Annotated in this window: 55 protein-coding genes (2 of these 55 cut by a window edge); 42 read left to right on the top strand and 13 right to left on the bottom strand. The window is 41.4% G+C overall.

From position 1 onward, the window contains the following. Together AA0Y26_RS14845 and AA0Y26_RS14840 are read left to right on the top strand one after the other, a co-directional pair. Positions 1–1,317 carry the 3' portion of a methyl-accepting chemotaxis protein gene (locus AA0Y26_RS14845; RefSeq protein WP_413362863.1) on the top strand. The gene continues 858 nt to the left of window position 1, outside the view, so only the last 1,317 of its 2,175 coding nucleotides appear in the window; the start codon falls outside the window, past its left edge; its stop codon occupies positions 1,315–1,317. 34 nt (positions 1,318–1,351) lie between these two features. Continuing rightward, a complete protein-coding gene (locus AA0Y26_RS14840) occupies positions 1,352–2,152 on the top strand; it encodes an aminoglycoside adenylyltransferase domain-containing protein (RefSeq protein ID WP_413362862.1) in 801 nt (266 codons plus the stop codon). A gap of 50 nt (positions 2,153–2,202) precedes the next feature. On the opposite strand, the gene AA0Y26_RS14835 is transcribed toward AA0Y26_RS14840, so the two are convergent. After that, on the bottom strand, positions 2,203–3,483 hold the full coding sequence (locus AA0Y26_RS14835; protein WP_413362861.1) for a replication-associated recombination protein A: 1,281 nt from the start codon (positions 3,481–3,483) through the stop codon (positions 2,203–2,205). 169 nt (positions 3,484–3,652) lie between these two features. Between AA0Y26_RS14835 and cymR the strand changes: the two genes are divergently transcribed. The 6 genes from cymR to AA0Y26_RS14805 all read left to right on the top strand — a co-directional run bounded on the left by cymR (position 3,653) and on the right by AA0Y26_RS14805 (position 9,273). Further along, positions 3,653–4,072 (top strand): cysteine metabolism transcriptional regulator CymR, encoded by a 420-nt coding sequence (gene cymR / locus AA0Y26_RS14830; RefSeq protein WP_413362860.1) that lies wholly within the window; start codon positions 3,653–3,655, stop codon positions 4,070–4,072. Between the two features lie 28 nt (positions 4,073–4,100). Next, entirely contained in the window at positions 4,101–5,249 is a 1,149-nt protein-coding gene (locus AA0Y26_RS14825; RefSeq protein ID WP_413362859.1) for a cysteine desulfurase family protein, read from the top strand. Between the two features lie 55 nt (positions 5,250–5,304). Then, positions 5,305–6,426, top strand: a complete 1,122-nt coding sequence (gene mnmA / locus AA0Y26_RS14820) for a tRNA 2-thiouridine(34) synthase MnmA (protein WP_413362858.1) — start codon at positions 5,305–5,307, stop codon at positions 6,424–6,426. Positions 6,427–6,476: 50 nt separating this feature from the next. After that, the gene (locus AA0Y26_RS14815) at positions 6,477–7,136 is read left to right on the top strand and encodes a tetratricopeptide repeat protein (RefSeq protein ID WP_413368229.1); all 660 of its coding nucleotides are present in this window, start codon (positions 6,477–6,479) and stop codon (positions 7,134–7,136) included. 480 nt (positions 7,137–7,616) lie between these two features. Next, positions 7,617–8,237 (top strand): DUF47 domain-containing protein, encoded by a 621-nt coding sequence (locus AA0Y26_RS14810; RefSeq protein WP_413362857.1) that lies wholly within the window; start codon positions 7,617–7,619, stop codon positions 8,235–8,237. A 19-nt stretch (positions 8,238–8,256) separates the two neighbouring features. After that, a complete protein-coding gene (locus AA0Y26_RS14805; RefSeq protein ID WP_413362856.1) occupies positions 8,257–9,273 on the top strand; it encodes an inorganic phosphate transporter in 1,017 nt (338 codons plus the stop codon). 358 nt (positions 9,274–9,631) lie between these two features. Here AA0Y26_RS14805 and AA0Y26_RS14800 read toward each other — a convergent pair whose 3' ends face one another. The 7 genes from AA0Y26_RS14800 to AA0Y26_RS14770 all read right to left on the bottom strand — a co-directional run bounded on the left by AA0Y26_RS14800 (position 9,632) and on the right by AA0Y26_RS14770 (position 16,657). Further along, complete coding sequence (locus tag AA0Y26_RS14800) at positions 9,632–9,892, bottom strand: hypothetical protein (protein WP_413362855.1); 261 nt, start codon at positions 9,890–9,892, stop codon at positions 9,632–9,634. A 63-nt stretch (positions 9,893–9,955) separates the two neighbouring features. Further along, on the bottom strand, positions 9,956–10,834 hold the full coding sequence (locus AA0Y26_RS14795) for a glycine betaine ABC transporter substrate-binding protein (RefSeq protein ID WP_413362854.1): 879 nt from the start codon (positions 10,832–10,834) through the stop codon (positions 9,956–9,958). Positions 10,835–10,845: 11 nt separating this feature from the next. Then, positions 10,846–11,697: an ABC transporter permease gene (locus AA0Y26_RS14790; protein WP_413362853.1), complete on the bottom strand. Its 852-nt coding sequence runs from the start codon at positions 11,695–11,697 to the stop codon at positions 10,846–10,848. Next, a complete protein-coding gene (locus AA0Y26_RS14785) occupies positions 11,690–12,895 on the bottom strand; it encodes a quaternary amine ABC transporter ATP-binding protein (RefSeq protein WP_413362852.1) in 1,206 nt (401 codons plus the stop codon). Before AA0Y26_RS14785 ends, AA0Y26_RS14790 begins: the two co-directional genes overlap by 8 nt. A 181-nt stretch (positions 12,896–13,076) precedes the next feature. Beyond that, positions 13,077–13,691 carry a TrkA C-terminal domain-containing protein gene (locus AA0Y26_RS14780; protein WP_413362851.1) on the bottom strand — a complete coding sequence of 205 codons (615 nt, stop codon included), beginning with the start codon at positions 13,689–13,691 and terminating at the stop codon, positions 13,077–13,079. A 380-nt stretch (positions 13,692–14,071) separates the two neighbouring features. Next, positions 14,072–15,322, bottom strand: a complete 1,251-nt coding sequence (gene dctA / locus AA0Y26_RS14775; protein WP_413362850.1) for a C4-dicarboxylate transporter DctA — start codon at positions 15,320–15,322, stop codon at positions 14,072–14,074. Between the two features lie 282 nt (positions 15,323–15,604). Beyond that, complete coding sequence (locus tag AA0Y26_RS14770; RefSeq protein WP_413362849.1) at positions 15,605–16,657, bottom strand: DctP family TRAP transporter solute-binding subunit; 1,053 nt, start codon at positions 16,655–16,657, stop codon at positions 15,605–15,607. 75 nt (positions 16,658–16,732) lie between these two features. Here AA0Y26_RS14770 and AA0Y26_RS14765 point away from each other — a divergent pair, with 75 nt between their 5' ends. Then, positions 16,733–18,349 carry an ATP-binding protein gene (locus AA0Y26_RS14765; protein ID WP_413362848.1) on the top strand — a complete coding sequence of 539 codons (1,617 nt, stop codon included), beginning with the start codon at positions 16,733–16,735 and terminating at the stop codon, positions 18,347–18,349. Then, complete coding sequence (locus tag AA0Y26_RS14760) at positions 18,336–19,037, top strand: response regulator (RefSeq protein ID WP_413362847.1); 702 nt, start codon at positions 18,336–18,338, stop codon at positions 19,035–19,037. The genes AA0Y26_RS14765 and AA0Y26_RS14760 overlap by 14 nt, the downstream gene beginning before the upstream one ends. Before the next feature lie 116 nt (positions 19,038–19,153). On the opposite strand, the gene hisA is transcribed toward AA0Y26_RS14760, so the two are convergent. Further along, positions 19,154–19,906: a phosphoribosylformimino-5-aminoimidazole carboxamide ribotide isomerase gene (gene hisA, locus AA0Y26_RS14755; protein ID WP_413362846.1), complete on the bottom strand. Its 753-nt coding sequence runs from the start codon at positions 19,904–19,906 to the stop codon at positions 19,154–19,156. Positions 19,907–20,072: 166 nt separating this feature from the next. Here hisA and AA0Y26_RS14750 point away from each other — a divergent pair, with 166 nt between their 5' ends. The 17 genes from AA0Y26_RS14750 (at position 20,073) to mtnN (ending at position 42,999) form a co-directional block, all read left to right on the top strand. Next, positions 20,073–22,517 carry an ATP-dependent RecD-like DNA helicase gene (locus tag AA0Y26_RS14750; protein ID WP_413362845.1) on the top strand — a complete coding sequence of 815 codons (2,445 nt, stop codon included), beginning with the start codon at positions 20,073–20,075 and terminating at the stop codon, positions 22,515–22,517. Between the two features lie 436 nt (positions 22,518–22,953). Then, positions 22,954–24,165: a NupC/NupG family nucleoside CNT transporter gene (locus tag AA0Y26_RS14745; protein ID WP_413362844.1), complete on the top strand. Its 1,212-nt coding sequence runs from the start codon at positions 22,954–22,956 to the stop codon at positions 24,163–24,165. 198 nt (positions 24,166–24,363) lie between these two features. After that, entirely contained in the window at positions 24,364–29,301 is a 4,938-nt protein-coding gene (locus AA0Y26_RS14740) for a 5'-nucleotidase C-terminal domain-containing protein (RefSeq protein WP_413362843.1), read from the top strand. A gap of 216 nt (positions 29,302–29,517) precedes the next feature. Continuing rightward, positions 29,518–30,744, top strand: a complete 1,227-nt coding sequence (locus tag AA0Y26_RS14735; protein WP_413362842.1) for a TerD family protein — start codon at positions 29,518–29,520, stop codon at positions 30,742–30,744. A 428-nt stretch (positions 30,745–31,172) separates the two neighbouring features. After that, the gene (gene alaS, locus AA0Y26_RS14730) at positions 31,173–33,830 is read left to right on the top strand and encodes an alanine--tRNA ligase (RefSeq protein ID WP_413362841.1); all 2,658 of its coding nucleotides are present in this window, start codon (positions 31,173–31,175) and stop codon (positions 33,828–33,830) included. Positions 33,831–33,913: 83 nt separating this feature from the next. Then, positions 33,914–34,186: an IreB family regulatory phosphoprotein gene (locus AA0Y26_RS14725; protein ID WP_036156695.1), complete on the top strand. Its 273-nt coding sequence runs from the start codon at positions 33,914–33,916 to the stop codon at positions 34,184–34,186. Then, positions 34,183–34,599 (top strand): Holliday junction resolvase RuvX, encoded by a 417-nt coding sequence (ruvX, locus tag AA0Y26_RS14720; RefSeq protein WP_413362840.1) that lies wholly within the window; start codon positions 34,183–34,185, stop codon positions 34,597–34,599. The genes AA0Y26_RS14725 and ruvX overlap by 4 nt, the downstream gene beginning before the upstream one ends. Before the next feature lie 58 nt (positions 34,600–34,657). Further along, the gene (locus tag AA0Y26_RS14715) at positions 34,658–34,963 is read left to right on the top strand and encodes a DUF1292 domain-containing protein (protein ID WP_413362839.1); all 306 of its coding nucleotides are present in this window, start codon (positions 34,658–34,660) and stop codon (positions 34,961–34,963) included. A 120-nt stretch (positions 34,964–35,083) separates the two neighbouring features. Next, positions 35,084–35,602, top strand: a complete 519-nt coding sequence (locus tag AA0Y26_RS14710; RefSeq protein ID WP_413362838.1) for a DUF1292 domain-containing protein — start codon at positions 35,084–35,086, stop codon at positions 35,600–35,602. A 129-nt stretch (positions 35,603–35,731) separates the two neighbouring features. Next, positions 35,732–36,850 carry an endolytic transglycosylase MltG gene (mltG, locus tag AA0Y26_RS14705; RefSeq protein WP_413362837.1) on the top strand — a complete coding sequence of 373 codons (1,119 nt, stop codon included), beginning with the start codon at positions 35,732–35,734 and terminating at the stop codon, positions 36,848–36,850. A 279-nt stretch (positions 36,851–37,129) separates the two neighbouring features. Next, entirely contained in the window at positions 37,130–37,762 is a 633-nt protein-coding gene (locus tag AA0Y26_RS14700; RefSeq protein WP_413362836.1) for an O-methyltransferase, read from the top strand. A gap of 5 nt (positions 37,763–37,767) precedes the next feature. Then, positions 37,768–38,700, top strand: a complete 933-nt coding sequence (locus AA0Y26_RS14695; RefSeq protein ID WP_413362835.1) for a peptidase U32 family protein — start codon at positions 37,768–37,770, stop codon at positions 38,698–38,700. 15 nt (positions 38,701–38,715) lie between these two features. Then, on the top strand, positions 38,716–39,996 hold the full coding sequence (locus tag AA0Y26_RS14690; RefSeq protein ID WP_413362834.1) for a peptidase U32 family protein: 1,281 nt from the start codon (positions 38,716–38,718) through the stop codon (positions 39,994–39,996). Next, positions 39,996–40,631, top strand: coding sequence for a uridine kinase (gene udk, locus AA0Y26_RS14685; protein ID WP_413362833.1), 636 nt, complete (start codon positions 39,996–39,998; stop codon positions 40,629–40,631). The genes AA0Y26_RS14690 and udk overlap by 1 nt, the downstream gene beginning before the upstream one ends. A 253-nt stretch (positions 40,632–40,884) precedes the next feature. Beyond that, complete coding sequence (gene greA / locus AA0Y26_RS14680) at positions 40,885–41,379, top strand: transcription elongation factor GreA (protein ID WP_413362832.1); 495 nt, start codon at positions 40,885–40,887, stop codon at positions 41,377–41,379. 186 nt (positions 41,380–41,565) lie between these two features. Further along, a complete protein-coding gene (locus AA0Y26_RS14675) occupies positions 41,566–42,243 on the top strand; it encodes a YrrS family protein (RefSeq protein WP_413362831.1) in 678 nt (225 codons plus the stop codon). Between the two features lie 63 nt (positions 42,244–42,306). Then, positions 42,307–42,999 (top strand): 5'-methylthioadenosine/S-adenosylhomocysteine nucleosidase, encoded by a 693-nt coding sequence (gene mtnN, locus AA0Y26_RS14670; RefSeq protein WP_413362830.1) that lies wholly within the window; start codon positions 42,307–42,309, stop codon positions 42,997–42,999. A 479-nt stretch (positions 43,000–43,478) separates the two neighbouring features. Here the strand turns inward: mtnN and sigK are convergent, their stop codons facing one another. After that, positions 43,479–44,162, bottom strand: coding sequence for an RNA polymerase sporulation sigma factor SigK (gene sigK / locus AA0Y26_RS14665; RefSeq protein ID WP_413368227.1), 684 nt, complete (start codon positions 44,160–44,162; stop codon positions 43,479–43,481). Between the two features lie 98 nt (positions 44,163–44,260). Then, positions 44,261–44,800 carry a CDP-diacylglycerol--serine O-phosphatidyltransferase gene (pssA, locus tag AA0Y26_RS14660; protein ID WP_413362829.1) on the bottom strand — a complete coding sequence of 180 codons (540 nt, stop codon included), beginning with the start codon at positions 44,798–44,800 and terminating at the stop codon, positions 44,261–44,263. A gap of 338 nt (positions 44,801–45,138) precedes the next feature. Here pssA and AA0Y26_RS14655 point away from each other — a divergent pair, with 338 nt between their 5' ends. From AA0Y26_RS14655 to AA0Y26_RS14600, 12 genes are all read left to right on the top strand, one after another. After that, the gene (locus AA0Y26_RS14655; protein WP_413362828.1) at positions 45,139–45,921 is read left to right on the top strand and encodes a phosphatidylserine decarboxylase; all 783 of its coding nucleotides are present in this window, start codon (positions 45,139–45,141) and stop codon (positions 45,919–45,921) included. Between the two features lie 32 nt (positions 45,922–45,953). After that, on the top strand, positions 45,954–46,472 hold the full coding sequence (locus AA0Y26_RS14650) for a YqeG family HAD IIIA-type phosphatase (RefSeq protein ID WP_413362827.1): 519 nt from the start codon (positions 45,954–45,956) through the stop codon (positions 46,470–46,472). Between the two features lie 2 nt (positions 46,473–46,474). Further along, on the top strand, positions 46,475–47,578 hold the full coding sequence (yqeH, locus tag AA0Y26_RS14645; protein ID WP_413362826.1) for a ribosome biogenesis GTPase YqeH: 1,104 nt from the start codon (positions 46,475–46,477) through the stop codon (positions 47,576–47,578). A 126-nt stretch (positions 47,579–47,704) separates the two neighbouring features. Further along, positions 47,705–48,535, top strand: coding sequence for a shikimate dehydrogenase (gene aroE, locus AA0Y26_RS14640; RefSeq protein WP_413362825.1), 831 nt, complete (start codon positions 47,705–47,707; stop codon positions 48,533–48,535). A gap of 5 nt (positions 48,536–48,540) precedes the next feature. Next, the gene (gene yhbY / locus AA0Y26_RS14635; protein WP_413362824.1) at positions 48,541–48,846 is read left to right on the top strand and encodes a ribosome assembly RNA-binding protein YhbY; all 306 of its coding nucleotides are present in this window, start codon (positions 48,541–48,543) and stop codon (positions 48,844–48,846) included. An 11-nt stretch (positions 48,847–48,857) separates the two neighbouring features. After that, on the top strand, positions 48,858–49,424 hold the full coding sequence (locus AA0Y26_RS14630) for a nicotinate-nucleotide adenylyltransferase (RefSeq protein ID WP_413362823.1): 567 nt from the start codon (positions 48,858–48,860) through the stop codon (positions 49,422–49,424). Further along, positions 49,414–49,977, top strand: coding sequence for a bis(5'-nucleosyl)-tetraphosphatase (symmetrical) YqeK (yqeK, locus tag AA0Y26_RS14625; RefSeq protein WP_413362822.1), 564 nt, complete (start codon positions 49,414–49,416; stop codon positions 49,975–49,977). The genes AA0Y26_RS14630 and yqeK overlap by 11 nt, the downstream gene beginning before the upstream one ends. 3 nt (positions 49,978–49,980) lie before the next feature. Further along, positions 49,981–50,328: a ribosome silencing factor gene (rsfS, locus tag AA0Y26_RS14620; RefSeq protein ID WP_413362821.1), complete on the top strand. Its 348-nt coding sequence runs from the start codon at positions 49,981–49,983 to the stop codon at positions 50,326–50,328. After that, positions 50,321–51,058, top strand: a complete 738-nt coding sequence (locus AA0Y26_RS14615; protein ID WP_413362820.1) for a class I SAM-dependent DNA methyltransferase — start codon at positions 50,321–50,323, stop codon at positions 51,056–51,058. Before rsfS ends, AA0Y26_RS14615 begins: the two co-directional genes overlap by 8 nt. Positions 51,059–51,178: 120 nt before the next feature. After that, positions 51,179–51,778 (top strand): helix-hairpin-helix domain-containing protein, encoded by a 600-nt coding sequence (locus tag AA0Y26_RS14610; RefSeq protein WP_413362819.1) that lies wholly within the window; start codon positions 51,179–51,181, stop codon positions 51,776–51,778. Between the two features lie 81 nt (positions 51,779–51,859). Then, the gene (locus AA0Y26_RS14605; protein WP_413362818.1) at positions 51,860–52,435 is read left to right on the top strand and encodes a ComE operon protein 2; all 576 of its coding nucleotides are present in this window, start codon (positions 51,860–51,862) and stop codon (positions 52,433–52,435) included. Further along, entirely contained in the window at positions 52,413–54,704 is a 2,292-nt protein-coding gene (locus AA0Y26_RS14600) for a DNA internalization-related competence protein ComEC/Rec2 (RefSeq protein WP_413362817.1), read from the top strand. The genes AA0Y26_RS14605 and AA0Y26_RS14600 overlap by 23 nt, the downstream gene beginning before the upstream one ends. 63 nt (positions 54,705–54,767) lie before the next feature. Here AA0Y26_RS14600 and AA0Y26_RS14595 read toward each other — a convergent pair whose 3' ends face one another. Further along, entirely contained in the window at positions 54,768–54,938 is a 171-nt protein-coding gene (locus tag AA0Y26_RS14595) for a YqzM family protein (protein WP_413362816.1), read from the bottom strand. Between the two features lie 169 nt (positions 54,939–55,107). Between AA0Y26_RS14595 and holA the strand changes: the two genes are divergently transcribed. Further along, complete coding sequence (holA, locus tag AA0Y26_RS14590) at positions 55,108–56,121, top strand: DNA polymerase III subunit delta (protein WP_413362815.1); 1,014 nt, start codon at positions 55,108–55,110, stop codon at positions 56,119–56,121. A 64-nt stretch (positions 56,122–56,185) separates the two neighbouring features. Next, a complete protein-coding gene (locus tag AA0Y26_RS14585; protein WP_413362814.1) occupies positions 56,186–56,623 on the top strand; it encodes a hypothetical protein in 438 nt (145 codons plus the stop codon). A 173-nt stretch (positions 56,624–56,796) separates the two neighbouring features. On the opposite strand, the gene rpsT is transcribed toward AA0Y26_RS14585, so the two are convergent. Then, positions 56,797–57,045 (bottom strand): 30S ribosomal protein S20, encoded by a 249-nt coding sequence (gene rpsT / locus AA0Y26_RS14580; protein WP_413362813.1) that lies wholly within the window; start codon positions 57,043–57,045, stop codon positions 56,797–56,799. Positions 57,046–57,207: 162 nt separating this feature from the next. On the opposite strand from rpsT, the gene gpr reads away from it, so the two are divergent. Continuing rightward, positions 57,208–57,671 carry the beginning of a GPR endopeptidase gene (gene gpr, locus AA0Y26_RS14575; RefSeq protein WP_413362812.1) on the top strand. Its footprint extends 556 nt past the window's final position, so 464 of the gene's 1,020 nt are visible here — the first part of the coding sequence; its start codon is at positions 57,208–57,210; its stop codon lies beyond the right edge, outside the window.

Genomic DNA, 57,671 nt, shown 5'->3' with positions numbered 1-57,671 from the left:
TTTCCAGGATACTCAGATTACCGGCATATTCCTGTCATCGGAAAAGGAGTTACGTTCCAGCTTCCGCATAGTCCCGATATCTGGGGAATGATGTGTGAAGCAGATTTAGAAGAAGTATACCGGACGCGTTCTATCGATTTCAGGCTTAGTTTAAGTTTTGTCAGCTTTATGACGATAAATATCATACTATTTCAGCTGTTAACATCCCTTGGCTTCATGCATCCTCTTATTGTACTTGGGATCAATGTCGTCTATGGGTTAGGCGCATGTTATTATTTTATGAAACGTCAGGTCAAACCTATTACCAACCGAATTAACCGTGTAACAGGCATGATTCAGAAAATTGCTGAAGGAGAGGGGGATTTAACCATCCGGATTGATAAAAGTATGCTGTCGAATGATGAGACCGGAGAAATGGGCCGCTGGGTGAATAATTTTGTGGATACACAGGCGGGACTGATTGCCAAAGTACAAGTTTCATCAAGCGATGTCCAACAAACGAATCAGCAGCTTCGCGAACGTACCTCTTCTGTAGAAGCACATGCATTACATATAGCCTTTCAGATGGATGAAATGCTTACGGCGATCCACCAGCAATTGCGGGATGTAAGAGATGCGATGCAAAAAAATGACCTTATTTCAGAAACAATGGAGGAAATGGAGCTTAATTCCGTTGAACAGCTGGAGAAGGCACAGCAACAGGTAGAGAGCATTGATGAAAGAATGAGAGGTATTGTAAAAAAGGTAAGGGACACACTGGAACTTACTTCTACTTTTACGGATTCCTCTGCAAGCATTAGTAAGGTGGTTGTCTCAATCAATGCTATTGCCGAACAGACAAACCTGCTTGCGCTTAATGCATCGATCGAGGCGGCACGTGCAGGTGAGCATGGGAAAGGCTTTGCTGTTGTGGCTGATGAAATCAGGAAATTAGCTAACCAAACGAAGACTGCAACTGAGGAAATTAACGAAACATTAAAGCTGATTGAAAATAGCTCCGGATTGATTGAACGGGCGATCCGAATAAACAGTGAGGAAGTAGAACAAGGAGCACATCATATTCAAATCGTGAAAGATGTTTTATATGCTATGTCTGCTAAAACAAATGAACGTACTGCAGGGACAGATGAAATGCGTGGTATTATGCAAAATATGGCGGCGAGCAGTGAACAAAACGTAAGAGTAGTAGAAATAGTAGGAGAGGCTATGAAAAAAATGGGTGACCTATCTCAACAGGCCCGCCATGATACAGAACGGAGCTCGCTTGTTATCGGTACGCTGGCACAGGCAGTATCAAAATTTCATATTAAAAAATAAATTCTCTTTCTGACAGGGGGCCAATTCGTTCCAGATGTGTACAACGGACATCAAAGATTTTATTTTTCATCTATACAAAGAGATAACCAAAATAGTAAATAATGACTTAATCGGTTTCTATCTTCATGGTTCGGCAGCAATGGGAGGGTTTAATCCAAACAGCAGCGATATTGATTTATTAGCTGTTACTAACAACCCAATGGCTGTAAGAACGAAAAGGGAGTTAGCACAGGTCTTTTTAAAATATTCTACTTCCCCTTTTCCTGTAGAAATCAGTTTCTTGAATACCGGCCAATTAAAAGAATGGCAGCACCCCTGTCCGTTTGATTTTCATTATAGCGAGTTTTGGAGAGGGCGATATGAAAGTGACTTAGTGAATGGAACAGCCCATTTTTTAAATGGGAATATTCTAACTGATGCAGATTTAGCAGCTCATATTACTATTCTTCATCATAGAGGGATTTGTCTAAAGGGCAGACAGATTACAGAAGTATTTCCTTTGGTTCCACGGTCAAATTATTTGTCTTCAATAGTAGGGGATTTTGAGGATTGTTTAGGGAGAATCGAAGAAAATCCAATTTATTGTATACTAAATTTAATTAGAGTTTTCTGGTATGTAAAAGAAGGGGTGATTTCTTCGAAGCAGGAAGCTGGAGAATGGGGAATATCAACATTTCCGAAAGAGATGCAGCATACGATTAAAAAAGCATTGCAATGTTATACGGATAAAAAAGACCTTTATCGTTTTAAAAAAGAGGAACTTAGCTTGCTGAAGTATTATATTTTGGAGAATGTCCAGCAGTTATTAAATATTACTAAAGAATACAAAAAATAAGGGAACTCCCAGCAGGATGGAGTTTCCTTATTTTTTTAGTGTAAAATTGTCTATTTTTTAAACGACTTCAGCCTTTCATAAATACCGGCCATCCGCTTTTCCTCTCCTGCGATGACAGGCTGATAAAATTCTGTACCGGCAAGTTCATCTGGTAAATACTGCTGGTCAACCCAGCCGCCGAATGTACCGATTGGTGTATCGTGCGGGTATTGATAGCCTGTATGCCCAAGTATACTTGCTCCGGTATAATGTGCATCTTTTAAGTGATTCGGAATATCGCCTGTCGTCCCTTCATTAATGGTGCGAATAGCTGCATCAAGCGCTTTATAGGCAGAGTTGGATTTATCACTTAAGCACATTTCCACGACTGCTGTCGCGAGTGGAATACGGGCTTCAGGCATTCCGAGGCGCTGGGCTGCATCTGTAGCTGCAGTGACATGGGCGCCGACAGACGGATTTGCCAATCCAACATCTTCATATGCCATCACAAGCAGTCTTCGGCAAACAGCAATAAGGTCCCCGCTTTCAAGCAAGTGGGCAAGATAATAAAGGGCTGCATTGACATCACTGCCGCGCACCGATTTCTGCAGGGCAGAAAGAAGGTTATAAAAGTGGGACCCGCCTTTATCTCCGTAAACTCCAATTCTTTTTGCCAATGCCTCTATTGCCGTATCACTGAAAATAGTTTTCCCGTCTATTTCATCCGAAGCATAGTAGACGGATTCTAGTAAGGTGAGGGCCTTCCTTGCATCTCCGCCGGCAGCTTCAGCGATTCGTGTAAGTTGTTCAGGGGACGCCTGAATATCATAGCTGCCAAGACCGCGTTCTTTATTGGATAATGCATTGTTTAGTAGTTCAGTAATGTCATCTGCTGTAAGCCTTGACAGCTGGACGATTTCCCCGCATCGAGAACGAATCGCAGGGTTTACATCGTGAAACGGATTTTCTGTTGTTGCCCCGAGGAGCACAATCGAACCGTTCTCGACATGAGGCAGCAATGTATCCTGCTGCAGCTTATTGAATCGGTGAATTTCATCCAAAAACAATAGAACCTTTCCTGCCATCCGGGCTTCCATGACGATCTGCTCGATATCTTTTTTCCCTGCATGGGTGGCGTTAAGCGCAAAAAAAGGCAGGCTGCTTGTACCGGCAATGGCATTGGCAATGGATGTCTTACCGATACCAGGAGGACCGTATAAAAGCATAGAAGGAACATGTCCTTTCTGGATCATCTGATAAAGTGGTGTATCTGGACCGATTACATGCTTTTGGCCGACGATTTCATCCAGATGTCGCGGCCTCATTTTATAAGCAAGAGGTTCATTATGCATGGAATCACTCCTCTTTTTTCATTTCTGTTCTATAAACATTATAGAATTTGTGAACGGGAAAACCAACTCTTGTGAAGAGCAGAAGCTAAAATGGAGCATTTATGATAAGAGTAGAAGGAAATGTGTTATACTTGAGAAATATATGAATGAGAATAATTGAGGTGTTAGTATGAAAATTTCTACAAAAGGTCGTTATGGATTGACGATTATGATTGAATTAGCAAAACATTATGGTGAGGGTCCGATCCCTCTTCGTCAAATTGCAGCTGAAAAAGAATTGTCAGAAGCCTATTTGGAGCAGCTTGTTTCACCGCTTCGGAATGCAGGGCTAGTGAAGAGTGTCCGCGGTGCTTATGGCGGCTACATGCTAGCAAATCTTCCAGCAGAAATTACAGCAGCCGATGTTATCCGTGTTCTAGAAGGACCAATCCAGCCAGTAGAAGGAATTGAAAATGAGGAGGCACCGCAGCGTGAGCTATGGGTGCGCATCCGTGATGCCGTAAAAAATGTATTGGATACAACAACATTGGAAGACTTGGCTAAATATACGGACAATACTGTCCACGACGGATATATGTTCTATATTTAAGGAACGGTTTAAAGGGGTTTTATTAAAAATGAATACTATCTATCTGGATCATGCGGCTACTACTCCGATGGCGAAGGAAGTTATCGCCCGGATGACGGATGCAATGGAGCGCTATTACGGGAATGCTTCAAGCATCCATGCCGCAGGTCGTGAGGCACGTAAATACTTGGATGAAGCAAGATCCATATTAGCGCAATCTATCCATGCACAGATGAGTGAAATTATTCTGACAAGCGGCGGAACCGAAGCGGATAATATGGCGATTTTCGGTACGGCATATGCGCGCAGACAAGAAGGGAAGCATATCATTACTACACAGGTTGAGCATCATGCTGTTCTCCATGCTTGTGAAAAGCTTGAGAAAGAAGGGTTTGATGTAACCTATCTGCCTGTTGATGAAACAGGGCGCGTACGTGTAGAAAACGTAGCTTCTGCACTCCGCGATGATACGATTCTTGTAACGATCATGTATGGAAATAATGAGGTTGGAACGATTCAGCCTATTTCTGAAATTGGTGATCTATTGAAGGGCCATCAAGCAACATTCCATACTGATGCTGTACAGGCATACGGTATTGAAGAGTTGAATGTCGAATTATTAGGGGTCGATTTATTAAGTGTATCTGCCCATAAAATAAACGGTCCAAAAGGGATCGGCTTTTTATTTGCCCGTCAAGGCGCTAAACTGGAAAACCTTTTGTATGGCGGCTCCCAGGAGAAGAAGCGCCGAGCAGGGACAGAAAATATTCCAGCGGTACTTGGCTTCGCTGCAGCTGTACAAAAGGCAGCTGACGGAAGGGAAACGAACCGCAGTAAATATAATGATTTTAAGCAATTGTTAATCAAACAATTTGACGAAGCGGAAATTTCGTATAAAGTAAATGGTACGCTAGATAATGCGTTGCCGCATGTACTGAATGTGTCCTTCCCCGGTACGAATGTCGAATCGTTTTTAGTAAACATGGATATGGAGGGCATCCTTGTTTCGAGCGGATCGGCCTGCACAGCCGGCTCTATTGATCCATCTCATGTACTTGTAGCGATGTTCGGTGATGGTGCTGAAGAGATTCGAACTTCTATCCGTTTTAGCTTCGGAATCGGTTTAACAGATGAGGAAATAGCGGAAGCAGGCAAACGTACAGCTGCAATTGTCAAACGTCTAGTGAAAAACAAGTAAAATAAAGACTTCGCGCCTTTTACGCGGTTTGTCTAAACGAAAAGGTGAATAACTAATGGTAGAAACAAGAGATCCTTCACAAATTCGTGTCGTTGTCGGCATGTCGGGTGGAGTTGATTCATCTGTTGCTGCGTATTTATTAAAACAGCAGGGATATGATGTAATCGGAATTTTTATGAAAAACTGGGATGATACAGACGAAAATGGTGTATGTACAGCGACAGAGGATTATGAAGACGTTATCGCTGTATGCAATCAAATCGGCATCCCTTATTATGCAGTAAACTTTGAAAAACAATATTGGGATAAAGTATTTACGTACTTCCTAGAAGAATATAAAGCGGGCCGTACACCGAATCCGGATGTCATGTGCAATAAAGAAATCAAATTCAAGGCGTTTCTCGAGCATGCGATGAACCTCGGTGCGGACTATTTAGCAACTGGCCACTATGCGCGTGTTGAAGAGCGTGACGGTGAAATTGTTATGCTTCGTGGTGTTGACAATAATAAAGACCAAACATACTTCCTGAACCAGCTATCACAGGAGCAGCTGAAACATGTCATGTTCCCGATCGGCAATATAGAAAAGTCAAAAGTTCGTGAAATTGCAGCTGAGGCTGGCCTTGCAACGGCAAAGAAAAAGGATTCAACAGGAATCTGCTTCATCGGTGAACGTAATTTCAAAGAATTTTTGAGCCAGTATTTACCGGCACAGCCTGGGAATATGGAAACATTTGATGGAGAAGTGAAAGGCCGTCACGATGGATTGATGTACTATACACTTGGCCAACGCCATGGACTTGGTATTGGAGGGGACGGAGAACCTTGGTTTGTCCTTGGGAAAGATCTGGAACGTAATGTACTATACGTAGGACAAGGTTTCCACCATGAAAAATTGTATTCCGAGGCACTAACAGCTGTGAAAATAGGCTTTACATCTGATCGCCCAAAGTCGGCGAAGTTCAGCTGTACAGCCAAGTTCCGTTACCGTCAGACAGATTCTCCTGTCGAAGTGGAAATGCGTGAGGATGGAACAGCGCTTATTACATTTGCTGAGCCGCAGCGTGCAATTACACCAGGGCAGGCTGTCGTCCTGTATGATGGCGATGTTTGCCTAGGCGGCGGTACAATTGATGAAGTCATCAAAAACAATGAAAAACTAACATATGTAGGATAACGAATAGGCGGCTCCGGTCGCCTATCTTTATGAGGGGAAACAATATGATCTTGGATTATAATGAAATTGGAATTAAGGCATTCCAGGAAAAAAGATATGAGGATGCCGCGCAAGCCTTTAATGATGCCATTGGGCAAAATCCGAATGATGCTGTAGGCTATGTAAACTTTGGTAATCTGCTTGCTACGTTAAATGATGTGGAGAGAGCGGAACGCTTCTTTCAAAAAGCGATTACAGTAGATGAAAAAGCTGCTACTGCTTATTACGGGCTGGCAAACCTATATTATAATGCAGAGCGTTTTATTGAAGCAGCCAAGCTATATCAAAAATCAATTGAACATGGTATTGAAGGGGCAGATTCATACTTTATGCTCGCTAAGAGCTTTGAGCGTGAAGGAAATCATTCCTTAGCGTTACCTTATATGCAACGAGCGGCAGAGCTAGCACCCGATGATTTAGAAATCCGTCTGTCATACGGGATTTTACTTTGTACGCTTGAAATGTTTGAGCATGCAAAACCAGAATTGGAGTATGTCATCGAGCATGATCTAAATAATGCAGATGCACATTATAATCTTGGTGTCCTGTATGCTGTTTCGACTGATAAAATCGACGATGCTAAATATCATTTGAAGCAGGCCTACACAATAGCGCCTGAATTTGATCAAGCGCGTTATATTTATGACATGCTTTGTCAGCGTCAAAATTGATATTATAAAGAAACACCTGATATAAATGACTGGTGAACAAACGTAAGGCTATTTAAATTAGCGAAGTTACCATGGAAGAACATCTAAATATAACAAAGAATGGGATGTCTAGAAGCGATAGTCTTTTGGGCATCCTTTTTTATATAGAAAAGTCGCCTTTACAATTCCTTAACAATTGAATAGACATAATATTTCGCCAATTAAAGGCGTGGAATAGTTTTCTGGAAATTAGATGTTGAAATCATCGCTGGAAATGCTTGATAAATGAAGGTTGGATACTGGAATTTAAAAGATGTAGAAAAGAAAAACTGGTAATCAACCTGTTATTGGCTAAATAAATGACCATTATATTGTGTTACATGATTGTAAAGATTGTATCGCAAGGGTTGAAAACAATACCTTTTCTTTTAAGATATTGTTATGATGATTGCGGCAAACAAATGCAATTAACTATACTTATATATAGACGGAGGCAATTCCATGTTTAGTTCAAAAAAGCAAGACCCTTTCTTCTCAGCACTATATAAAATCGCTGAAAACGTGCGCGAGGCTGTTCACTATGCCAATGATTCCCGCATTATTACAGTGACTGATTTAAAAGAAGTCAGCATCAAAATGAAAGAATATGAAACTGCTGGGGACAAATTAATACACGAACTAATCGTTATGTTAAATAAATCATTTATGACACCTATCGAGCGCGAGGACATTTTGGCACTTGCAATTCGTATGGATGATATCCTTGATGGGACTGAAGGGTGCATCGCACATTTCGAGATGTTCTCCTTTACAGAGGTCGATCAATCAATGCGTGATTTCCTAGGATATATTACGAAATCAGCAGATGAAATTATAAAAGCAATGGAGCTTTTAAATAAGAAAGATTTAGTTGGCATGCGTCAGCACGCTATCCTTGTAAAGGATTATGAACGCCAATGTGATGAAGTACTGCGTTCATCCATTAAGCAATTATTCCTGAATGAAAAAGATCCGATTCGTCTAATCAAATTCAAGGACCTATATGAGCAATTAGAAGAAATCGCTGACCACTGTCAAAATGTCGCAAACACGATTGAAACAATCATTATGCGTAACGCCTAATTAGTAGGAGACTTGAAATATGGATACAATATTACTCATTACCATCTTAGTTGTAATCTTTGCACTGGCATTCGACTTCATTAATGGTTTCCATGATACGGCGAATGCAATTGCAACATCAGTATCAACACGCGCATTAAAGCCGCGTGTAGCTGTCCTTATGGCAGCTGTCATGAACTTTATCGGAGCACTAACATTCGTAGGCGTAGCAAAAGCAATCGCGAGTGATATTGTCGATCCGTTTTCGTTAAACGCCTTTGAAGGGGATGTAACGGGTTCTGTTGTCATCTTGGCAGCACTTTGCTCGGCTATTACGTGGAACCTTCTTACGTGGTATTATGGGATTCCTTCAAGTTCATCCCATACATTGATCGGTTCGATCGCAGGTGCGGCGATTGGAGCTGCAGGTTTCGCTATTTTAAATTATGAAGGATTCTTAAAGATTTTGCAGGCATTACTACTGTCGCCATTCATTGCGTTGGCGATGGGTTTCTGTATGATGACACTATTTAAATTTTTATTTAAGAACATGCCTCTTTATAAAACAAATAAAGGCTTCCGTACTATGCAGGTGGGAACAGCGGCACTTCAAGCGTTTACACACGGTACAAACGATGCGCAAAAAGCAATGGGGATTATTACAATGGCTCTTATCGCAGCAGGCATGCAATCTGGGGATGAAGTGCAAGATTGGGTACGTTTTGCCTGTGCCTTGGCAATGGGTCTTGGTACATCGGTAGGCGGCTATAAAATCATTAAAACAGTCGGCGGTAAAATTATGAAAATCCGTCCAATCAACGGTGCGGCTGCCGATCTTTCTTCAGCATCTGTTATCTTCGGTGCTACATTGATTGCGCTTCCTGTATCGACAACACATGTTATTTCCTCGGCTATCATGGGTGTAGGAGCTGCACAGCGTGTGAAAGGTGTGCGATGGGGGGTTGCACGTAAAATGGTGCTAACGTGGATTATTACAATTCCGATTTCTGCATTGATGGCAGCAATCTTCTATGTAATTTTAAATTTATTCTTCTAACAACTGAGCAGTGTTTTGAAGGCTCTTTGTCCAAAAGGTTATTAATACAGTCAACCTCGTGCACGTTAAGTTGCACGGGGTTATTTTTTAATGATCAGTAACTAGAAGAAAGTTTGAAATAATTGATTTTAATGAGTGAAGAAATCTTCGGGTTAAACAGTATCATTTCAGGATAGAGCCTTAACACAAGCTAAATGAGTCTTTATGTGATAGAAACTGGCTTTCATACTGAATAAATGATTCTTCATTTTAGTGAATTTTTAAAACAGCATATTTAAAGGAACAGCATATACTACATGCGTAACACCTCACTGGAAGAATGCTAAAGGAGCTTGAAATACGCAAGCTCCTTTTTCTATTATCTATGGATATATCTTACCCCATCTGACAGCTGTTCTGGAAAGTTCTCAGGGAAAAAGTGTCCTAGTCTTTTTACCGTTAATTTACAATCTATATGATTTGCCTCAAGAAGCTTATGAAGTTCAAGGCTGTTCTTGTAAAAGGGGTCATGGTCTCCGATGATGATGCAGCCTATTAGATCAGAATAATCATTTTCTTTTAGAAGGGTTTTTATGGCTGCGATATCCTTAATAGCCGGCAGAGGTAAATATTTTTTCAAAAAAAAAACACAGAGATGTTTTTATCATCTCCGTGCTTTTTGCCGTCACAGCAGTTTATGCAATTATTTTACATCTTTTGTCCATTCATCAACTTTATCTTGGTTTTCTTCAACCCATTTTGCTGCAGCATCTTCAGGAGAGGCTCCTTCATTAATGTCGAGCATCACTTGTTCCATATCTTCTGTAGTCCAGTAGAAGGCATCAAGCACTTTGTGAGCTTCTGGTTTCTCCTCTTTTAGACCTTCACGGGCAAATGTATTAATTGATTCCTCGCCGCCAAATACGCCTTCTGGATCATCTAAATATTTTAAATCATAAGAGGCGAATTTCCAGTGTGGAGACCAGCCAGTTATAACGATTTCTTCTTCATTCGCAATGGCCTGGCTTAAAGCAACAGTCATGGCACCTGAAGATGATGGAAGGAGATTCCAATTTTTAAGATTCGGGTAAGCTTCTAAAGCAGTTTCCGTTGCACTCATAATACCTGCTCCAGGCTCAATTCCTGTAATTGTAGAAGAGGCCTGATCGCTTAAATCAGCGATGGAGGATACGTCCATATAAGTTGGAACAACAAGCCCGATTTTAGCGCCGTTGAGGTTTTCACCTAGATGTTCCATTGAAGAACCGTATTCCTCAAATTGGGCACCATGTGTACCAGGTAACCAGCCGGCTACCATTGCATCCGCTTCACCCTTTGAAACAGCCTGCCACATAATCGCATTATCTAAAGGTGTAAGGGTTACATCATAGCCGATATCTTCTAATACTTTTCCGATGACATGAGTAGAGGCTACTTCTGAATCCCATTCTACATAGGCAAGATTGATATCTCCTAAGTCATCCTTGTCAGCTGACTCTTTGTTGTCATCCCCGCATGCACCTAAAATAAGTGCTGCACCTAAAGCAGCTGCGCCTAATGTATACTTTGATTTTTTGAACATAAATACCACTCCTACCTATTTTGTTTATTAAAGCTTTGAGTTAAGCGATCGACAATGATCGCAAAAATTACTAAGCTTAGGCCGGCGACAAAACCATTACCGACTTGTGCTCGCTGGAGCGCAGAAAGAACTTCGCGGCCAAGACCAGGAGCACCAATCATGGAAGCAATAACGACCATCGATAATGATAGTAATACCGTTTGGTTGATACCTGCCATAATAGTAGATTTCGCGATCGGCAGTTCTACCTTTACGAGCTTTTGGGCTCCTGTACTACCATAAGAATCAGCTGCTTCAATTAAATCTGTTGGCACCTGGCGAATCCCCAAATTAGTAAAACGTACAGTAGGGGGCAGGGCAAAGATGACCGATGCAAAAACCCCTGGAACAACACCGATTCCGAAAAAGGCAACGGCTGGAATCAAATAAACAAAACCAGGCATCGTCTGCATGAAGTCGAGAATCGGTTTTACGATATTTTCAACAGCTGTACTTTTGGACATCAAGATGCCAATTGGAACGCCGAGGATAATCGCGATAACACTGGAGAAAAGAACGAGGGTGAAAGTGTTCATCAACTCATCCCATAGGCCTTGGTTGTATATGAATAGCAGACCGATGAGAGAAAAAAGAGCCAAACCAAATTTCTTTCCAGTAACGAAAAATGCCAAAACAGCAATGATCAGAATGAATAAAACCGGCGGAATAAATAATAAACCATCTGTAATTCCATCCATCATGTTTTCTCCACCGGATTGAATCATTTTAAAGAGACCTGAGAATGTATCTGTTACCCAGTCCATCCCATCTTCCACCCAGGAAGAAATCGGGAGCTTCGGCATGTTATCTAAGAAACTACTCATTTATGTTCACCCCCTCTTGTGTTGAAGAGGAGAGCGCTTCAAGCACGACTCCGCGTATTAAGATACCTCGTAATCGGTGATCTTCGACAACCGCAATTGGGGTTGGGCTGTCAGAAATTGTTGATAATAAATCCTGCAATAATGTAGCAGGCTCAACTGTCGGCATATCTGTACGAATATAGGAAGTAATGGAGGTTACTCCATCCTTAGCAGCTTTTAGTGCATCGTCCGCAGTAATATAACCGAGGAATTGCTTTTGACGGTTTGTGGCCAATAGTACACTTACCTCTTCTTCCCGCATTCGCTGAAGAGCGACTTTCGGTCCGTCATGCTCTGTATTGATAGTAATAGGACGTACCATGGCACTCTCAGCAGTCAGTACTTTTGAACGGTCGACATCTTCGAGGAATGTTCGGATATAATTATTCGCAGGATTTGTAAGAATTTCTTCCCCAGTACCAATTTGCATAATCTGCCCATCTTTCATAATGGCAATACGATCACCAATACGAAGTGCTTCGTTCAAATCGTGGGTGATAAAAACGATTGTCTTCTTAACATTTGCCTGAAGTTCCAGCAATTCATCTTGCATATCTTTACGAATAAGTGGATCAAGAGCGGAAAATGCCTCATCCATTAAGAGGATTTCAGGGTCATTGGCGAGCGCACGAGCTAATCCAACCCGTTGCTGCATTCCACCAGATAATTGGTGAGGATATTGGTCCTTATAGACAAGGAGCCCGGCGTTTTGTAAAGCCTGTTCTGCTTTTTCAATTCGCTGTTCCTTTGACATGCCTCGAATTTCTAGGCCATACTCGGTGTTTTCTAGGATAGTACGATGGGGAAAAAGAGCGAAGTTCTGAAAAACCATACTCATTTTTTGTCGGCGGACCATTTGTAAATCCTGTTTTTTCGCCTTGGTAATATCAATGTCATCAATATATATATTTCCGCTTGTTGGCGTAATCAAGCGATTCAATAAACGAATCAATGTTGATTTACCACTCCCGGACAGCCCCATAATGACAAAAATTTCGCCTTCATTGACAGTGAAATTTGCATCATATACACCAACAGTAGCACCGGTTTCTTGTAAAATCTCTGTTTTACTTTTTTGCTGTTCCACCAGTTTCAGCGCTTTTTGCTGGTTACGGCCGAAGATTTTGGTAACGTGTTCTACACGTATTTTTTCCTTCATTTTCTCACTTCCTCATTTAAATCAATTAATCTCTCTTTTTTGTTATACAGAAAAAGTAACAACTTAATGTTAACAAAGAGTTGTTACTTATGTCAAATGAAGCAGGTAGTTTTTCATGGGCAAAAATAGAAAAAAGCCTAAACGAAGCAGAAGAATCTGCTGTTTAGGCGTTAATGTATGTTTAAAGTTTTAAAAACTGCTCTGCTTTAATGAGGCAATCATCATCTCCGATGAAATAGATGATATTCCCTTTATCGAGTGCAGCGTAGGGTCCTGGAGATAACAGGAGATCGCTGCCTTTGCGGATTGCTACAATAGTCGCTCCTGTATGCTGCCAAAAGTTAATTTCACTAATAGTTTTTTCGAGAAAAGGACATGTCTCGGTAATTTCAAGCTGATAGGGAATGAATGGATTGATCGCCTTGAAGCGGCTTGTCCGATTCACCAGCTCACTGACTAGATCATGCAAGTTTGCCAGTTCTGCCTCCTGATGCTCGAGTATACCTTTAATATTAACCTGGAGCTCTCGGATGGACTGGACTCCTTCATTTTGATGAACGAATTTCACAGCGTTATCATAGGAGGTGATCACGACACCACTTCCTTTTGTTGCTTCTACAATTTCCAGATCCTGCAGCATTGCAATCGCTCGTCTCGCTGTTTCAGCAGAAACCCCATATTGTGAGGCGATGATGGAGCGTGCATAAATTTTTTCACCGGTAATGTATTTCTTTTCTACAATTTTTGATGCGATATCCTCGGCGATAATTTGATATTTTGGCTTCTTGATTTGCATAAAATCTCCCCGTTAATAATTGATAAAAAATAAGTATACGCTCCTTTTCACTTTTACGTAAGAGCAAATAAGTATGACAAGGACTACTCTTCTCACCATACTTCTCAAAGCGGAACATTTCAAGTATTGCCTATTCGAAAAAAGTTTAAGATAAGGAAGTGAAGGAGATGAAAAGGGGATACTAGTGGTTTTTTGAAGGATGGGGAGTAGATAGAAAAAAGTAAGAATTATTGACTGCCTCATTTCTTTATATTTTTAACTAGGGCCTTTTTAAGTATATTTCTAAAATCAAATGAACAAAAATCGTCTTCTTGAAACAGCCGGCTGCTTCAAAATAAAAAACTAGCGGAATGGATTGTCCCATTTCCGCTAGTTCGCTGCTATTTTACTGCAATTGCATCCGCTGCTTCTGTACCTTCAAATTCTTTCTCCGATTTAGAAACAACAACACATGCTACACCGTTACCGATTAGGTTTGTTACGGCACGTGCTTCAGACATGAAGCGGTCAACACCGATTAGTAATGCAATCCCTTCAACAGGCACCATAGGGAAGGCTGCAAGCGTTGCTGCCAATGTGATGAAACCAGAACCTGTTACCCCAGCAGCACCTTTTGATGTAACCATCAATATTCCAAGAAGTGTAAGAATTTCAACCCAAGATAAGTCGACGCCATATGCTTGAGCAATGAATAAGGCCGCCATAGATAAGTAGATAGAAGTACCATCTAAGTTAAAGGAGTAACCAGTCGGTACGACAAGTCCTACTACTTGTTTTGAACAGCCCAGCCCTTCTAATTTACGCATCATCGATGGAAGGGCAGATTCAGAAGAAGATGTACCGATTACTAGGAAAATTTCATCTTTAATGTAGCCGATAAACTTCAGGATATTGAATCCGAAGTAACGAGCAATCAGCCCTAAAATAATTACGACGAATAAGAACATCGTTAAGTATACTGCAAACATTAATAAACCTAATGATTTTAAAGAACCCAAACCAAAATTACCAATTGTGTAAGCCATCGCACCGAAAGCCCCGATTGGAGAAACTTTCATGACGATTCCAACAATTTTAAAGAAGATTTCAGATACTTGCTCAAAGAATGTAATGACAGGTTTGGACTTTTCCCCAAGCATTGCTGCAGCTACCCCGAATAGGATGGCAGAGAAAAGAATTGGCAGTAAGTCGCCGTTTGCTAATGAACCGACAAAGTTTTCAGGAATAATACTGTACACAAAGTCCATTAGGCCTTTTTCAGAGTTTTCATCAGCTGCTTGCGTATATTGGGAAATATCCGCATTCTGCGCTTGTGAAGTGTCTATACCGGAACCTGCATTAATTAATACGGCTACGACAATACCGATTGCAAGAGCAATTGTCGATACAATTTCGAAGTAAAGCAACGCTTTTCCTCCGATTTTACCAAGCTTCTTCATATCGCCCATGCCGCCGATTCCGATGACAACGGTCAGGAAGATAATTGGTCCGATTAACATCTTAATCAATTTAATAAACATGTCGGCCAAGATTTTTAAGCTTGCACCGAACTCTGGCCAAATTGCCCCGACAGCGATACCGAGAATGATTGCGAGGATTACTTGGAAAGTTAAATTTTTAAGCCATTTCATATGTCTATACTCCTTTTCAACATTTTGTTTTGAATTTTCTATTTTGTTATCGCTTTCATGGGAATATCATAGCGTATAGTTTTCAGAATAAAAGGTTTAGTTTTTAAAAAACATAACGTTTATTTTGTCCAATTGTTTCGTTTTTTTATAGAAACGTTGATATATCAACTATTAAACTGTTATGTAACGCCGATTGCAGTTATTATTTTGTTATAATACAAGTGTTAATTCTTATAAAAAAACTACACTTTCCGATGAAAAGTGTAGTTTTGTTCATTTTGTTTAATTGCTTCTATTCACTTCTTCTATTAATAATTTATAATATGAATCACTGACTTCATTTTTGTAAGTATCATAAATAGGTGTCACTTTCTCCTTCCAGGCGCTTTTCTGGGCGGCTGAAAGAGGGGAAAGAAATACATTTGGCAAAGCACGGAGCTCCTGCTGACCTGATTTGTTCATGGCAATGCTCGTTTCGAACTGCCAGTCACTCATTTCCTGCAGGGCATCTAATATATGCTGCTGGAGCTCGTCATCTAAATCATTCCAAAATGATTCATTCATGATGACAGCATAGCCCATAATGCCGTGATTAGAAAGAGTAATATACTTTTCGTACTTGTGGAAGCCTTTTGAATATAAATTAGAAATCGTATTTTCCTGGGCCTGAATGTTTTTCTTTTCGATTTCATAAAACACATCATCAAATGTCGTTATAATCGGTGTAGAGCCCAGCAGCGAAAACTGCTTGCTAATAAGGTCGCTGGCCATTACTCGGACACGAAGTGATTGAAAATCTTCAACATCTTGTACTGGAAAATCATTCGATGCAATCTGTTTGAAGCCATTGCTCCAAAAATCCAACCCCTTGATATTCAATTCGTCCAATTCAGCGAGAAGCTGGTCTTTTAAGGGACCTGTCAAAACATCCTGAAGCTGTTCATCTGTTTCAATGATAAAAGGAAGGTCCAATACCTGCCAAGAGGGCAAATAAGATGTCATTTTTGAGAAGGTAGGAGCAATCATTTGGATATCATTATTTTGTAAGGCCTCCATCTCGTTTTTGTCATTATATAAAATCCCGTTTGGATACACTTGGACAATAACGCGTCCGTTTGTTTTTTCTTTGACTAGTTCAGCAAATTTTATAGCTGCAAGCCCCTTTGGTGTGTTTTCTGCCACTACATGGCTGAAATGAATGATTATTTGGTCGCTAAGGCCATTTTGTTCATCATCATACGGGAGTGAGGAGACATCGACAACATTTTGCTTATAGCCGAAAAAGGAGATCAGCAGGACGAGCATTAATAAGGCACCTGTAAAAAAATATTTCATATATACCACCATATTTTCGACTTATTTTATTAAGAGTATAACGTGCATCGAGCGAGAAAAAAAGGAGAGATATTGATGCGAAGATTAAAAATGAATACCAAAATACTGCTTATGACCTTCTTCATCATCGCCTTTTCTTTTTTCATCGGTGGCGTATTTGTCATTGGAAGCTTGTTGAGTGAACAGGAGCAAGACTTTGGACAGCGAGCGATGCTTATTGCCAGAACGGTTTCTAATATGCCGGAGCTAACCAACCAGTTAATGAACGATGACCAGGGCGAGGCAATCCAGACGGTGAACCATATTGTTGAAGAAATACGTGTTATTAATAAAGCAGAATATATCGTCGTCCTAAATATGGACCGTGTGAAGTATTCTCATCCCTCATCTGCTGAATTAGGAAAAAAGAGTGCTTCCGAAGATGTAAATGCTGCATTTAGTGAGCACTATTATATTTCAAATGCGGAAGGTGAGCTTGGAACAATGATACGGGCGTTCGTTCCTGTATTAAATGAAGACAAGAGGCAGATTGGTGTCGTGATTGTCGGGTACCCGATGCCTACGCTGTCCAAAGTTTTCCACGATTATGCTTCAGAGATCATTATTACGATTTTATTTTCTGTGCTTTTTAGTATGTGGGGAGCACTTATGTTGGGGCACCATATTAAAAAGCAAATGTTTGGGTTGGAGCCTGAGGAGATTTCTCAAATGTATGTGGAGAGACAGGAGACATTCAACGCCATGCATGAAGGAATCATTGCTGTTGATAATCAGATGAATATTACCATTTTCAATCAGAAGGCCGGCTTTATTCTAGGTGTGGAAGGAGATAATGCCAAGTATATAGGACGAAAAATCTATGAGGTGCTGCCCGATACAAGGTTACCGGAAATCGTGGAAAGTGGTAAGCCGATTTATAATCAGGAAATTTATATTAATCGGCGCAGCATTATGAGTACGCGCATCCCGATTCAAGTAAAGGGGAAAAATGCCGGCGCAGTTGCCATTTTTAAGGATCTGACAGAGGTAAAACGGCTCGCAGAGGAATTAACAGGAGTGAGGGCTTTTGTCCAGGCGCTTCGTGTACAGACGCATGAACATAAAAATAAGCTTCATACAATTACTGGTCTTTTGCAGCTTGGGCATACAACACAGGCGCTTAAATATTTAACAGAAGTGCAGGCAGATGAAGCCTCTCTCATTCGATTTTTGAATGAACGATTTAAAAATGAAAATTTATCAGGTTTGCTGCTCAGTAAGGTGGGGCGCGGGAAAGAGCTCGGAATTACTGTGGAAATAGATCAAGAAAGCCATTTTACCCGCTTCCCGAAATTTTTAGATCAGCATGATTTTGTCGTGCTTTTCGGGAATCTAATTGAAAATGCATTTGATGCACTCCAAGGGACAGCGAGAACTGAAAAGCTCATTACTATTTCAGTGGACGAACATGACGATGTGCTCGCTATTTTAGTAACAGATAATGGAAGCGGGATGAGCGAGGAAGTAAAGAAACGCATGTTTGAAAATGGCTTTTCTACAAAGGCTAAGGAAAACCGGGGAATCGGCTTGTACTTAATAGATGAAATTGTTAAAAAAGGGCGCGGAACAATCGAGGTATCAAGCGAAGAAGGAAAAGGAACAAGCTTTTTACTATTATTTGAATTAGGAGATGAGCAAAATGGAGGTTATTAAAATCCTGCTGATAGAAGATGATCCTATGGTTAGAGAGGTCAATCGTCAATTCATAGAGCGAATCGAAGGATATGAGATTGTAGGAACAGCAGCGAATGGGGTAATCGGCTTTGAGAAAATCAAAGAGCTGAAGCCGGATGTAGTATTAATGGATATTTTTATGCCGGAGCAGGACGGTCTAGAAACACTGCGCCAAATACGCGGAGAAATGCTGAACGTTGATGTCATTTCAGTAACAGCGGCTAATGATATGCCTACCATTCAGAATATACTCCATCTAGGTGTATATGATTATATTATGAAGCCTTTTACATTTGAAAGAATGCAGCAGACACTAGAAAACTACCGCCAATTTAAACAGAAAACACAGAGTGTTGAAGATATGACCCAGCAGGAATTAGATGCACTTATCCGGAAAGGGCGGGTAGAGGAAAAAGTAGAATCGCAGCCTGAACTGGAGCTGGAATTGCCAAAAGGATTCAACCGCTCAACACTTGATAAGGTGTCAGCCTATCTGAAACAATGCAAGGATGGGGCCTCAGCTGATGAAGTGGCGGCAGCAATCGGTGTTGCACGGGTAACGGCAAGACGCTATCTGGACTTCATGGAAAAGAGGCAGCTCATTAAAGTAGATGTTCAGTATGGAGGTGTAGGGCGGCCGGTAAATCAATATTTTATCCCGCAGTAATAGCCCCGGGGGTTTTTACCTTGATACTATACAATTGGCAGCCTTCTGCTGCAAAAACTGAAAAGGATTGTGAAAGCATGGTGCTTTTACAATCCTTTTTCGCATAGCTCACTGCATTATTTACAATGGGATACGACCTCGTTATAGTGCAAGTCCCCTCCGAAAATATCAAGTGCGCTTCCAATCGTAACATGAAGCTTCCCATGCCCCAGCTGCTCGAACTTCCTTAAATCTTCAAGAGAACGAACGCCACCTGCATAGGTCGTAGGAATTGTTGTCCAATTGGCCAAATCAATAACAAGTTCTTCCTGCATCCCGCTGCGTTTTCCTTCTACATCAACTGCATGGATTAACAGCTCATCACAGTACTGCTCAATCATTTGAATGGAAGCTGCATTTACTTCGAAATCGCTAAATTTAGTCCATTTATCTGTAACAACGAACCATTTTCCTTCTCGCTTACGGCAGCTTAAATCAATGACAAGCCTTTCCTTGCCTACTGCTTCCACAAGTCTTTCAAGGCGCTCCATGTCAAGTATGCCGTCATGAAAAATATACGATGTGACAATCACGTGGGAGGCGCCCGCATCTAAATAGTGGCGGGCATTTTGTGCTGTTATACCACCGCCAACTTGTAAGCCACCAGGGTATGTATGCAGAGCAGACAATGCTGCTTGTTCATTTCCCGGACCAAGCATAATGACATGTCCGCCTGTAAGCCCGCTTTTTGCAAACATCGAGGCAAAATAAGATGCTTCGTGTTCAGATGTGAAATTTTCAACTACATCAACATTTTGATGTCCTAGCGTGCTGCCGACAATCTGCTTGACCTTTCCATCATGCAGGTCAATGCAAGGACGAAACTGCATGCTCTTTCACCTCTTTTGTCATATTATTTTGTTTCTATCATAGCATTGTTCAATTATGAACAGTGAACAATTAATTCAAACGCCAAGAAACCATCAAATTTCAAGGACACTCTGCATGTCCTATGATAGAATAGTTGTACGAATTGATGTAAAGGGGTGAAGTCGGATGGCCGAAAACCTCGATTTATTTGAAGTGAATAAACTGTTTATTCTGGGCAGGCCTATCGTGTCCATTTTCCATAATCCATCCAATATGTACTCGATTGTCCGGGTTCAAATTCAGGAAACCAATATTGAATATAAAGAAAAGGAAATTATCGTTGTTGGGTATTTACCTCCATTAACGGAAGATGAAATATATCGTTTTACCGGAATTATGAAATCCCATCCAAAGTACGGGCTGCAATTTCAGATAGAGACATTCCAAAAAGAAGTCCCAGCTACTGAGACAGGTATCATTCATTATCTATCCAGTGATCTTTTTCCGGGGATAGGGCGAAAAACGGCAGAAGTAGTCGTTGATAAGCTAGGAATTCATGCATTGCAAAAGATTTTGGAAGACCCAGAGGCATTGGATGCAGTACCGCGGCTTTCAAGTGATAAAAAGTCACAAATACGTGCGGCAGTAGAGCAAAACCTTGGTTTGCAGCGCGTAATGATCCAGTTAAATGACTGGGGATTCGGTCCCCAGCTTGGTATGAAAATTTACCAGGTATACCGGGAGGAAACAATTCCTATGCTCACGGAAAACCCTTACCGGCTTATTGAAGATGTAGAGGGTGTGGGCTTTGGGAGAGCTGATGAGCTGGGCTCGAAGCTCGGTATTACCGGTAACCATCCAGACAGAATTAAGGCTGCGGTTCTTCATGTTTTAACTCATGCAGCTTTATCCGAGGGTCATGTCTATTTAGATGCAGAGCAAGTACTGCCTCATGTAAAGGACATGCTGGAGCAGAGTCAGCGAGTGGAAATCCCATATGAAGCCATTTCCAAAGCTTGTATTGAAATGCGGGAAGAAAGCAAAATCTGCGGGGAAGAGACAAGACTCTATCTTCCATCCCTCTACTTTAGTGAAGTAGGCATTGCCTCAAAAATCCTAGAGTTAATAAAGGAAAATAAAAAACAAACGCATTTTTCAAAAGATGAAATTAGAAAAGCGATTGGTGAAGTAGAGGAGCGCTATGACGTTACATATGCCCCAACACAGGCTCAGGCGATTGAAACAGCATTGAACTCAGCTGTTATGATTTTGACCGGGGGACCAGGCACTGGAAAAACGACGGTTATTAAAGGGCTGGTAGAAGTATATGCAGAATTGCATGGCTTGTCACTTGATCCCAAATATTATGCCCAGAAGGAAGAACCGTTTCCAATTGTTCTTGCGGCTCCAACCGGCAGGGCAGCAAAACGGCTTGCAGAATCTACCGAGCTGCCAGCTATGACTATTCACCGTTTGCTTGGGTTTACAGGCCAAGAAGATAAGGATGAAGAGACAAGCCGAGAGATTGCAGGCAGGCTCGTGATTATTGATGAGATGTCCATGGTTGATACATGGCTTGCCCATCAATTAATGAAAAGTCTGCCTGAAGATGTGCAAGTTGTGTTTGTCGGAGACCAAGACCAGCTGCCTCCTGTAGGACCAGGCCAGGTGCTGAAGGATCTCCTCGCGTCTAAGCAGCTGCCTACTGTTGAGTTAACAGATGTATATAGACAGGCAGAGGGCTCAACAATTATTGAGATTGCCCATCAAATCAAAAAGGGTATTGTCCCTGATACATTAACAGCAAAGACGAGTGACCGCTCCTTTATAAAGGCAGGCTCTGATCAAGTTGCCAATGTCATTACACAGATTGTTAAAAGCGCAGTCAGTAAAGGGCAGACAATCCGGGATGTGCAGGTATTGGCACCGATGTATAAAGGACCTGCGGGAATTGATGCACTGAACAAGCAAATACAGGAGCTTGTGAATCCAAATGACGGCACAAGAAAAGAACTTGTATTTGGCGATACCATTTTCCGTATTGGCGATAAGGTACTGCAACTTGTCAATCAACCAGAAAGTAATGTGTTTAATGGAGATATGGGGGAAGTAATAGCTATTATTAAAGCGAAGGAAACGATTGAAAAGCAGGATCTTCTCGTAGTTAATTTTGAGGGGATTGAAGTTACTTATCAGCGGGCAGATCTCAACCAGATCACGCTAGCCTATTGCTGTTCCATCCATAAATCGCAAGGGTCAGAATTCCAAACGGTAATTATGCCGGTAGTCCGGGGCTATGCAAAAATGCTGCGCCGTAACCTGCTTTATACAGGTATTACGCGTGCGAAAAATTTCCTGATTTTATGTGGGGAACCGGATGTCTTGGCTCAGGGCCTTTCTAAAACAGATGATTTAGCACGCCTGACAAGTTTAAGAGCAAGGCTCAATCCAATGGAAATAGAGGAGCTTGTGAATGCTTCTGAAAAGGAGATTGAAGAAAAGGGCCCGGATATAAATGAAACTAAAACTGAACAAGATCAGCCGAAAATTTTGAATGCAGAGACAGCACCTCATATTCACCCGATGATTGGTATGAAAGATATATCACCATATGATTTTATGGAAGAATGAGGATATTAAAGTGGGACGCAAATTAATATGAAGGGACAAAATTCGTCCAACAAAATAATTCACAAGTTGGACAAAAAATGTCCAAAATAAAGGAAAGCGGAAAAAGAATCATGATTTTCTTTTCTTTCAAGCTTTTCCAGTATATAGGGTATTATTCTAAAACGACAGCACGATTTAGTGGCTGTCGTTTTCTCTTTCCAACGTTTAATTTCTCCTTTTAGCAGAAAAATTCTAGAAAATAATACAGGTTATAAAATATGAAAGGAAATGAAGTAAGGATTGAATATTCGGCAATAATAAAAATTTTAGAATTTACTATCAATTTACAACAAATTTCTGTTTTGATAACATACGTTGTAAGTCGTCTGTTGTCCGTTGTCGAATGTCAATAGATGTAAATGAAAAGGGTTTCAAATATATAAGAGTAGGTGTAAATATGCAATTCATTTGGGGAATCATCGGTATTTTAGCCGTACTTGGAATTGGGTTGGCCTTTTCGGCAAACCGTAAAGCAATTCAGTGGCGTATTGTATTATCTGGATTAGCCGTTCAGCTTTTATTCGCGTTTATCGTATTGAAATGGGAATTCGGGCGCGAAAAGCTTATGCAGCTATCTAACGGTGTCCAAAATTTAGTAAACTATGCGTTTGAAGGTGTCGATTTCGTATTCGGCGGTCTTGCAAATGCTGACAAAATTGGTTTTGTATTTGCGATGAGTGTATTAACAATTATTATTTTCTTCTCATCTTTAATATCAGTACTTTATTATTTAGGGATTATGCAAATCATCATCAGAATTATTGGTGGTTTTCTATCAAAAGTATTGGGAACGACACAAGCGGAATCTGTTAACGCAGCAGCTAACATCTTTGTTGGCCAAACAGAAGCACCGTTAGTAATTCGTCCGTTCTTGAATACGATGACAAAGTCTCAGCTGTTTGCTGTTATGACAGGTGGTCTTGCCTCTGTTTCAGGTTCGGTATTAGTAGGATATTCACAACTAGGTGTACCACTTGAATATTTACTTGCAGCAAGCTTTATGGCAGCACCGGCAGGTTTGGTACTAGCGAAATTGATTATGCCTGAAACAGAAGAAGTAGATGAAACAAACTTCAAGCTGGAGAAGGATGAAACATCAACAAACGTTATCGATGCTGCAGCGAACGGTGCTGCAGATGGCTTGAAACTTGCGGCAAACGTAGGTGCGATGCTGATTGCTTTCATCGCTCTGATTGCCTTGCTTAATGGTATTCTAGGCGGTATTGGCGGCTGGTTTGGCTATGAAAACATTACATTAGAAGGCATACTTGGCTACGTATTTGCTCCGCTTGCCTTTGCTATTGGAGTACCATGGGAAGAAGCTGTCCGTGCAGGTTCATTCATTGGACAAAAATTAATCCTTAATGAGTTTGTTGCATATTCCAACTTTGGACCTGTGATTGGAGACTTCACGGAAAAGACGGGAATTATTATTTCATTCGCCCTTTGTGGTTTTGCAAACTTGAGTTCAATGGGGATTTTAATCGGCGGTCTAGGCGGAATGGCACCGGACAAGCGTTCTGTAATTGCTAAGTTGGCAGTAAAAGCAGTTCTTGCAGGTACACTTGCTTCATTACTATCAGCTGCAATTGCTGGTATGTTCTTATAATAAAAGTGAAAACAGATCATTCATGAGTATTCATGAATGATCTGTTTTTTTGTATAAAAAAGGATATTTTTGACGCCCTTGTATCCATTTTACAAGTCCCAATTTTAAGAATATTTCGCTATAGTGTAAGGCTGCTAGAAATGATAATTTTATGACAAAGGATTTATTTTAGAAAACGATAGCGAAAAGGAGAATTATATGAACTATTCCGGGAGAACATTGGTATTTAAGGCTTTAACAGTTGGAGTGGCGGCTATGGTAGTGCCGGTGGCAGGATCCGCCTATGCAGAAGCAGTAAAGGAAGATAAAGTACCAAGCTATAAGACGAATGAAGCAAAGTCGATTATTAGCGGTACGATCGATGCGCCACCGTATGATCGGTATAAAATTGCTCTGAATCATTCATTGAATTACCAAGCGCATAAACCTAGTACATCTAATGAAAGACCTGCAAATAATCCTGGTAAGGGGAATAAAGGAGAACATCCTGGAAAAGGTCCGAAGCCTGACAAAGGTCAAAACAAACCGGTGGACGTATCGTTCCTGCATTTAAATGATACACATGCAAATCTTGATCAGGTGGCAAAGCGGGTCTCTGTTGTAAAAGAAAAGCGTGAGGAAAATCCCGAAACAATAGTAGTAGATGCTGGAGATGTCTTTTCGGGAACACTATATTTTAATGAATTTAAAGGACAGGCTGATGTAAAATTCATGAACCTGATGCAGGTAGATGTTATGACATTCGGCAACCATGAATTCGATTTAGGTTCCTCAAAGGAAGGACACCGGGCATTAGTAAATTTTATTAAGGCAGCACAATTCCCTTTTGTTTCTTCAAATATAGATTTCTCAAATGATCCAATCTTTAAAGGTTTATTTAATACGAAAATAAAAACAAATGCAAAAGACGGGCAAATATATACAGGAATTGTGAAAGAGGTAAAAGGGCAGAAAATCGGTTTCTTCGGCTTAACTACGGAAGAAACAGCGACAATCTCTAATCCAGGAAGTATTGCCTTTAAAAACTATATTGAACAGGCCCGGAAAATGGTGGATGAATTTGAAAAAATGGGTGTCAATAAAGTTGTGGCCGTGACACATATCGGTTTTGATGATAATGCAGAAATTGATAATGACCAGCAACTGGCAAAGCATGTAGATGGCATTGATGTCATTATTGGCGGTCACTCACATACAAAGCTGGAAGAACCAGTAGTAATCTCTGAAGGCCAAGAGCCAACAGTCATTGTGCAGGCATACCAATATGGAGATTACGTTGGTTCGCTTGATGTATCTTTTGATAAAAAAGGGGTCATTACAAAATACGATGGAGAATTGATTGCTACTGCAGATTATGAGGATGATCCGGAGGCAGCTGTTCTTCTGAAGCCCTATCAAAAGAAAATAGAAGAACTTCAGCAGACTGAAATCGGGGTAACGCTAGATAAGCCTCTTGACAACCCTCGTACAGGTGGCGATTTGACAAAGCCGAGTGTGCGTAAAAATGAAACGGTATTAGGAAATCTCATTACAGATGGAATGCTGGCAAAAGCACGGCAGTATGATGACGAAGTTGTCATGGCCTTCCAAAATGGTGGAGGTATCCGCAGCGGTATTGACGCTGGTCCGATTACTGTAGGCGAGGTCATCACTGTACTGCCGTTCGGTAATACGCTTGCGACTATGCGCTTGACAGGGGCAGAAATTAAAGCTGCGTTTGAACATAGTATATCTGTCTACCCAAATGAAAATGGCGGATTCCTTCATGTAGCGGGCGCTAAAGTATTGTTTGACAGTACAAAGCCTGCAGGGGGGCGTATCATTTCCATTCAAGTGCAGCAGGGAGGCAGCTTTACAGACATTGAGGATAACAAAACATATTCTGTGGCGACAAATGCCTTCACTGCCAAAGGTGGAGATGGCTTTGATGTATTTGCTAAAGCGTATCATGAGGGACGGGTGATAGATTTAGGGCTATCCGATTGGGAGAACTTCCGTGATCATCTAGTAAGTTTAGATTCTATCCCTTCAATGATAGAGGGGCGAATCAAAGATGTGATAGACATACCGGAAAGTGCTGGCGATATCTTCATTTCAGAATATGTGGAAGGAAGCAGCAATAATAAAGCAATCGAACTTTATAACGGGACAGGCGAGGATGTGGATTTATCAGATTACCAATTAGAGCTATATACAAACGGTAAAACAACGGTTCAAAATACACAGACATTTGAAGGTATGACCCTTAAAAACGGAGAAACGCTCGTGCTCATTCACTCATTGTCAAACGATAGTCTACGGACGAAAGGGGATATGACATCTGCTGTAGTCAATTTTAACGGGGATGATGTCTTGCTTCTGAAACGTGGTGGCGAGATTGTCGATTCATTTGGACAGTTAGGGTATGATCCAGGAGAGGCATGGACCGAAGGGGAAGTATCTTCTCAAAATAAAACGCTTGTGCGCATCTCTGCATCAGGTGATACAAATCCAGAAGACACATTTGACATTGCTAACCAATGGAAGGCCTTTCCTATTGATACCTTCAATTATTTAGGGAAGCATAGTCCAGTGGAAGAAGAGCCCGAAAATCCTTCGCAGCCGTTATCTATCCAGGAGGCACGACAGGCTGGAGTCGGAGAAACGGTGAGTATTAGGGGGACAGTAACAGCAAAATTAAATAATACCTTTACAGTGGAAGATGAGACTGCTGCAATCACAGTATACGAAAAGTTAGATACAGCTGTTGGTGATGTGGTTACATTAACGGGCACTTTAGGAGAATATCGAAATCTTTTACAGCTGCAGAATGTAACGCTTAACCAAAAAGCTGCGGGTACACCACTTGACCCTGCTGTTATTACCGGTGAGCAAATGAATGAAGCCAATGAATCCAAATTGGTGAAGCTTGAAGATGTAAGTGTCCTATCTGGAGGGCCAAATAATTTTACGATTGAAGTAGATGGCGTACAAAAAGTGCTGCGGGATGAAAGCGGCTTATTAGGAATAGAAGTGGGTGCCGCCTATGAATCAATTACAGGTATCATTCAACAATACAATAATGACTATCAACTTCTACCTCGCTTTGCAGCGGATATTAAGCTGGATTCGAGTGTGCTGCGTCCAGTAACAGCTTCTCATACAGGGGGTGTCATTGTAGGGTCGGTAGATGTAGAACTATCAACAACGACTGCTGATGCAACAATTTATTATACAATGGACGGCTCAGATCCAAGAGAGAATGGCCAGGAATACAAAGCTCCGATTACAGTTGACCAAAATACAGTGTTAAAGGCGGTTGTTAGAGCAGCAGACGGGAGGTTTAGTGAAGTAAAGACATTTGAATACGAAGTAACGGATAAAATCAGAATCCATGATATACAAGGAGAAGGCCATAAGACACCTTTTGCTAATCAAACCGTTCAGGAAGTTGAAGGCGTTGTCACGTATATTTTTGAGCTGAAGGGTGCCCAGTACTTCACAATCCAGACACCTGATGAAGAGGCAGATGATAATCCTCTTACTTCAGAGGGGATCCTCGTTTATGCAGGCTCCAATGGCTATGAGATAAAGGTTGGGGATAAAGTAGCAGTTACAGGTGCTGTTTCAGAATATGTATACGATGGTTATGCGGGAGATTTGACTACAACACAAATCAATGCACGGAACGACCGGGGAGGACAAGTATCCATTCTAAGCCGAGGAAATACGCTACCTCAAGCCTTTACCATTGATGAAGCATCTTTCAATCCCTCCGTTATCGATAATGATGGGTTCTCTGTTTTCGATCCGCAGGAAGATGCAATCGACTTCTGGGAAAGTATTGAAGGCATGCGCGTGTCGGTAACGAATGTTAAGGCAGTAGCCCCTCAAGAATATGGCGATCTTGTCACCGTGCTGCAAAGTGCAGAAGTGGATACAAGAAATGGCGGAATTGTCTTTACTGAGCAAGACACTAACCCGGAACGTATTCAATTCCGGCTGGAACCAAATGGCACTGCAGCACGCAGCTTCAATGTCAATACAGGCGATACTTTTAATGGAACAATTACAGGTGTAGTTGGAAACTCATATACGAATTATAAAATTCATACTGACTTGTCTGCTGTCCAAGCTATCCATGAGGCAGGTAACAGCCAGCCGGAAACAACATCAATCAAGTTTGCTGAAGATAAATTGACAGTGGCGTCTTATAACTTGGAGAATTTTTCAAATAATCGTTCAGAAACATCAGATGAAAAGGCGAATCGATTAGCTGATGCAATTGGTAACGGAATGAATACACCAGATATCGTTGGGCTTACTGAGGTACAAGATAATAATGGATCAATCAATGATGGTACTGTCTCAGCTGCAGAAAGTTATCAACGCTTAATCGATTTAATTGAGGCCAAAACAGGAGTGAAGTATGCCTACGCCAATATTGACCCGGAAAATAACCTGGATGGTGGTGCACCTGGTGCGAACATTCGTGTTGGCTTCCTATACAACCCTGCACGTGTAGTATTGGAAGGTACACCAGGAAAGGCGAACGAAGCTACTGCTTATGAAAATGGGTCTTTGACATTGAATCCTGGACGAATAGATCCAACGAACGAGGCATTTGCAAACAGTCGTAAGCCAGTTGCTGCCGAATTCACTTTTAAAGGAGAAAGTGTAATTGTCATTGCGAACCATTGGAACTCTAAATCTGGTGATACAGGCTTATTTGGCGACACACAGCCGGTTATATTAGGCAGTGAGGTACAGCGGAAAAAAATTGCACATGTCGTAGCAGATTTCATTACAGATATTAAAACGAAAAACGACGATGCAAACATCGTAGCGCTGGGTGATTTTAATGATTTCCAATTCTCTTCTGCATTAGGTATCTTAGAGGCTGCTGGTATGCACAACAAAATAAAGGATTTACCGATAGGTGATCAATATACGTATATCTACCAGGGAAATTCTCAAGTACTTGATCATATTTTAGTTACTTCTAACCTGGCACAGCAGACGGATATCGATGTTTTGCATGTGAATGCTGACTTTACTGAGGCTTCCGGTCGTGCATCGGATCATGACCCGCTTATGATTCAAATTGATTTTTCAAGTGAAGTACCTGCAGCTTCGACGGTAGACTTCCCCAAATAAAAAGAGTAAATAAAGGAAAAAGGCACACGGACTCGAATAATCGTTTCCTTGTGCTTTTTCTATGAAGTTATATAGATATTTGGTATAAAATAGGAAGAGAGCAAGCTGTTGGTGCAAACAGTGTAAGCATGGAACGATTCCTTTGTAGTAGAGACGCACCACGTATCTATTCGCCATCAAGGGGTCTGTTTGAAGAAATAACAGGGGGTAAAGGAAATGGAATTAAAACGGGGACAAAAAGTAGACATAACAAAAAATAATCCAACAGAAACGTTTAGGTTTCATACAAAATGGCAGCAGCCTAAAAAAGAAATGGATCTGGATATCTCAGCTTTTCTGCTTCATGCAGGCGATCGATGTATGAAGGATGATCACTTTATTTTTTATGGACAGCCGGAGAGTAATGATCGTTCAGTCCGCCATGAAAGCGTCGGTCCTAATGAGGGAGTGATTGATATAGCTTTTTCAAACATCCCTGCTGATGTCGAGAAAATCGCTTTGGCATTAACCATCCATGAAGGAGAAGAACAGGATTTGCGTTTTCGTGAAATCGAGGAGGCAAGGCTTTTTATAAAGGATGGCCGGACAAGTGAAGTCCTGCATGAATTTTCATTTAAAGGAAACCTGGAGCAGGAAACGGCCATCGTAATTGGAGAGCTGTACCGGCATAATGAGGAGTGGAAGTTCAATGCAGTCGGGAGCGGTTTTTTCGGCGGATTAACAGCCCTTTGTAAAAATTTCGGACTTCAGGTAGCAGATGAAGGTGAACAGCAGCCCGCACCTATGCCGGAGCAGTCCGGCATGGAGGAGCTGCTGGTACCCGCTATGTCCGTTGAGGAAGAGCGATCATCCCTAACGCTTACGGATCAGCAGCAAGTGCAGCCAACGAAATCTTCCTTAAATGTTACATTAGAGAAAAATCGATCGGTTTCAATTAAAAAATCTCCAAAGGTTGTAGTAACACTCGAATGGGTAAATAAAAAGAAGGGTTTGGATCTGTATTGCTTTTATGTTCTGCAGACAGGAGAAGTTGGCAAAGTGTACTATCGTCATGTAGGCAGCTCATCTGTCGCTCCGTACATTACATTGGAAGGGGATGCGGAAATATCTGGAGTGGAAAAAATCGTCATTCATCAGCCATCAAAGTTGAAGTATGTTCTATTTGCTGCCTATAAACCGTTATCAAGCGGCGCATACGGCTTTAGGAAAATAGGGACAAAAGTTGTAGTTAATAATCAGGTAGATCAGCAGGTGACAGCAGTCTTAGATGAAAATAACCTGTATGCCTATTGGGCAGCCATCGCTCATCTTGATTTTACGAAAGCAACTGAGATAGCCGTCAGCCAAGTAGAGCGTTATTCCCGCCCGGGTTCAGAAAAACCGCCTGTATTAAATGAGGATGGAACATTTAAAATGGATAAAGGTGCAATTGAATTTAAGTAAGAAAAGAATATTTTATTGTTCCATCATTGACACTAAAAGGCCCTTTTTATATAATCAGAAGCAGAATATGGATCAATACATTGATGGAAAGAGTAAGTTGATAATTTCGTGCTTAGAAAGAGGTTTCCATAGGCTGAAAAAACCTCCGCGGACTGCAACTGAAAGCTACTCCTGAGTGCAGTTAATCCCTGCCGTTCACTTACGTTACAAGTGCTAGAGAGGCAAATCGACAGGTTGTATGAACTTTATGAAACGATTTGTAAACTAGGGTGGTACCACGTAGACAACAGTCCTCGTCCCTTATTTGGGATGAGGGCTTTTTATTTTGGCTAAAGTCTCCTTGTATCTAAAAAATGCGGGGGGTACCTGCAAAGGGAGGCACTCTTTCCTATTCATTATGTACTAAATAATAAGGAGGAACATAAATAATGAAAGCTTCAGAAATTCGTCGTCTATATTTAGAATTCTTTAAAGAGAAAAATCATCATCATGAGCCATCTGCTCCGCTTGTGCCAATCAATGACCCATCTTTACTATGGATCAACTCAGGCGTTGCGACCTTAAAACCATACTTTGACGGCCGCATTATCCCGGAAAACCCGCGTATTACAAACGCACAAAAATCAATTCGTACAAATGACATTGAAAATGTGGGGAAAACAGCACGTCACCATACATTCTTTGAAATGCTAGGGAACTTCTCAATTGGAGATTACTTTAAAAAAGAAGCAATCCATTTCGCATGGGAGTTTCTTACAGATAAACGCTGGATGGGCTTTGATCCTGAGAAGTTATCGGTGACAATTCATCCGGAAGACCAGGAAGCCTATGATGTTTGGTATAAGGAAATTGGTATTCCGGAAGAGCGCATCATCCGTTTAGAGGGGAACTTCTGGGATATCGGTGAAGGTCCATCAGGTCCAAACTCGGAAATTTTCTATGACCGCGGTGAGGAATACGAAGGGGATACACCTGAATCCGAAATGTACACTGGTGGAGAGAATGAGCGTTACCTAGAAATTTGGAACCTAGTATTTTCTCAATTCAATCACAATCCAGATGGCACATACACACCGCTGCCGAAGCAAAACATCGATACGGGAATGGGTCTTGAGCGGATTGTATCTGTTGTTCAAAATGTACCGACAAACTTTGATACAGACCTATTTATGCCGATTATCGAAAAAGTAGAGGAGTTTACAGACCGGAATTATAAACGTCCGCATGAAGTGGACTTAAAAGAAATTTTCGGTTCTACAGAAGATGTTAATACACCATTTAAAGTAATTGCTGACCATATTCGTACAGTGGCATTCGCAATCGGAGACGGTGCGCTTCCATCGAATGAAGGCCGTGGTTATGTATTACGCCGCTTACTTCGTCGTGCAGTCCGTTATGCAAAACAGATTGGCATTGAAAAGCCATTCATGTACAAGCTAGTGCCGACAGTTGGGGAAATTATGAAAGACTTCTACCCAGAAGTATCTGAGAAGAGCGAATTCATCCAACGTGTCATTAAAAATGAAGAAGATCGTTTCCACGAAACACTTGACGGTGGATTGGCTATTCTATCAGAAGTTATTGCGGCACAAAAAGAAAAAGGTGAAGCAGTAATCCCTGGTGCAGATGCGTTCCGCCTATATGATACATTTGGCTTCCCGATTGAGTTAACTGAGGAGTATGCGGAAGAAGCAGGCATGGCAGTTGACCAGGAGGGCTTCGAAGCAGCGATGGAAGAGCAGCGTGAGCGTGCTCGTAATGCACGTGCTGACGTAGATTCTATGCAGGTGCAAAATGAAGTATTGGCAAACTTAACACAAGAGTCCACTTACATTTACGATGCATTTGAAGCACAAGGGAAGATTGCAGCCATCGTAGTAGAAGGACAAAGTGCACAAACAGCTTCAGAAGGCCAGGAAGCACTGGTTATCTTATCTGACACGCCATTCTACGCAGAGATGGGTGGGCAAATCGCCGATACAGGTGTGATTGAATCCGATACATTTAAAGCGATTGTAAAAGACGTGCAAAAAGCACCAAATGGCCAACCTCTTCATACCGTTGTCATCGAGTCCGGAGAGATGAATGTAGGCGATGCAGTAAAAGCAACAGTAGATGCCGACAAGCGTAAATTAATTCTGAAAAATCATACGGCAACACACTTAATGCATCGTGCATTAAAAGATGTACTAGGGGATCATGTAGCGCAAGCTGGTTCTTATGTAGGGCCAGACCGCCTTCGTTTTGACTTCTCCCACTTCGGTGCTGCTACTAAAGAGGAATTAGCACAAGTGGAGCGTGCAGTAAACGAAAAAATTTGGGAAGACATCGAAGTAGTGATCCGCGAAATGCCAATCGATGAAGCAAAAGAGATGGGAGCTATGGCTTTATTCGGTGAGAAGTATGGTGATGTTGTGCGTGTTGTTGCGGTATCTGATTACTCTATCGAGCTGTGTGGTGGTCTGCATGTTGCACGTTCTTCAGAAATCGGCTTCTTTAAAATTGTATCAGAAGGCGGTATCGGCGCTGGTACACGCCGTATCGAAGCAGTAACAGGTAAAGCAGCATATGAGGCTGTAAAGGAAGAGGAAGCTATCTTAGCAGAGGCAGCAGCTCTTCTGAAAGCAAATCCGAAAGATGTAGCAACACGTGTAGCGAGCTTGCAAGCAGACTATAAAGAATTACAACGTGAAAATGAGTCTCTTTCACAAAAAATTGCCAATGCACAAGCAGGTGCCGTATTAGATGCAGCAAAAAAAATAGGTGATGTAACAGTACTAGCAACACGTGTAGAAGCAAAAGACAACAATCAGCTCCGTCAAATGATGGATGACTTAAAAGCGAAAATGGAGTCTGCCGTTATCGTGCTTGGCGCAGCTGATGGGGACAAAGTCATGCTTTGTGCAGGAGTAACGAAGGATATTGTAGGCGGAGCTTATCATGCAGGCAACATCGTAAAATCAGTAGCAGAGCAATGCGGCGGTAAAGGCGGCGGCCGTCCTGATATGGCAATGGCTGGAGCAAAAGAGGTTGCAAAACTTGATGAAGCATTAAATTCTGTGTATGATTACGTTAAATCCATTTAATTAAGGGTAAAGTTCGGTTATAATGAGAAGAAATGGAGATGGAGGAATCCATCTCCTTATTTCTGAAAGCGAGGTGCGGATTCTTGAGTTCTTTTGATCAAACGATGAAATTCAATTTCCCTGAAGAATCAATGGAAGAAGAAGTAAAGCAAGTCATGCTGAAGGTGTATGCAGCATTGGAGGAAAAAGGCTACAACCCTACGAACCAAATTGTAGGCTATCTTTTATCCGGTGACCCGGCCTACATCCCTCGCCACCAGGACGCACGTAATCTAATTCGCAAACTCGAGCGTGATGAAATTCTCGAGGAGCTCGTAAAATTTTATATTAAAAAGAATACTGAGGCGAACAAATGAGAATTATGGGATTAGACGTCGGCACGAAAACAGTCGGCGTTGCAATTAGCGATGCTCTTGGCTGGACGGCACAAGGGGTCGAAACTGTGAAGATTGATGAGGAAGCAGGCGAATTCGGTATTGAGCGAATTAAAGAGCTTGCCAAGGAGTATGCTGTAACAGAATTTGTTGTCGGCTATCCGAAAAACATGAATAACACAGTTGGACCTCGCGGCGAAGCTTCCGAAAACTATAAAAAGCTTTTGGAAGAAACGTTTGGACTGCCGGTAAAGCTTTGGGACGAGCGTCTAACAACTATGGCGGCAGAGCGAATGCTGATTGAGGCGGATGTCAGTCGGAAAAAGCGGAAGCAGGTCATCGATAAAATGGCCGCTGTCATGATCCTTCAAGGTTATTTAGACAGCAAAAATTAATTGTCCTCCCCCGAAAGTGGAGCGACAGCAGCAAAATCATTGGAAAAGAGGGTTTAATATGTCAGAACAAAACGAAGAACGCTATTTAACGGTAATCAATGACAAAGGTGAAGAGGAACTATGTGAAATTCTAGATACAGTGTACTCTGAGCGTTTCGATAAAAACTATGTACTGTATTCACTTGTAGGCTCAGAGGATGAGAACGGTTATGTGGAAATCCACGCTTATGCATTCGAGCCATCGGAAAATGGAGAAGATGGTGAGCTTCTTCCGATTGAATCAGATGAAGAGTGGGAATTCATCGAAGATTTCCTGGCGCAGCGTGAAGACGAGCTGGGAGAAGAAGAGGAAGACGAAGAATAGTTCTGCATAGGAGTATATAAAATACTCCTTAATAGAGCTAAACTAAATTTCAGTAGTTATTAAACGTAACAGAGTGGGCATGACGCTCGCTCTGTTTTCTACATTTAGGAGGCAGATGAAATGGACGAACAAATTTTTATTTTGAAAAATGACGCGGGTGAAGAACAGCGCTGCCGAGTGGTTTTTAACTTTGAAACAGATGACCATTCTTATGTATTATTTACCCTTGTAAATGAAGAGGGAGAAAGTATTTCAGATGTAACGGCGCTTCGTTATGAGCTTGATGAAAACGGTGAAATGGCTGATTTTGAAGATTTAGAAACAGAAGAAGAGTGGGCAATGGTGGAAGAGGTGCTCAATACAGTTTTTGCCGAGTTTGGTGAAGACCAATTAAATTACTTTACCGTTATGGGCGAAGACGGAGAAGAAATCGTCTGTGAGGTATTATATCGTTTTGAAGAAAACGGAAAGAACTATTTATTTTACGGCTTAGCTGATGATGAAGAGAAACAGGAAGTATTTGCATCTGCTTATGTTGCAGATGAGAATGGTGCTGTGGCTGACTTGCTGCCGATTGAAACAGACGAAGAATGGGCCATGGTGGAAAAAGTGCTTGCTTCTCTATCAACAGAAAAATAATTGATTACCCGGTAGATTCAAGGTAAATTTGAGCCCTCCTCAACAGGCTTGAGGAGGGCTTTTTAGGTTTTGTTTGTCTCCCTAATGAAAATCTTGTATCATATTGAGAGAGAAAAAGGGGGGGAACCCGTGGATAAAGAGTCAATGAAACAAGAAATGATGGAAAAGATGAAAGAGCGTAAAAGTGAGGTTAAAGTCGTGCGTAAACTCGTAGCAATCATAGCCCTAGCATTTTTATTAATCTTTGCAATTGGCGGCTTCATAGCCTTCAGCTACATAAAATCAGCACTTGAACCTATGGATCCGGATTCCGAAGAGGAAGTAGCTATTGAGATTCCGATGGGTTCAGGTGTAACGACAATTTCCCAAATACTAGAGGAAAATGAGATTGTTAAAAATGCGCGGATTTTTAAATACTATGCAAAGTTTAAAAATGAATCGTCATTCCAGGCCGGTAATTATACTATGTCAAAGGCGATGACGCTTGATGAAATTATTGAGAGTTTAAAAACAGGCAAAGTGTATCGGGAGCCTGTATTTACCCTTACAGTGCCAGAAGGCTTAACGCTCGTACAAATTTCTGAGGTAATTGAAAAGAAAACGGACTATACAGCCGAAGAATTCATGGCGAAGGTTACAGATAAGGCATTTATCGAAACAATGATGGGAGAATTCCCGCAGTTATTGACTCAAGATATTTTAAAGGAGAATATTCGCTATGCGCTGGAAGGCTATTTATATCCAGCCACATATCCGTTCTATGTAGAGAAGCCGCCTCTTGAAGATATTATTCGTACGATGATTTCATCGATGAATACAATGGTGCTGGAATATAAAGCTGGCTTTGAAGAACGTAATATGACAGTCCACCAATTTGTTACATTTGCTTCCTTATTGGAAGAAGAGGCGACAGCTTCTACTGACCGTGAAACAATTGCCAGCGTATTCTACAATCGTTTAGATATAGATATGCCATTACAGACGGACCCGACTGTCCTCTATTCACTTGGTGAGCATAAGGACCGTGTATTATATGAAGATTTGGAAGTGCAGGATCCATATAATACGTATAAAAACACTGGTCTGACACCAGGCCCTATTGCTGCACCGGGAAAAACGTCGCTTGAAGCAACAATTAGTCCAAGCGATACAGACTATCTATACTTCCTTGCAGATAAAGATGGAAACAATCATTTTGCGAAGACATATGAAGAGCATTTAAGTAATGTATCAAAATATATAAAGTAGCATTCGTGCTGAGATAGAAGGAATCGAGTAAAGATTATTCGCATTCCTTCTATTTTCGTGCTATTATAAATTGTGATTTTTTGTCCTTAATAGCAATACAACTCATGGACGTAAACATACCGTTTCGTCTTTTTTGTTTGTATATTACTTTGTAGGATGATTAGAACTTTCTATATCGAGTAATATCCAGGCTTTTATGTCGGTTACTAAGAAGTAGTCAATTTTACTTACTTGGAATGTCATGAATGCACTTTTTTGATTAATTAAGGGGTTTTTTAGATGGAATTATCTGATGCTTATATTGAATCCTTTATTCAGCCTCGAAATGAATTACTGCTGGAGATGGAGCAGTTTGCTGCAGAGCATCATGTACCGATCATGCAGCTTTCGGGAATTGAAGCATTAAATCAACTATTACGAATCCAAAAACCAAAAACAATTTTGGAAATCGGTACAGCTATCGGTTATTCAGCTATGCGCATGGCATTAGCGCTGCCGGATGCAAAAATTGTCACAATTGAGCGGGACGAGGACCGTGTTGCCTATGCACGTGCATTTATTGCGCGTTCTGAAGTGGCTGATCGCATTACAATCGTGGAAGGCGATGCGTTAGAGGTAGAGGTAGGCCAATTTCAGCCTTCATACGATGCTGTCTTTATTGATGCGGCAAAAGGCCAATATCAAAAGTTTTTTGAAAAATATTCACCGCTCGTACCATCAGGCGGCATATTGTACATTGATAATATGTACATGCATGGCTTATCAGATTTAGAAATTAAAGAAGTGCCAAGACGAAAAAGAACGATGATTCGAAACTTAAAGACGTTTACGGATTGGGTTATGCAGCATCCGGATTATACGTGTGCTTTTTTCCCGGTCGGAGACGGCTTGTTAATTTGTTTGAAGAGGTGACAAGGGTGAAGAAACCAGAATTATTAGTAACGCCGCAAACAGTTGCACATGTTCAAGATTTACTTGAGGCCGGTGCAGATGCGTTTGTAATTGGAGAACAGAAATTTGGTCTGCGTTTGGCAGGAGAGTTCAATGTTGCACAAGTAGAAGAAGCAACAACACTAATCCATGCTGCCGGGAAAAAAGTATATGTAGCGGTGAATGCATTATTCCACAATGACCGATTAGAAGCTTTAGATGAATACTTAAAGGAAATGCAGCGAATCGGGGTTGATGCTTTACTTTTCGGCGATCCTGCGGTTGTAATGGCCGTACGCGAGTTAGGTATTACAATTCCGCTGCACTGGAATCCTGAAACAATTGCTACAAACTGGTTCCAAGTGAACTACTGGGGAGAACGCGGCAGTAAGCGTGCTGTTTTAGCACGTGAGCTGTCTTTGGATGAAGTGCTGGAAATTAAAGAAAACGCAAAAACAGAAATCGAAGTTCAAGTACATGGCATGACTTGTATGTTCCAGTCAAAACGTTCACTACTAGGCAACTACTTCCTGTACCGCGATCAAGTGATGGAAGTGGAAAACCGTAAGGAAAACAAAAGCATGTTCCTTCATGATAAAGAACGTAAAAATAAATACCCGATTTACGAGGATGTAAACGGCACACATATCTTTTCGCCAAACGATATGTGTATTATTGACGAATTAGGTGAACTGTTCGAGGCAGGTATCGACTCATTAAAATTTGATGGTATTCTTCATTCATATGAATACATTGTCAAAGTAACCGGCTTATACCGCCAGGCAATCGATGTATACTTCGAGCAAGGTGAAGAAGCGTACGAAGATATCAAAGATGATTTACTCGCACAAATTGAAGAAATTCAACCAGCATTGCGTCCACTCGATACTGGCTTCATCTTCAAGGAAACAGTTTACTAGAAAGGAGCGGTTTACATGCTGCAGTTAATTCAAAACGAAAAAATTCGTGAAACAAAAGAAGGCAAACGTGTCATTGTGAAAAAGCCTGAGCTGCTTGCACCGGCCGGCAGCCTGGAAAAACTTAAGATAGCCGTTCATTACGGAGCGGATGCGGTATTTATCGGCGGTCAGGAATTCGGTCTACGCTCAAACGCAGATAACTTTACGATTGAAGAAATGCGTGAAGGGGTAGAGTTTGCTAAGAAATACGGCGCTGTTGTGTACGTAACGACAAATATCTTTGCCCACAATGAAAATATGGACGGGCTTGAAGAATATCTACAGGCAATTGAAGGAGCTGGCGTAACAGGGATCATCGTAGCAGACCCGCTAATCATCGAAACGTGCCGCCGTGTTGCACCGAAACTCGAAATCCACCTTTCAACCCAGCAGTCTCTATCAAACTGGAAAGCCGTGAAATATTGGAAAAATGAAGGCCTTCACCGTGTTGTATTGGCACGTGAAGTGGGCGCAGAGGAAATGCGCAAAATGAAAGAGGAAGTGGATATTGAAATCGAAGCATTTGTTCACGGAGCGATGTGTATTGCTTATTCCGGACGCTGTGTTCTTTCAAATCATATGACAGCACGTGACTCAAACCGTGGAGGCTGCTGTCAATCTTGTCGTTGGGATTACGATCTATATGAAGATAAAGACGGTGAAGAAGTGCCGTTATTTGAAGAGGGCGATGCGCCATTCGCCATGAGTCCAAAAGACTTGAAATTGATCGAATCGATTCCTCATATGATCGAGCTTGGCATCGATTCTTTAAAAGTCGAAGGCCGTATGAAATCAATTCACTATGTAGCGACAGTTATTTCTGTATATCGTAAAGTAATTGACGCATACTGTGCAGATCCGGAGAACTTCCAGATTAAAAAAGAGTGGCTGGAAGAGCTGTCCCGCTGTGCAATCCGTGCAACTGCTTCCTCTTTCTTCGAATCAGAACCAACTTACAAGCAGCAAATGTTCGGCTTCCATGCTTCTAAACCAAAATGGGATTTTGCCGGCCTTGTGCTTGATTATGATGAAGAGACGCAAATGGTAACAATGGAGCAGCGTAATTACTTCAAGCCAGGTGATACAGTTGAATTCTTTGGACCTGATATTGAAACATTCCAGATGACAGTGGAACGGATCTGGGATAAAGATGGCAACGAATTAGACGTTGCTCGCCATCCGCTGCAAATTATCAAATTTAAAGTAGATCGACCGCTTCATGCATACAACATGATGCGAAAGGAGAACAAGAAGTAATGAATAAGCGTCCAGTAGTCATCGGAATCGCCGGTGGATCATGTTCAGGTAAAACAAGCGTGACGCGCGCCATCTATGAAGTTTTCCGCGAACATTCTGTGGTTGTTATCGAGCAGGATTATTACTATAAAGATCAAAGTCATATGACGTTTGAAGAACGGTTGGAAACAAACTATGATCATCCGCTAGCGTTCGATACAGACCTATTGATCGATCATGTTAACAAGCTTTTGAACCGTCAGGCAATCGACAAGCCGGTATATGATTATGTACATCATACGCGTGCTGATGAAGTAATTCATGTCGATCCGAAAGATGTCATCATCCTAGAAGGTATTCTTGTATTAGAAGACGAGCGCCTGCGAGAACTGATGGATATTAAACTATTTGTAGATACTGACCCGGATTTACGCATTATCCGACGAATCCAGCGCGATATTAAGGAACGTGGACGTACAGCTGATTCAGTTATTGAGCAGTATTTGACTGCAGTCCGCCCAATGCATAATATGTTTATCGAGCCTACAAAGCGATATGCAGATGTCATTATCCCGGAAGGCGGGGATAATGGGGTTGCAATTGATTTGATGGTTACAAAAATTAAAACAATTCTTGAAACTGACTCGATTGTATAATATGATGTATTGGTATTGACAATATTTACATTCAATATATTTGAATAAAACAAAATAATAATTCATTAACATACTCATGAAATTCGACTATAAGCATTGATGACGACGCATGTCTTTTTGGACGTGCGTCGTCATATACATAGCTAATAGTCGGGTTTTATGCTATGTATAACTATTTCTTTAAGAAAACGATTGCATTTTAAACACTAAGGTGTATAGTAATGTTTTCAAGGAAGATGAAGGAGTGAGCATTTTGTCAAATGAAAAACAATATCCAATGACATTGGACGGAAAAGCGAAGTTAGAGGAAGAATTAGAATACCTAAAAACGGTAAAACGTAAAGAAGTTGTAGAGCGTATTAAAACTGCCCGCTCTTTTGGTGACCTTTCTGAGAACTCTGAATATGATTCAGCAAAAGAAGAGCAGGGGTTTGTAGAAGGCCGTATTTCTACGATTGAATCCATGCTTCGTAATGCCCTAATTATTTCGGACGAGCAGGATGACAATACGGAACTTTTAGTATCGCTTGGCCGTACGGTAACATTTGATGTTTTGGAAGATGGGGAGCCTGAAGGTGAGCCGGAATCCTATAAAATCGTCGGTTCTGCAGAAGCTGATCCATCAGAAGGCCGTATTTCAAACGATTCACCAATGGCTAGAGCATTAATGGGTCATAAGGTGAATGATAAAGTAAAAATTACGACACCTGGTGGAGAAATGGAAGTCGTGATTGTAGAGATTAAATAATATAATAAGTTGTTCCCATTCGTTTACGGGAACAACTTTTTTATTTGGCAGTCCTATAGTAAGGAAGGTTTCCTAAAATGAGAAGTGCAATTTTAAAAGTGCCATTTGAGTAAGAGAATAGGTATGCTTCTAGTAGGCATGTCTTATCCAATCTTGGTAAAATGACTTCAGGAAGGGGGATTATATATGAGTAAAGAAGAGAAAGAGCAATTGGACCACCCGCAGCCTGCTACACGTACAAAAAGACGTAAAGACTATAAAATGGATCGCACCTTGAATTACTTAATCGGGATTGTATCAGTATTAATCGTAATTAGCTTGATTGTGATTTTTACTGGAAATGAAGACGAGAAGATAGCAGAAGAGTCTGCTGAGGAAACACCGGTCGATAAAAAGCCAGTAGAAGAGGAAGAAAGCGAGGAGGGGATAGAAGAGGATTCTGAAGAGACAGATCTTCAGCCATCCACTCAAGAGGAAGAGCCGGCAGAGGAAGAGCTTACAGAATCTGATAGCGGCGCTCCGACTGTTTCTTCTTCGAATCAGCCTGCAGTAGATGAAGTGTGGACAAATGACGCGTGGGAGCCTTATCCAACAGCACAAACAGGTGACCACACGTCGACGTTTACAGAAGGGCATATTGATTATGAGGAGAAGCTGAATGCGATTTATTCTGTCATTCCGCTTGAACAACAGGAAAGTATCCTCTGGTCTATAAAAAATAATGGCAATGCTAAATCAGCGATTGCAGTCATCTCTTCGAATGACAAAGTACAAAAATTTAGAGTAGCAATCGAATGGATAGATGGTCAAGGATGGATGCCTCAGCAGGTAGAAGTGCTGAATACGCTTGAAGGCACATATTAGCTTGACATATATCTACTTGATTGATTATTTTAAGTAGAGTGTCTTGAAATGGAGGAACTATTAATGAAAATTGCCGTAATCGGAGCAATGGAGCAGGAAGTAGAACAGCTTCGTGCTACATTGGAAAACACAAAAACTGAAACAATTGCAAACAGTGAGTACACAACTGGAACGTATAAAGGAAAGGAAGTCATTCTGCTAAAGTCAGGAATCGGTAAAGTAAATGCAGCCATGACAACAACAGTATTACTACATACGTTCAAACCAGATGTCGTCATTAATACAGGTTCTGCAGGTGGATATGACCCAGCGCTTGAGGTTGGGGCAGTTGTTATTTCTGATGAAGTACGCCACCATGACGTTGACGTAACAATCTTTGGATATGAAATGGGACAAGTGCCGCAAATGCCTGCAGCATTCAAAGCTGATATGAAATTAATGGAGGTAGCCCGTGAAGCAGTAACGGAGGTAGGAGAGCACCAATATGGTATCGGATTAATCTGCTCGGGAGATGCATTCATGAACGATCCGGAACGTGTAGAGAAGGTACGAGAATATTTCCCGCAAATGAAGGCCGTGGAAATGGAAGCGGCAGCTGTTGCGCAGGTTTGCCATCAGTTTGATACGCCATTTGTAGTAATCCGAGCGCTATCTGATATTGCAGGCAAAGAATCAAACGTCAGCTTTGATGAATTCCTGCCAGTCGCTGCGAAACACTCAACAGCTATTGTTTTAAAAGCGATTGAGAAACTATAATTTCTGCTGGATCAGTATGTCTCTATTCTACTGAAATTTTGCTATATGAGACGCTTCGAAGTGTTAAAAAAATCACAGTCATTTTTTTCTTCCCATGGTACGATGAAAGAAAATCAACCTGAGGAGGTAAAGGTATGGTATTTTTCATGACACTTGCAATGGGAATCACGGCGGTTTTAATGCTGTTCATAACAGCCGATGTAGCAGACTATAAGCAATAAAAAATGCGAATTTCAGAGTAAAGACAAAGTCAGTTTTTGACTTTGTCTTTACATTTCTTCAGATAATTTTTTAGTGAAGTTGTACTCTGTCTTGAAAATGTTTGCCAACAGGCTGAAATGCGCATGCAAACTATTCATTTCTCATGCGCATTTTTCATTGCTAATACATAATAAGTTAAAGGTGTTACAGAAATGGGATTACCAATTCAAACGAGCTCAATGGATTTTGCACGTCAATTTTATCTAAAAAGAAAAGTATTACGTTTGATGCTTAAATTGCTGGTACAACTTTACAAGTGCTCTTTTTTCAATGCGGGAAACATAGCTTCTTGATATATCCAATTGTTTGGCAATTTCCTTTTGTGTTAATGGTTTTACACTATTTAATCCATAGCGTAAGGTGATAATTTCCAACTCCCGTGCATCAAGAACTTTTAAATACTGATACAGCTGCTGGTGGCGCTCCCTTTCCTCAATTTGGTCAATTGTGGGTTTCTCTTCAAATTGAAGTAAATCCCGTATCTGCAAAGCCTGCCCGTCTTTATCCACACCGATCGGTTCAAATAGTGACACATCTTTTTGGACCTTTTTTTGGGCCCTCAGATGCATCAAAATTTCATTTTCAATACAGCGCGCTGCATACGTGGCGAGCCGTGTTTTTTTATTCGGGGTAAAACTTGCCACAGCCTTCATTAAACCGATTGTTCCGATGGAAATATAATCATCGAGCTGCTCGTGTGGCGGATGAAATTTTTTCACGACATGTGCAACAAGCCGCATATTACGTTCGATTAAATCGAGCCTGGCCTGCTCGTCACCGGCTAAAAAACGATCAAGTACTTGCTTTTCTTCTTCACGCGTGAATGGTTTGGAAAAAGCCTGCCCCTTTAAGTACCCAACTAACGAAGGGAAGTCTAGCCATAGCTGAAGAAGTGATACCATGATGCCCACGAAGCCATCCTTTCCTTTTTCGCAGTATATGTCGAAAAAGCGCAGAAAATGAAAAAAGGCTACGCATAAATCCTTGCGCAACCTTTTAGTTAAATTTTCTTTAAAGTAAATGTACTGATCATCAATACGGCCAAGATAGGGAATAAGAACATATAAAAGACCGGTGATAAAGTATTGAAAAAGAAAAATGAAAGTGTCAGAAGTGTACCGGCTGCTGTAATGGGCAGTCCCACAAAGTAACCGTTTGAATCCATTACATTGAAACGGGCCAGTCGAAGTGCACCGCATGAAATATAAAGAATCGCCATAAACATTCCAGCACCGCCGAAATCCCTTAATGCGATTTCATACATCAATAAAGCCGGCGCCACACCAAATGAAATAATATCTCCCATGGAATCAAGCTGTTTTCCCAATTCGGACTCCTGATTGAATTTCCTCGCCACCTTGCCGTCGTAGCGATCGAGGAATGCCGCAATAAATATAAATAACACACTATAACTATATAATTCGTTCAATGTGGCCATAATAGCCGCACCACCAAACGACATGTTTAGTATTGTAATTAAATTAGCAGCGTTCGATTTTATTTTCTTCAAGGTTACGTCGACCTTATGAAGAAGAAACATTAGAAACACTCCTTTGCACTTTACTATTATTTTATTATACTCTGAAATGGGCACGTAAGAAAGATTGTTCTCACATCAATTATATGAAAATTGCTTTCCAACGTTCTCATAAACAATTATAATAACCTTTTACCTTCTTTCAGCACAAGTCTCCCATCTCTAAAGGTGGCGAGATAAATACTGAGTTATACTGCATTTCAGCGGGTGTTTTGACGCTCGCCCAAAATATGTGAAAGCCTTTGGCGGATATCCAGGATTCGGAATACACTTCTTTGTACAAGCACAAAGCCGAATCAATTATGCCGAGGCGTAATTGATTTATAGTTGGGGGAATACCGATGAAAGAAAGAATCTATCAATCCATGATTGAGCTTACAAATGGAAAACAAAGCTCAATTCTGCTAAAAAAGCTGACAACATCAGCACTTAGTAAAAAGTTTATTCGAAGTTACACTAAAGTATACGAGATTAATATAGAAGAAGTTTCAAAAAGCGTAGAGAATTTTAAGAGCTTGCATGAATTTTTTACACGATCACTGAAAGAAGGTGTTCGTCCGATTGCAGAAGGTGAAAAGGTGTTTGCCAGTCCTGTAGACGCGAAAATTGAGGCATTTGGTGATATTCGGGATAGTATGACACTAATGGTAAAAGATAAACCATATTCCCTGATGGATCTGCTCGGCAGTGAGGAGCGTGCAGCAAGATACCAAAATGGAAAATATATTGTGTTTTATTTGAGTCCTGCTGATTATCACCGTATCCATAGCCCGGTAAATGGGGATGTAGTCCGCCAGTACGTACTTGGTCAAAAATCCTATCCGGTGAATCAGTTTGGCTTGACGTATGGCAAGAAACCAATCAGCCATAATTATCGTATGATTAGTGAGCTTGCATATGCGCAAAATCGACACACTGCCTTTATTAAAGTGGGAGCGATGTTTGTCAATTCCATTCAGTTGACGAATGTGACGGAGGTATGGTCAAAGGGAGAGGAAGTTGGCTATTTTACTTTTGGTTCGACAGTTGTGATGCTGTTTGAAGAAGATGCTATAGAGTTTTGCGAGAATGTTGCATCCGGCACTGCCATTCGGATGGGTCAAGCGTTTGCAAATATGCTATAATCAATAATTATGAACGTGAGGGAGATTTAGGTTTGTATAATCATTTATTGCCAGATAAATTTGTATCGACTGTATTCGATATTACACCAGAAAAACTAAAAGAAATGGGTTTCCGTGGAATCATAACGGATTTGGATAATACGCTGATTGAATGGGATCGCGCAGATGCAACAGAAGAGCTTGCTGCTTGGTTTAAGCGTATGCAGGATGCAGGTATTCGCATCGTTATTGCCTCTAATAACAATGAAGAGCGTGTAAAACGTTTTGCGGAGCCTTTAGGCATCCCGTATATTTCACGTGCACGAAAACCGTTAGGAAAGGGTTTTTATCAGGCGCTTGTCCGTCTAAAACTGAAACGTGAAGAAGTGGCGATGGTAGGCGATCAATTGCTGACAGATGTCATGGGAGCAAAACGCCAAAAGCTATATACAATTTTAGTACGTCCGGTTGCGCAATCGGATGGTTTTGTGACGCGCTTCAACCGTTTTGTGGAGCGCCGTGTGTTTAATGAACTAAAACGAAAAGGTATTAAGACTTGGGAGGATTTATAAGAATGAATGAAATGCCAAACTGTATTGGCTGTGGAGCAGTAATTCAGACAGAAGATAAAAATGGATTAGGATATGCACCGCCTTCTTCTCTCGAAAAAGAGACGATTATTTGCCAGCGCTGCTTCCGCCTGAAAAACTACAATGAAATCCAGCCGGTAAGCTTAACGGATGACGATTTTTTACGTATATTAAACGGCCTTGGAGAGCAAAAAGGACTTATCGTAAAAATCGTAGACATATTTGACTTTAATGGAAGCTGGCTGCCTGGCTTACACCGATTTGTTGGCAAAAATCCGGTATTGCTTGTTGCCAATAAAGCCGACTTGCTCCCTAAATCAGTAAAGGCAAACAAGGTAGTCAATTGGCTTAAGCGTGAAGCGAAGGCGCTTGGGCTGAATCCGATCGATGTGATGCTTGTATCGGCTCATAAAGGAAAAGGGATGGCTGAGGTAACGGATGCAATTGAACAATACCGTAAAGGTCAGGATGTATTTGTCGTCGGCTGTACAAATGTTGGAAAGTCTACGTTCATCAATCGCATCATCAAACAGGCGACAGGTGAAGGAGAAGTTATTACAACCTCTCATTTCCCGGGAACAACGCTTGATATGATTGAAATACCGCTTGATGATGGATCTGCGCTATATGATACACCGGGAATTATCAATCATCACCAAATGGCACATTATTTAGACGCAACTGAGTTAAAATATATTATGCCGAAAAAAGAAATTAAGCCAAAAGTATACCAGCAAAATGAAGGGCAGACATTGTTTATTGGCGCCTTAGCACGATTTGATTTCATTAAAGGAGAGCGCTCCGCATTTACAGTGCATGTAGCAAATGATCTGCCAATCCATCGTACGAAGCGTGAGAAGGCGGACAATTTATATGCTGAGCATAAAGGAGAGCTCTTAGCTCCTCCAACAGCTGCGCATATTGATAAGCTGCCGGAGCTAACTCGACATGAATTCTCTATCAAAGAAGGAAAAACAGATGTTGTAATCTCAGGACTTGGCTGGGTTACCGTACAGCATCCCAATGTTGTAGTAGCCGCTTATGCACCAAAAGGGGTACAAGTGTTTATCCGCCCTTCGTTGATCTAACGCTTTAACATGAAATAAGGCTGGAGAAGTATTCTACAACGCCTTTTCTGTCATGGATATACTTCAGCCATATGAATAGAAGCAATATAATTGTTGCACATAGTCAATTGAAAAGGATGAGTTGAGATGAAAAAGTGGTTTGCGGTCATTGGAGATCCGATTGCACAGTCCAAATCTCCAAACATGCATCATGCGTGGTATGAAGAAACAGGAGTAGATGCAGCCTATATTCCACTCCATGTGAAGGAGGGGGACTTGAAGCAGGCGGTTCAATCATTGAGACTGCTTGGTGCAAGCGGTTGGAACGTAACGATTCCTCATAAACAATCGATCATTCCATTTTTAGACGAGTTAGATGAGTTGGCACGAAAGATGGGTGCAGTCAATACAGTTGTTCGGCTGAAAGATGGCAGGCTGAAAGGGTATAACACAGACGGTCCTGGTTTTGTGAAGTCACTGGAAGAAGCAATCGGCACAGAGCATCGAAAGCAGCGGCTGCTTTTAATAGGAGCAGGTGGAGCAGCAAGAGGTATCGCTTTTGCTCTTCAACAGGCAGGGTATACATCTATTACAATAGCCAACCGTACAATGGAGAATGCAGAAGCAATTATACAGGAGATGGGAGAAGGGCAGGCTGTATCGCTTGAAGAAGCAGAAAGCACACTAGATATGTATAAAATCTTTATTCAGACGACACCTGCTGGCATGAGTACTGGCAATTTTAACCTTCCATTCTCTCTTGAAAAGTTTCCGGCAGGCGCAATTGCAGCGGATATTGTGTATAATCCATTAATGACGCCATTTCTACTTGCGGCTGAAGAAAAAGGTGCGAAAATCGTGAATGGACTTGGTATGTTCGTTCATCAAGGGGCAATTGCTTACCAATACTGGCTTGGTGAGTACCCAAATACAAATGGAATGATTGCTCGTCTGACAGAGCAATTAGGAGGAAAATAATTTTTATGTTAACAGGTAAACAAAAACGCTTTTTACGTGCTGAGGCACATCATTTAGACCCAATTTTCCAAGTAGGGAAAGGCGGCGTAAACGATCAAATGCTGCGCCAACTGCGTGACGTATTGGAAGCACGTGAATTGATTAAAGTACGTATATTGGATAATTGTGAAGACGATAAACACGAAGTAGCAGAAGCATTAGCTGCTGGTACACGTGCAGAATTGGTTCAGCTGATTGGGTTGACGGTCGTTCTTTATAAAGAATCACGAAATAACAAGAAAATCGTACTACCAAAAGCAGATAAAAAGTAAGGTGAGTGAGCATGAAGAAGGTCGGTATTTTGGGAGGGACCTTCAATCCTCCACATATCGGACATTTAATGATGGCAAGTGAAGCATTTGATGCACTTAGTCTTGATGAAGTGCGGTTTATGCCAAATGCTGTTCCCCCGCATAAAGAATCAAGCGGTGCCACTGATGAACAGCGTAAGAAAATGGTCGAACTGGCAATTGCAGATGCTCCTCATTTTACGCTGGAGACATTTGAATTAGAGCGCGGCGGTCTTTCGTATACCTTTGATACGATGAAAACGATGGCCCAGCAAGAATCAGAAGTTGAGTTTTGCTTCATCATCGGCGGAGATAGCATTGACCATTTGCATACGTGGTACCGGATTGAGGATCTTATACAAATTGTAACGTTTGTAGGAATTAGACGACCGGGCAGTGAAGCAGTAACAGAGTATCCGGTTTTGATGATAGATGCCCCTGAGATTGACCTTTCATCCACTTTATTACGAGAACGATTTGCAGCAGGAAAGACAGTAAGATATTTATTACCGAAGCCGGTGGAGGCTTTTATTCGAAAGGAAGGGTTATATGGAGCGTGAAGCTTTGCTTGAGTATATTCGTCCGCGAATGCCGGAAAAGCGTTATATTCATACGATAGGTGTAATGGAGACAGCCATTTTCCTGGCAAAGAAGTATGGAGAAGATACAAAAAAAGCGGAAATAGCTGCCATTCTTCATGACTTGGCAAAATATGAAGATGAAGATGCAATGCGGGCAATCGTGCGTGAAAATGGACTTGATGTACGCCTGCTTCCATGGGGTTCAGAAATTCTCCATGGACCAATTGCGGCATACCGCGCAGAGCATGAGCTGGGAATCAAAGATCAAGATATCCTGAATGCGATGCGTTATCATACGACAGGACGTGCTGGAATGAGCCGCTTGGAGCAGATCGTATATATTGCAGATATGATTGAGCCGAATCGTAAATATCCTGGAATAGAGCTTTTGCGTCAAACAGCGGAAGGGGATTTACAGCAGGCCATGAGAGCATGTATTCATCATTCCATTTCGTTTCTAGTAACGGCAGAGCTTCCGATCTACCCTTTATCAATCGAATGCTATAATGACTATTTAGGAGAGGAACTTTAATATATGAATGAAACTTTATTACAGCTTTCTTATAAAGCAGCAGATGATAAACACGCAGAGGATATCGTTGTTCTGAACATGCAAGGAATTTCTCTGTTGGCAGATTACTTTATCATTTGTCACGGGAATTCAGATCGCCAAGTACAGGCGATTGCCCGGGAAATTCAAGAAAAGGCAGTAGAAAACGGCCATGAAGTGAAACGCGTCGAAGGCTTCGATACAGCCCGCTGGATTCTAGTAGATCTAGGGGATGTAGTAGCTCACATCTTCCATAAAGATGAGCGTGCTTTCTACAATTTAGAGCGCCTTTGGGGAGATGCACCACAGCTAGAAGTGTCTGCAGATGAGTAGTTATCTCAGTTTTGCATATATTTATGATGAGTTGATGACAGACTTGCCGTATGACGAGTATGTAGAGTGGGTGATGCTGCATGCTCCGGCAGGTAAGTATCCGACATTGCTTGATATTGGGTGTGGTACAGGCAATCTTGCACTGAAGTTCGACACCGCTGGCTACAGAGTTAGCGGCGTCGACCTATCAGAAGATATGCTGATGATTGCTAATGCCCGTACAGAAGAAGCAGGTAAATCGATTCCGTACTTTGCTATGTCGATGGATGAACTGGAAGGCTTTGAGAATATTGATGTAGCAGTTATTCCAATTGATTCACTTAATTATGTAACAGAGGAAAAAGCGGTATATGAAACATTAAGCCGTATATATACAGCATTAAGAGACGGCGGGCAGTTATTCTTTGATGTTCATTCATTATTCAAGATGGATGAAATCTTTATGGATGGCCCCTTTACGTATGATGATGGACATGTTACATATATTTGGCATACGGAGCCGGGAGAGTATGAACACTCCGTCTATCACCAGCTGTGCTTTTATGTAGAAGGGGAAGAAGGCTTGTACGAGCGTTTCGATGAAGAGCATTTCCAGCGTACCTTCGCACCGAAACAGTATGCTGCGTGGCTGAAAGAGATTGGTTTCTCTGAAGTTCATGTTACAGCTGACTGGTTACCGGAAGCACCGACTGAAGAAAATGAAAGAATTTTTATAAGAGCAGTAAAATAGCATCTTTTCAAAAGAAGGCAAATTATGTATATTGGAGGTGACTCCATATGATTTGCCTTCTGAGAAAGGATGTTTTTTATTTTAAAAAATCTCATTGCAAAGTATGGAAAAAGAGTGCTAATGCCCAGCATTCTTTGTGTCGCTGGTGTATTTGTTTTTGTCTATATGCAGCGTGAAGAACAATCCTCTTTTGAATTAATTACAGAAGCTGAACCTGTACAGGCTGAACCGCAAACTCAGCTCCAGCAGGACGCTGCTGAAGAAAGTGAGCCGCTGCAGGTACTGGTAGATGTTAAAGGAGCAGTAAACTACCCTGGTGTCTATACGCTGACAGAGGAAGATCGTGTAGTAGATGCCATTACGCTTGCTGGCGGGTATATAGAAGAAGCAAATCCTTCCCTTATTAACCATGCTCAAAAACTGCAGGATGAAATGGTAATTTATATTCCGCAAAAAGGCGAGGAGCAGGAGATTACTATTCAAGACTTTACAGCGGTTAATAATATTAACGATGCTTCTGATCATGGAAAAGTGAACATCAATACAGCTGATGAAACACAGCTGACAACGTTACCGGGAATCGGCCCAGCTAAAGCGAAAGCGATTATTTCGCACCGGGAAGAACAGGGAGCGTTTCAAACGATAGAAGGCTTGAAAGAAGTTTCAGGCATTGGGGATAAGACTTTTGGACAGTTAAAAGATTTGATTGACATAAAATAAGCGGTATTTGAAAAATTGGAACATTGCCATGCGCATTCATTTTGACTAAACTAACAATAAGACAACATTGGAGGTAGTCATATGGAGCGAATAACATGGGATCAGTTTTTCATGGCACAGAGTCATCTATTGGCATTGCGGAGCACATGTACGAGATTGGCGGTCGGTGCAACAATTGTAAGGGAAAAGCGTATCATTGCTGGGGGCTATAATGGCTCGATTTCAGGCGATGAGCATTGTATCGATCAAGGGTGCTATGTAGTGGACAACCATTGTGTACGGACAATTCATGCAGAAACAAATGCGTTATTGCAGTGTGCAAAGTATGGTACGCCGGCAAACGGCGCAGATTTGTATGTCACACATTTTCCTTGTTTGCCATGTTCAAAGACGGTCATTCAGGCAGGTATTAAAAATGTGTACTATGCGAAGGATTACAAAAACAATCCATATGCACTTGAGCTTTTTGAAAAAGCAGGTGTTAATGTCGTACATATTCCATTCGATGAAGCCAAAATCGATTTTTTAATGGATGAAAAACTGCAGCTGGCCATTGATATGCTGCAAAAGATGCGTGAGCTTGGTGCTTCACATGAAGAATTGTTCCCTTATGAAGAGAAGGTGAACCAATTATTTGGTCAATTACTTAGAGCATAAATGGATCTATTATGCCTTATCGGTTTTAGTTGCTGCTATAGCGGCACATGAATCGGTAGGGCTTTTGTGTTTTCTGGGCTTGATTGGAGCGCTATGCTGGTATCGTGGATTTCACAGCCTTCATATACTCGCGCTGGGGGGAGTGGGGCTGCTAGCGTTTGGTTTTATTAGCTGGCAGCTAGAAAAGCTTGAAAGCCCATTAGAGCACCCTGTATCGCTGACTTTTACAGATACGTATACAATCAACGGACAAACACTGAGGGGCCTGATGAAGGATACACAGGGGCGTTCTATTTATATTGTCTATACATTTCAGTCTGAAAAAGAAAAGCGACAGTACGAGGCGGTCCCGCTTGCTGGAATGATTTTTTTAGTGGAAGGAGAAATGGCAGAACCAGCACAGCCTAATCACCGCTATAGTTTTTTTATGGGGGATTATTTGAAGAGTAAAGGAGCACTTGGCATTTTTGAGGTGTCTTCATTAAAAAGAATCGAAGAAAAAAAGACAATTTTACAGAGTATTTACAAGCAGCGGTTTCAGTTAAGCCAACATATTGAGAGGACATTTCCCGCTTCATTATCTGCTGAAGCGCAGGCACTGCTGATTGGCGTCAACGAAGGAGTAGAGGCAGAAATAGAACGTGCTTATCAGAAGCTCGGTATTACGCATTTGTTTGCCATCTCTGGGCTGCATATTGCCCTTGTCTCATTGCTCTTTTTCCAAGGCATGCTGCGGATGAGGATGCGTCGTGAATATGCTGCATTCCTTCTTCTTATCATTCTGCCGGTATATGCCTTGCTGGCAGGGGGTGCACCGTCCGTATGGAGAGCTGTTTTAGTTGTAGAGCTTGTGATGCTGGCCAAGTACTTTCGCTGGCGTCTGCCAATGGACGATGCGCTGGCCATTAGTTTCATTGTTTTCGTGTTATGGCAGCCAGGTGCTATTTATCAGGTTGGATTTCAGCTATCTTACTTAGCTACGGCAAGCCTTGTGTTCTCAGGTCCAATTCTAGCAAGGGCAAATACGTGGTGGATGCAGGGATTTCTTATGACTTTTGTTTGTCAGCTGCTCACCTATCCGCTCCTGCTCTATCATTTTTACGAGGTTAGTCTATCTTCTTTTATTGCTAATATTGTTTTTGTTCCTCTCTTTTCATTTATTATTTTGCCAATTAATTTACTGCTGCTGGCTGTCTCGTTTTTACCGGGGCCTATGGGGAACTTGTTATTTAGCTTATATGAACCCGTTAGAGCGTTTTTGACAGAGTTGATTTTGTATTTACAGAATATCCCGTATCAGATGTGGGTACCTGGAAAACCAACGGGCATATGGCTGCTTATTTTATATACAGGTGTTTTTGTGACACTGATAGTACTGACGAAGAATATGCAATTTCCGCAGGCGGGTGTCTACCTGCTTGTGCCGGCCATTCTGTTTCATGCCAGTCATTATATGGAGGGGGATGCCGTTGTGACCTTTATTAATGTAGGGCAGGGAGACGCTGTTTTAATTGAGTTGCCCAATAGACGCGGTGTCTATTTGATTGATACAGGCGGGCTCTTAAGATTTAGTCAGGAGCCTTGGAAAGAGAGAAGGAATGCATACGAAGTGGGTGCACAAGTGGTAGTTCCATATTTGAAAGGAAAGGGTATTGCAGCCATCGATAAATTGATTATCACGCATGCGGATGCAGACCATGTAGAAGGAGCGGAAGAAGTAGTGAAGGAAATAAGGGTAGGGGAAATTCATATTACACCAGGTTCTTATAAAAAGGGAGTAATGAAGGATTTATTACAAGAGGCAAAGAAGCAAAAAATCCCTATAAAAGAGCAGATGGCAGGGGGAGGCTGGAAAAAAGCGAACGTTCAATTCAAATATATTTGGCCAACAGACACCGAATATGAAGGAAATAATGACTCCCTTACATTGCTAATGACGTATGGGACGTTTAAAGCGCTCTTTACAGGCGATTTAGAAGAAGATGGAGAAAAGGCTATTATAGAACGAGAAGGCTCGGAAATCGCAGAGATAGATGTTTTAAAGGCTGGTCATCATGGAAGTAAAACCTCAAGCAGTGAATCATTCATTATTCATACGAGTCCTGCTCTTACTATTTTCATGGCCGGCAAGGATAATCGGTATGGTCATCCACATGAGGAAGTAGTTGAACGGTTTACAGGCAGGGATTTGCCTTTTATGACGACTGGACAGGAAGGTACCATAGAAATTAGAGTGAATAAAAAAGGCGTGAGGATGCGAAGGCAATAAAGTAAAAGGGCGTATCTTAAAAGCATGCTGCCTTTAAGATACGCCCTTTTCTTATACGTTAACTTAACGCATAGCCACTTCTACAATTACCGCAATGATGAACATTGTAGCAAAGAATCCGAATGAAACTACGAAACCGATTGCTGCATCTGGGAAGTCGTTCCCTTGCATTGCGCGTCCGCGTCCCTCGAATGGGTTTTCTGTCACGTAATTTGGATCAGAATGTCCTGCCATAAATATCCCTCCTACTCTTCCATCATTATAAGTCAACGCCTAGTAAAAATCTATATCTAAAGCAATAATTTCACAGTACCAGTAATCGCAAATTCGCCTTAAAATATTCACATTAACTCCCTCGAAAGTGTATACTAGATGGTACAGAATCGAGAGGGGGCCACTGTCCGTGAGTTTTACAAAAGCATGGCAAAATATAAAAAACGGGCAACTTGCACCTGTTTATTTACTGGTTGGAGAAGAATCCTATTTTATAGATGAAACAGTGAAACGTTTAAAAAAAGCAATGGGTAATGAGGAAGAAGCCGATATTATGCAATTTGACCTTAGTGAACAGCCGCTTGATTACGTGATTGATGAGGCGGATACAATCCCGTTTTTCACAGAGCGTAAGCTTATTATCGCCAAAAACGCGTCTTTTATGAAAGCTGCTGAAAAGGGAAAAGAGAAAATTGATCATAATATCCCACGACTTGAGACTTGGCTGAGTAATCCGAGTGATACAGCTGTGACGGTTTTTATTGCCCCGTATGAAAAACTGGACGAGCGTAAAAAGGTGACGAAACTGATGAAGCTGAAGGCACTCGTTTTGGAAGCGGTAACACCACAGGATAATGATTTGTACAGCTGGATAAAAACAGAAGTAAATGGATATGGAAAAGATATTTCAGATGAAGCGGCAGTGAAGCTCGTTGAAATGGTAGGCGCTAATATGCTGCAGCTGCAGATGGAAATTGAAAAGCTCTCTTTATATTTGGGAGAAGAGATTGAAATTACAGTGGAGCTCGTGGAAGATTTAGTGGCGAAAACACTTGAGCATGATGCTTTTAAAATGCTGAACGCTTATTTGTCGCATAATCAAAGAGAGGCATTATCTATTTACCATGATCTGCTGAGGCAGAAAGAGGAGCCGATTGCTCTTGTTGGATTACTTGCGTCCAATATCCGAACGATGAGCAACGTCTTCTATTTAAGTAAAAAAGGGTATGCACAGCATCAGATCGCCAAGCAGCTAAAGATTCATCCATACCGGGTGAAAATGATGTTAGAACAACGTCAAAAACCGTCAGAGCAGCGTCTCCTGCAGGCGTTGTATAGTCTCGCGAATGTTGATCTGCAGCTGAAATCAGTCAGTGGGAATCGTGAACGTTTTCTTGAAATGTTCCTAATGAAGCCACTGTAAGAAGTTTCCGATTTTCGCTTTTGGGTATACAAAATATAGCTGATCTTATAAGGAGGCTGTATGTATGCAAAAGGAAACGGGAGTTATTTATGTAGCTCATTCTACACAAGAAATGCTGGATAAACTTGAAGAGTTTGAAGAGATGCAGGTAGCGAATCGAATGATTCATATCATTACGAGAGATGCGAGGGAATTTGCCAGCCTGAAGTGGGACGCAAATATCCGAACACACGAAACAGACAATTGGCTTGCTGATTTATTCGGTGGAGATGACGATACCGGTTTAAGTGTGATGGATCTTTCGGAGTCAGAGAAAGCGGAGTACAAAAGGGAGCTCGAAGAAGGAGCGATTATTATGTATTTGGAAGGAGAAATATCCTTTGAGCCTGAAAAGGTACATGGGGACCTTGCCGTTAAACGTGATGAATCACCAGATTTTGTTGAGCCTCCCCTAACGGAACCTCGCTTACAATCATATGATGACCCAGATAAAAAAGCGTAATTATATGTGCAGACACAAAAGTAATAGAAGAGATGAATATAAATGAGCTATTCCATCAATTTTTTGTGGAATAGCTCATTTTATTATAATAGATCTTTAGAGCTTGGTGAATAATAGAAGCATCGGTATGTAAAAAGGCCGGATGCCTGGGCATCCGACCTTATCGTTCATCATTATGCTTTTTTAGCTAAACGAGATTTTTTACGAGCAGCTGCGTTTTTATGGATAAGACCTTTAGAAACAGCTTTATCAAGAGCTTTAGAAGCAGCAACTACTAATTCTTGTGTGTTTTCAGCACCTGTAGCGATCGCTTGTTCAGCTTTCTTAACAGTTGTACGCATAGCTGATTTTGCTTGAGAGTTTGCAGCGTTTGCTTTCTCAGCAACTTTTACGCGTTTGATAGCAGATTTAATGTTTGGCATAACTTTCACCTCCTAATTATAGGTACGAGATGAGTATTCTCACTTGTTTCATGTGTCAATACAACAAAAATCATTCTACCAAAGGAAGAAGAGAATTGCAATACATAAATGCAAAGAATATTTACTTGACAGTTAGAACATACTGATTTTTGAGGTGAAATTATGACAGAAGTAAATTGGAGCAGAACAGATTTAATTGATGAATCGGAACAAGTTGTGCAGCATCAATCAAAAGAAAAGAAGCGTACGCTGGAGAAAACAGCCGGTGTCCTGATGGAAGAATGGGATGAACAGCGTGTAAAGATTGCGAGGGTTAGTGTAAATGAAGAAGGAGAGGCACAGATCCAGAAAAAGGCAGGTATTTATACAACATTATCTATCCCGTCTCTAACAGTAGAAGATACGGAAGGGCTGCAGCAGCTTGAAAAAGTATTGACCAAGCATTTAAAATCGCTTCACGATCCGTTAAAGCTTACAAAAGAAGATAAGATTTTAGTGATAGGCCTAGGCAATAAAACGATCACACCTGATGCAGTAGGACCTGTTGCAATCGATTCGATGCAAAAGCATTTTGAAGATGAACGAAATGAACAGTTCATTATGTATGCTCCGGGTGTAACGGGACA

Source organism: Lysinibacillus canaveralius (assembly GCF_047301505.1).
Classification (GTDB): Bacteria; Bacillota; Bacilli; order Bacillales_A; family Planococcaceae; genus Lysinibacillus_B.
Note: the sequence above shows the minus strand (reverse complement) of the source record. Positions and strands in the feature narration are given on the sequence as shown.

Bases quoted from the DNA above. Each gene is read 5' to 3' on its own strand.
- AA0Y26_RS14790 (WP_413362853.1), bottom strand. From the start codon at position 11,697: ATGAGTAGTTTCTTAGATAACATGCCGAAGCTCCCGATTTCTTCCTGG.
- AA0Y26_RS14735 (WP_413362842.1), top strand. From the start codon at position 29,518: ATGGAATTAAAACGGGGACAAAAAGTAGACATAACAAAAAATAATCCA.
- rpsT (WP_413362813.1), bottom strand. From the start codon at position 57,045: ATGCCAAACATTAAATCTGCTATCAAACGCGTAAAAGTTGCTGAGAAA.
- AA0Y26_RS14795 (WP_413362854.1), bottom strand. From the start codon at position 10,834: ATGTTCAAAAAATCAAAGTATACATTAGGCGCAGCTGCTTTAGGTGCA.
- AA0Y26_RS14780 (WP_413362851.1), bottom strand. From the start codon at position 13,691: ATGCAAATCAAGAAGCCAAAATATCAAATTATCGCCGAGGATATCGCA.
- AA0Y26_RS14605 (WP_413362818.1), top strand. From the start codon at position 51,860: ATGGAGCGAATAACATGGGATCAGTTTTTCATGGCACAGAGTCATCTA.
- mnmA (WP_413362858.1), top strand. From the start codon at position 5,305: ATGGTAGAAACAAGAGATCCTTCACAAATTCGTGTCGTTGTCGGCATG.
- dctA (WP_413362850.1), bottom strand. From the start codon at position 15,322: ATGAAATGGCTTAAAAATTTAACTTTCCAAGTAATCCTCGCAATCATT.
- AA0Y26_RS14805 (WP_413362856.1), top strand. From the start codon at position 8,257: ATGGATACAATATTACTCATTACCATCTTAGTTGTAATCTTTGCACTG.
- AA0Y26_RS14595 (WP_413362816.1), bottom strand. From the start codon at position 54,938: ATGGCAGGACATTCTGATCCAAATTACGTGACAGAAAACCCATTCGAG.
- pssA (WP_413362829.1), bottom strand. From the start codon at position 44,800: ATGTTTCTTCTTCATAAGGTCGACGTAACCTTGAAGAAAATAAAATCG.
- alaS (WP_413362841.1), top strand. From the start codon at position 31,173: ATGAAAGCTTCAGAAATTCGTCGTCTATATTTAGAATTCTTTAAAGAG.
- yhbY (WP_413362824.1), top strand. From the start codon at position 48,541: ATGTTAACAGGTAAACAAAAACGCTTTTTACGTGCTGAGGCACATCAT.
- hisA (WP_413362846.1), bottom strand. From the start codon at position 19,906: ATGCAGTTTCGTCCTTGCATTGACCTGCATGATGGAAAGGTCAAGCAG.
- AA0Y26_RS14740 (WP_413362843.1), top strand. From the start codon at position 24,364: ATGAACTATTCCGGGAGAACATTGGTATTTAAGGCTTTAACAGTTGGA.
- cymR (WP_413362860.1), top strand. From the start codon at position 3,653: ATGAAAATTTCTACAAAAGGTCGTTATGGATTGACGATTATGATTGAA.
- AA0Y26_RS14675 (WP_413362831.1), top strand. From the start codon at position 41,566: ATGAGTAAAGAAGAGAAAGAGCAATTGGACCACCCGCAGCCTGCTACA.
- AA0Y26_RS14700 (WP_413362836.1), top strand. From the start codon at position 37,130: ATGGAATTATCTGATGCTTATATTGAATCCTTTATTCAGCCTCGAAAT.
- AA0Y26_RS14610 (WP_413362819.1), top strand. From the start codon at position 51,179: ATGCCCAGCATTCTTTGTGTCGCTGGTGTATTTGTTTTTGTCTATATG.
- yqeK (WP_413362822.1), top strand. From the start codon at position 49,414: ATGGAGCGTGAAGCTTTGCTTGAGTATATTCGTCCGCGAATGCCGGAA.
- udk (WP_413362833.1), top strand. From the start codon at position 39,996: ATGAATAAGCGTCCAGTAGTCATCGGAATCGCCGGTGGATCATGTTCA.
- AA0Y26_RS14585 (WP_413362814.1), top strand. From the start codon at position 56,186: ATGCAAAAGGAAACGGGAGTTATTTATGTAGCTCATTCTACACAAGAA.
- AA0Y26_RS14745 (WP_413362844.1), top strand. From the start codon at position 22,954: ATGCAATTCATTTGGGGAATCATCGGTATTTTAGCCGTACTTGGAATT.
- AA0Y26_RS14810 (WP_413362857.1), top strand. From the start codon at position 7,617: ATGTTTAGTTCAAAAAAGCAAGACCCTTTCTTCTCAGCACTATATAAA.
- AA0Y26_RS14835 (WP_413362861.1), bottom strand. From the start codon at position 3,483: ATGCATAATGAACCTCTTGCTTATAAAATGAGGCCGCGACATCTGGAT.
- AA0Y26_RS14655 (WP_413362828.1), top strand. From the start codon at position 45,139: ATGAAAGAAAGAATCTATCAATCCATGATTGAGCTTACAAATGGAAAA.
- AA0Y26_RS14615 (WP_413362820.1), top strand. From the start codon at position 50,321: ATGAGTAGTTATCTCAGTTTTGCATATATTTATGATGAGTTGATGACA.
- AA0Y26_RS14840 (WP_413362862.1), top strand. From the start codon at position 1,352: ATGTGTACAACGGACATCAAAGATTTTATTTTTCATCTATACAAAGAG.
- AA0Y26_RS14690 (WP_413362834.1), top strand. From the start codon at position 38,716: ATGCTGCAGTTAATTCAAAACGAAAAAATTCGTGAAACAAAAGAAGGC.
- AA0Y26_RS14765 (WP_413362848.1), top strand. From the start codon at position 16,733: ATGCGAAGATTAAAAATGAATACCAAAATACTGCTTATGACCTTCTTC.
- AA0Y26_RS14710 (WP_413362838.1), top strand. From the start codon at position 35,084: ATGGACGAACAAATTTTTATTTTGAAAAATGACGCGGGTGAAGAACAG.
- yqeH (WP_413362826.1), top strand. From the start codon at position 46,475: ATGAATGAAATGCCAAACTGTATTGGCTGTGGAGCAGTAATTCAGACA.
- AA0Y26_RS14750 (WP_413362845.1), top strand. From the start codon at position 20,073: ATGGCCGAAAACCTCGATTTATTTGAAGTGAATAAACTGTTTATTCTG.
- aroE (WP_413362825.1), top strand. From the start codon at position 47,705: ATGAAAAAGTGGTTTGCGGTCATTGGAGATCCGATTGCACAGTCCAAA.
- AA0Y26_RS14825 (WP_413362859.1), top strand. From the start codon at position 4,101: ATGAATACTATCTATCTGGATCATGCGGCTACTACTCCGATGGCGAAG.
- ruvX (WP_413362840.1), top strand. From the start codon at position 34,183: ATGAGAATTATGGGATTAGACGTCGGCACGAAAACAGTCGGCGTTGCA.
- AA0Y26_RS14715 (WP_413362839.1), top strand. From the start codon at position 34,658: ATGTCAGAACAAAACGAAGAACGCTATTTAACGGTAATCAATGACAAA.
- AA0Y26_RS14785 (WP_413362852.1), bottom strand. From the start codon at position 12,895: ATGAAGGAAAAAATACGTGTAGAACACGTTACCAAAATCTTCGGCCGT.
- rsfS (WP_413362821.1), top strand. From the start codon at position 49,981: ATGAATGAAACTTTATTACAGCTTTCTTATAAAGCAGCAGATGATAAA.
- AA0Y26_RS14760 (WP_413362847.1), top strand. From the start codon at position 18,336: ATGGAGGTTATTAAAATCCTGCTGATAGAAGATGATCCTATGGTTAGA.
- sigK (WP_413368227.1), bottom strand. From the start codon at position 44,162: ATGGTATCACTTCTTCAGCTATGGCTAGACTTCCCTTCGTTAGTTGGG.
- AA0Y26_RS14630 (WP_413362823.1), top strand. From the start codon at position 48,858: ATGAAGAAGGTCGGTATTTTGGGAGGGACCTTCAATCCTCCACATATC.
- mtnN (WP_413362830.1), top strand. From the start codon at position 42,307: ATGAAAATTGCCGTAATCGGAGCAATGGAGCAGGAAGTAGAACAGCTT.
- AA0Y26_RS14770 (WP_413362849.1), bottom strand. From the start codon at position 16,657: ATGAAATATTTTTTTACAGGTGCCTTATTAATGCTCGTCCTGCTGATC.